Below are 57,671 nucleotides of genomic sequence, written 5' to 3'. Positions count from 1 at the left end.
GCTGACGGTGTTCGTGCTCGGGCCGCTTCTCACCATCATTGAAGGGATCGTCCGCGCGCTGATGCGGCTGCTTGGCATCAAGATCGGCGCGCACCAGGCCATCCTGTCGCCGACCGAACGCCTGCGCGGCGCGGTCGATCTGCTGCATCACGAAGGCAAGGTCGAGAAGCAGGACCGCGACATGCTCGGCGGGTTGCTCGACCTCAGCGAGCTGCAGGTCTCCGACGTCATGGTCCATCGCACCGAGATGACCATGGTCAATGCCGACCTGCCGCCCGAGGAGTTGGTGCGCGAGGTGCTGGCCAGCGAATACACCCGCATCCCGCTGTGGCGCGAGAAGCCGGAGAACATCGTCGGCGTGCTCCACGCCAAGGATCTGCTGCGGGCGATGCGCGCCAACGAGGGCGACATGTCCGCGATCGATGCCTCCGCGATCGCGTTGCCGCCCTGGTTCGTGCCGGAGATGCGCCCGGTCTCCGAACAGCTGAAGGCGTTCCGCCGCCGCAAGACCCACTTCGCCCTGGTGGTCGACGAGTATGGCGAGGTCGAAGGTATGGTGACGCTGGAGGACATCCTGGAGGAGATCGTCGGTGACATCTCCGACGAGCACGATGTCGTGGTCGCGGGCGTGCGCGCCCAGCCGGACGGCTCGGTCGTGGTCGACGGCTCGGTGCCGATCCGCGACCTCAACCGCGCGATGGACTGGCGCCTGCCGGACGAGGAGGCGACCACGGTCGCCGGCCTCGTGATCCATGAGGCGCGGTCGATTCCCGATCGCGGCCAGAGCTTCACCTTCCACGGCTTCCGCTTCCGCGTGCTCCGCCGCGAGCGCAACCGCATCACCGCGCTGCGCATCGTCGCCGTCCCGCGCGAGGCCGCCGAGCTCGACGAGAAGAAGCCGAAGCGGGCGGGAACGGCGTTCTAGTTCGCGTAGGCAGTCTGCATGCACCGTCACCCTGAGGAGCCGCGAAGCGGCGTCTCGAAGGGTCGACGGCCCGGCTGGTGGCCGTGCATCCTTCGAGACGCGCTACGCGCTCCTCAGAATGACGGGTCTGGCGATTATTCCGAATGCTACTCGATATCGATCGAGATGCCCGACAGCTTCCACGCGCCGTCGGAGGGGATGAAGCCGAGCTGATACTTCACCTGCTTGGGCGTGGTGTCGAAATGGCCCTTGAGCCGCAACACGCCCTTGTCGTCGATCTTGGCGTCCTCATCGAGGACGATCGGCTTGGCGACCACGGCGTCGAACACCGCATGCTTGTCGACCAGATCCTTGAAGATCGACTTCAGCTTGTCCGGCGAAAACTGGTCGCGGAACGGCTTTGATATCTTGGCGTGGAACACGGCGAAATTGTTGGCGGCCACCGCATCGTTGAGCGAGACTAGGATGCTCTTGATCAGCACCTCCTGAACGAACGGGCTCGGCATATCCAGCGCCGAGGCCGGGCGCATCGCGCAAATCAGGAGCAGGCCGGCGGCGGCGACAATCGACCGGAAACGTGGCCAGCAAGGGATCATCAATGGCCCCATATCAAGCGTGGCGATACGATCCATCATTTGCCTGCTCACATATGGCGCAGGTCCGCCGCCCGAGGTCCCATTCTCATAACGGAAAACCACTGCTTCGTCTTGAGCCAAGCGCGAGCTAGCGCGGCTTTTCCCCGGGGCCGTGGGCGTGGATCGCCAGCGCGTGCACCGAGCCGGCGAGTTCCTGCGCCAGCGTCGCATTTATCATGCGATGGCGTTCGATCCGGCTCTTCCCTTCGAAGGCCGGAGACACAATATATACCCTGAAATGCGTCTCGCCGCCTGGCCTGTGGCCGGCGTGGCCCTCATGCAGATGTGACTCATCGACCACGTCGAGGCTTTCGGGCAAGAAAGCTTCACGCAACTTGTTTATGATAGCGTCTTTGGTGCTCATGGCGGCGGAGTTAGGTCCGCGACGGCTTTTCGTCAATGGTGCAAGCGGGAAACGAGGTCTGCGCAATGTCAAGACTTGAAGATTTGTGCATTGCGTAGTCAAAGAGAACATGCCGATCGATTCATCAAAATTCTTCGACTCCATTCGCATCAAGCCGACCAAGGTGAGTGCGAAGCGCCAGGCGCAGGCCGGCGAGCAGGCCGTCGCCTGCGAGTGGGCGGGTTGCCAGAATAAGGGCGCGCACCGCGCCCCGAAGGGCCGCGAGAATTCGCGCGAGTATTGGCATTTCTGTCTCGATCACGTCCGCGAGTACAACCAGTCCTACAATTTCTTCCAGGGCATGAATCCTGACGACGTCGCGCGCTACCAGAAGGATGCGCTGACCGGCCACCGTCCGACCTGGAAGATGGGCGCCAACAACGGCAAGAAGGAGAGCGGGCTCGACGCCGCCTCCGATCCGTTCCACGTGTTCTCCGAGCTCAACGGCCGCGGCCGCTGGCGGCCCGGACCGGGTGGCGCGGAGCCCAAGCCCGAGACGCGCAAGGTCATGAACGCCGAGCGCAAGGCACTGCTGGTGATGGGGCTCGGCGCCGGGGCGACACTCGAAGACGTCAAGTCGAAGTACAAGGCGCTGGTGAAGCAGCACCATCCCGACGCCAACGGCGGCGATCGCTCCACCGAGGATCGCCTGATCGAGATCATCAAGGCATACAATTATCTGAAGACCGTGGTGCGCGAGGCGTAAGCTGTCGCCTCCGTCGCCCCTGCGAAAGCAGGGGCCCATAACCACCGGCGGCTATTGGTGCATTCAGATGTCGACCCCATCGTGCCATTGATGGGCCGCGGCGTATGGGTCCCTGCTTTCGCAGGGACGACGGCGGAGCTTTTGGCGTCGCCATCGTCCAACGGTGCGGCTTTGTAGCCCGGACGGAGCGCAGCGCAATCCGGGGCTCTTCCATCCGTGGTCACACCGCTCCCGGATTTCGCTGCGCTCCATCCGGGCTACGGTTAGCTCTCAGTCCTTCGGCACCGCACCGACATACGAAGAGCTCGGCCGGATCAACCGTCCGGTACGCCGCTGCTCCAAGGCGTGTGCGGTCCAGCCGGCGGCGCGGGCGGTGGCGAAGATCGGCGTGAACGCCTGCCGCGGGATTTCCAGCCCATCGAGCAGGATCGCGGTGAAGAACTCGACATTGGTCTCGAGCGGCCGCTCCGGGTTCTTCTTGCGCAGCGCTGCGCGGATATAGGCCTCGACCTCGCCGGCAAACGGCAGGTCGGCGCCGCTGGCCTCGAGGCGTTCGATGGCGATCTTCAGCACGTCGGCGCGCGGGTCGCGTACGCGATAGACCCGATGGCCAAAGCCCATCAGCCGTTCGCCATGCGCCAGCGCGCCGTCGACCCAGGGCTTGATGCGCTCACGGGTGCCGATTGCGTCCAGCATCTCCAGCACCGGCTCCGGCGCGCCGCCATGCAGCGGGCCGGTCAGCGCGCAATAGCCGCCGGTGATGGCCGCGAACAGATCGGCCTGGGTCGACGCGATCACCCGCGTCGTGAAGGTCGATGCGTTCATGCCGTGGTCGCAGACGGTGACGAAATAGGCGTCGAGCGCCGCAACCTCGCGCGGCTCGGCCTTGCGCCCCCGCAGCATCCGCAGCGTGTCGGCGGCGTGGCTGGCATTCGGGTCCGGCGCGATCGGGGCATGTCCCTTGGCGTGCTGCGCCAGGGCGCCCGCGATCACCGGGAAGGCGCCGACAATGGTCGCCTCGTGCTCCAGCCCGTTCTCGCCGCGCAGGCCGGCGATCGCGGCCCGGAAGCCGTCGACGATCGACACGCCGCGCGTCGCCGGCAGCAGGTCCGGCAGCCGGGCGAAGGCGCGTTCGCGGGCGGCGCCGAGGCTGGCGCGGACATTGGCTTCGCTCAGCGACTTGCCGGTGGCGCCGTTCCACAGCCGCGCCGTGACGCCCTCGAAGCTCGACTTGCCCGCGAGGCTGGCGACGTGCTCGCCGGCGATGATCAGTTCGCCGCGCTCGCCGTCGACATGGCTCAACACGGTCTCGGCGGCGGGAACGCCGTCCAGACCGATCTGGCTCTTGGTGAGAATCATGTTCATGGCCCGATCTCCTTGCTTCACCCCTTCAAGGTCGGGCCTCTCGACGGGTTGATCAATCTTGATTATATCAATCAATATGAAAAAATCCGCCGAGCTTTACCTCTCCGCCCGCGAGGCCGCAGCCGAGCTCGCGATCTCGCCGGCGACACTTTACGCCTATGTCAGCCGCGGCCTGATCCGCTCCGAGCCATCGCCGGATTCGCGCAGCCACCGCTACCGCGCCGAGGACATCAGGGGGTTGAAGGAGCGCCGCGTGCCGTCACCGGAGCCGCGCGGCTTTCGCAATTTCGACGCCGACCTGCCGGTGATGGATTCCGCAATCGCAACCATCACCGAGCAGGGCCCGATCTATCGCGGCGTGAACTGCGTCGATCTCGCCCAACGCGACACGCTGGAGCACACCGCGACGCTGCTGTGGGACGTCACCGGCGTCGATCCGTTCGCGTCGGACAATTGCCCGCATGTCTCCGATGAAATGCGTGCGATCGCCGAGGCCGCGCGGCGCGCCCAGCCGATCGACCGCACGGTCGCCGTGCTGGCGCTGGCGGCGAGTGCCGATCCCGGCGCCTTCACCCGCGCGCCGGATGGACGCGCGATGGTCGGCGGGCGCATCCTGCGGCTGCTGGTTGCGACCATGCTGAACGCTGTGCCATCGGCCGAGCCGCTGCATGAACAGGTGGCGCGGGTCTGGACGCCGGATAACAAGCACGCGCCCGACCTGATTCGCCGCGCGCTGGTGCTGCTCGCCGATCACGAACTGAATGCCTCCACCTTCACGGCGCGCTGCGCGGCATCGACCGGCCTCAATCTGTACGACTCTGTGATCGCAGGTCTCGTCGCGCTGAAGGGGCCGATGCATGGCGGCGCCGGCGTGCTCGCCTCGCGTCTGGTCAAGACCATGATTGACAACGACGTTGCGCCTGTGGTCCGCGAGCGGGTTGCGCTCGGCGAGCGTTTCGCCGGCTTCGGGCACGGCGTCTACAAGAAGGGCGATCCGCGCGCGATCTCGCTGCTCGAGGCCCTGACGCGGGCCGGCGCGCCGCGCAAATTCACCAGGGAAGTGCCTGATCGGATCGCGGAAGCAACCGGCGAGTTCGTCAACATCGACTACGCGCTGGCGGTGCTGGTCCATGCGCTGCGGATGCCCGCAGGCAGCGAGCTCGCGCTGTTTGCGATGGCCCGCAGCGTCGGCTGGATCGCGCATGCCAGCGAGCAGCTTCAGCTCGGCAAGCTGATCAGGCCCCGCGCGCGTTATGTCGGCCCGGCACCGGGGCGGGCCGGCACCACCAATAGCATCTAGCTATTTTGCCGGCTTGGCCGGTTCGATCAGTCCGCTGCCATGCCGGCGGCGGATGGTCCAGATCGCCAGCGACAGGATGACGGCAGCGCCGGCGACCGCGAACATCCAGAGATGCTTGCCGACATGTTGATGATGCGGCAGGCCGGCATAATCGTGCAGCGCGGTGACGGCGAGCACGCCGGGCAACACATGCGCCGGTGCCCAGAGCAGGATCGCGGGGATGTTGATTGCGTAGAAGCGCGCCGGCGGCATGTCGAGCGCGCCGGCGGTGATCGGCACAAAGGCGCGAATCGGCGGCACGAAGCGGGCGAAGAACACCGCGAGCACGCCCCAGCGGTTGAAGAAGGCCTCGCTCTGCGCGACCACCCGCGGATAATTGGAGAGCGGCCAGGCCGACAGGATCTCGCGCTGGCTGCGATGGCCGATCAGATAGGCCGTGCCGTCGCCCAGCATCGCGCCGGCGGCAGCGGCGGCGAGCACTGGCACGAGCTTCAATTCGCCGCCCGGGACCAGCGCGCTCAGCGCCAGGATAATGGTCGAGCCCGGCACTAGCGAGCCGACCACCGGGACTGCCTCCAGCAGGGCGGCCAGAAACAACGTCAGATAGGCGAGCCAGGCATGGGCCGAAACGAACGCGATCAAAGGGTCAAGGAATGAAGTCACAGAATTCCTGGGTGGCGATGAAACAGGTCCGAGAGCTAACAACTCCCCGCCGGGCTGAAAAGTGCCTGCGGACAAGCCGCCGTGGCGCTGCGGCGAAAGTACGGCGGGATTTGCAGAGCAGCCTTCCAAAAACCGAGTTTCGCGCCTATCTTTATGATACAACAACGGAACTTTGATTTGCCCGTGGGCTTCTGCCGGCCGATGCTCTCTGCTAGGCTTGTGCGTAGCACCCCATCCGCAGCCAAATGACCTAAATCTGGTTTCGGGAATGCCCGGGACCTCGGAGGATGAATGACGACGGCCGTCCAGACCAAAGCGCAAGAACCCGTCGGGTTGCCCGACATGAAGGTGTCGGTTCGGCAGGTCTTCGGGATCGATAGCGATCTGGAAGTTCCCGCCTATTCCGCGGTCGATCCGCATGTGCCGGAAGTCGACAGCGACTATCGCTTCGACCGCGCCACCACGCTCGCGATCCTCGCCGGCTTTGCCAGGAACCGCCGCGTGATGGTCACCGGCTATCACGGCACCGGCAAGTCGACTCACATCGAGCAGGTTGCGGCCCGCCTCAACTGGCCCTGCGTGCGCGTCAACCTCGACAGCCATATCAGCCGTATCGATCTCGTCGGCAAGGATGCCATCGTGGTCAAGGAGGGCAAGCAGGTCACGGAATTCCGCGACGGCATCCTGCCCTGGGCGCTGCAGCACAACATCGCGCTGGTGTTCGACGAATATGATGCCGGCCGCCCGGACGTGATGTTCGTGATTCAGCGCGTGCTGGAAGTCTCCGGCCGCCTGACGCTGCTCGACCAGAACAAGGTGATCAAGCCGCACCCGGCGTTCCGCCTGTTCTCGACCGCCAACACGGTCGGCCTCGGCGACACCTCGGGCCTCTATCACGGCACCCAGCAGATCAACCAGGGCCAGATGGACCGCTGGTCGATCGTCACCACGCTGAACTACCTCGCCCATGACGAGGAAGTTGAGATCGTGCTGGCGAAGGCGAAGCACTATCGCACCCAGGAGGGCCGCGACATCGTCAACAAGATGGTGCGGCTGGCGGATCTCACCCGCAACGCGTTCGCCAATGGCGACCTGTCGACGGTGATGAGCCCGCGCACGGTGATCACCTGGGCCGAGAACGCGGACATCTTCAACGACATCGGCTTCGCGTTCCGCGTCACCTTCCTCAACAAGTGTGACGAGCTGGAGCGGCCGCTGGTCGCCGAGTTCTACCAGCGCTGCTTCAACGTCGAGTTGCCGGAATCCTCGGTCAACGTGGCGCTCAGCTAGTCCATGCCGAAAATCTCCGTCGAGCGCACAGTCACACAGACGAAGAAAGCGGTGCTCGGCGGATTGCTCCGCTACAACAACGAGAAGATGGGGAAGCAGAAGTACAAGCGCTTCGCCATCTCGCTGCGGCAAGGCGACGAGATCGTCGGTGGCATCGTCGGCGAGGTCTGGACCGCGGTGTTGTTCATCCAGCTGTTCTGGATGGAGCAGAAGTTTCGCAACAAGGGTTTTGGCGCGAAGCTGATCAAGGCGATCGAAGACGAGGCGCGGCGCTTCGGAGCGACGCAATCCTATCTGGATACGATGAGCTTCCAGGCGCCGGGCTTCTACCGCGCCAATGGATATAAAGAGTTCGGTTCGATTGAGGGGTATCCCGGCGGCGTCACGCGCCACTGGTTTACGAAATCGCTATGACAACCTCCAATATCAAATTCCGTCCCGGATCGAAGGAAGCGCCTACCGAGCCGTTCAAGCGCTCGGTGTCGGCGTGCCTGAAGGCGATCGCCAAGAAGCCGGAGCTCGAGGTCACCTTTGCCGCCGAGCGGCCGGGGCTTGCGCCCGGCAAGGCGCGGCTGCCGGAGCCAGCGCGCAAGATGACCAAGCGCGATGCGGCGATCGTACGCGGCCACGCCGACTCGATCGCGCTCAAGATCGCCTGTCACGATCCCAAGGTGCATCGCAAGCTGATGCCGGGCAATCCGCAGGCGCGCGGCGTGTTCGAGGCGGTCGAGCAGGCGCGCGTCGAGGCGATCGGCTCGCGGCGGATGGCCGGCGTTGCGAAGAACCTCACCGCGATGCTGGACGATCATTTCCACCGCGGCAAGTATGACGAGATCACCGACCGCGCCGATGCGCCGCTGTCGGATGCGCTGGCGATGCTGGTGCGCGAACGCCTGACCGGCATGGCGCCGCCCGCGGCCGCCAAGAAGATGGTCGATCTCTGGCGTCCGACGCTGGAGGACAAGATCGGCTCGCGGCTCGACCAGCTCGGCCGTTTCACCGAGGACCAGGCGAGGTTCGGTGACATGGTCCACGATCTGCTGTCGGCGCTCGATCTCGGCGACGACCGCAACATGGATTCCGACGACGACGAGGATCAGGACGAGAACCAGGACGGCGAGAACGATCAGTCCGGTGCCGAGGGTTCGCCCGATTCCGACGCCGCGCAGGAGATGAGCGCCGACCAGGCCCAGACGAGCGCGGAAGAGATGAGCGAAAGCGCGATGGAGAGCGCGCAGGCCTCCACGTCAGACACGTTCGACGACGGCGAGCTCGGCGACGACGAGACGCCGGGCGAGGCGACACGGCCGAATTCGCGCGGCCAGAACGAGCCGCGTGGTCCGGAATATCATGCGTTTGCGCCGAAGTTCGACGAGGTGATCGCCGCGGAAGATCTCTGCGATCACGACGAGCTCGAGCGGCTGCGCTCCTATCTCGACAAGCAGCTCGCGCATCTGCAGGGCATCGTGGCGCGGCTCGCCAACCGCCTGCAGCGCCGCCTGATGGCGCAGCAGAACCGCGCCTGGGACTTCGACCTCGAGGAAGGCATCCTCGATCCGGCGCGGCTGTCGCGCGTCGTCACCGATCCCTATCATCCGCTGTCCTTCATGCATGAGAAGGAGGCGACCTTCCGCGACACCGTGGTGACGCTGCTGCTGGATAACTCCGGCTCGATGCGCGGTCGTCCGATCACGGTTGCCGCCACCTGCGCCGACATCCTGGCGCGCACGCTGGAGCGTTGCGGCGTCAAGGTCGAGATCCTGGGCTTCACCACCCGCGCCTGGAAGGGCGGGCAGTCGCGGGAGGCGTGGCTTGCGGCCGGCAAGCCGGCCAATCCCGGCCGCCTCAACGATCTGCGCCACATCATCTACAAGTCGGCGGATGCGCCGTGGCGTCGTGCGCGCAAGAATCTCGGTCTGATGATGCGCGAGGGCCTGCTCAAGGAGAACATCGACGGCGAGGCGCTCGACTGGGCGCACAAGCGCTTGCTCGCGCGTCCCGAGCAGCGCCGCATCCTGATGATGATCTCCGACGGTGCGCCGGTCGACGATTCCACGCTGTCGGTCAATCCCGGCAACTATCTCGAGCGGCACCTGCGCCACATCATCGAGGAGATCGAGACCCGCTCGCCGGTCGAGCTGATCGCGATCGGCATCGGTCATGACGTGACGCGTTATTATCGCCGCGCCGTCACCATCGTGGATGCAGAAGAGCTCGGCGGCGCCATCACCGAAAAGCTCGCCGAGCTGTTCAGCGAGACCCACGGCTCGGCGCCCGCACCGGGCACGCGGCGCCGCCTCCACTCGTGAGACATGCGCTCACCGCCTAGAGCGTTTTCGAGCGAAGTGGATACCGGTTCGCGTAAAGAAAACGCGTCAAAACTAGAATCTAGAGCCCCGTTCCGATTCAATCGGAACGGACAAGGCTCTAGCCGTCGCCTTTTCCTGAGAGGTGTGGCGGCGGGGCTGTCGGCCGCAGCATTGCCGCGTCTCGCAGAGGCGCAGGGCGCGAGCCAGCCGGCGCTGACACCGGGACCGCCCGGCAGGCCGGGCCGTCACCGCGTCGACGAACCCGCAGCTGTCGAGGTCAACGCACGGCCGCTGCCGTCGTTCGATATCCGCGATCGTGCCCGGGTGCGGTTCGGCGCGCTGGAATATCGCAGCGGCCTGATCCTGACCTCGTCGTTCACCGGCTTCGGCGGCCTGTCCGCGCTGCGGCTCGATGCCAAAGGCGAGCACTTCATCGCGGTCAGCGACCAGGGCACCTGGTTCACCGGCCGCATCGTCTATCGCGGCCGGGAGATGGCCGGGCTCGACGATGTCGAGGCGGCGCCACTGCTCGACGCCCACGGCAAGCCGATTACCGCGACCCGCGGTTGGTACGATTCGGAATCGCTCGCGCTGGACGGCTCCATTGCCTATGTCGGGCTCGAGCGGGTCAACCAGGTGCTGCGCTACGATTTCGCCAAGGGCTTCACCCGCGCGCGTGGCGAGGTGGTGCCGCTGCCCGCGGCGGCGCGCAAGCTGCCCATCAACAAGGGGCTCGAGGCGCTCGTCTTCGTGCCTAAGGGTCTGCCGCTCGCAGGAACGTTGATCGCGCTGTCGGAGCGTGGCCTCGATACCGGCGGCAACCTGATCGCCTTCCTGGTCGGCGGCAGGACGCCGGGCCAGTTCAGCGTCCGCCGCACTGAGAATTTCGACATCAGCGACGCGGTCCTGCTGCCGTCGGGCGATCTGTTGATTTTGGAGCGGAAATTCTCCTGGCTCGGCGGCGCCGGCATTCGCATCCGCCGCCTCGCTTTGTCTGATATCGCGCCCGGCGCCGTCGTCGATGGTCCGGCGATCTTCAATGCCGATCTCGGCAACGAGATCGACAACATGGAAGGCATCGACGCCCATGTCACTGATGAGGGCGAGACCGTGCTGACGATGGTTTCCGACGACAATTTCTCCCTGATCCAGCGCAATTTGCTGTTGCAGTTCACGCTGGTGGACTGAGGTGCCGGCCTGCGGGGCCCCGTTATCGCATTGCTGATCTGCCCCGGCCCGTTCGGCGACCGCGGCAGTTGGTGATCGCGGCGGCCGCCTCTATCTTATCCTGGCCGTTTCCCCGATCCCGGATATCCCTCGCATGAGCACCCTGTTTTCGCCGATCGAACTGCGCAGCCTCAAGCTCTCCAACCGGATCATGGTCTCGCCGATGTGCCAGTATTCGGCCGTCGACGGCTCCGCCAATGACTGGCACTTCACCCACATCAACATGCTGGCGCTGTCGGGCGCCGCGATGTTCTGCATCGAGGCCACCCATGTCGAGGATATCGGGCGGATCACGCCGGGCTGCCTCGGCCTCTACAGCGATGCCAATGAGGCTGCGCTGAAGCCGATCCTGGCCTCGGTGCGCAAGCATTCGAAGGCCGCGGTCGCGATGCAGCTCGCCCATGCCGGCCGCAAGGCTTCGAGCCAGCGTCCCTGGGAGGGCGGGCAGCTGATCCCGGTTGCCGAAGGCGGCTGGCAGACGGTTGGGCCATCTGATGTCCCGCACAAGGAAAGCGAGGCGCCGCCGCTGGCGCTCGACGACGCCGGCCTGAAGCGCATTCGCGAGGCCTTTGTCGCGTCAGCGAAGCGCGCAGACCGGCTCGGCATCGATGCGCTCGAGCTGCACGGCGCGCATGGTTATCTGCTGCACCAGTTCCTGTCGCCGATCGCCAACAAGCGGACCGACCGCTATGGCGGTTCGCTCGAAAACCGCATGCGCTTCCCGCTGGAAGTTTTCGACGCGGTGCGCGCGGTATTCCCGGATCACAAGCCGATCGGCATGCGGGTGTCGGCGACCGACTGGGTCGAGGGCGCTTGGGATCTCGCGCAGACCATCGAATTTGCCAAGGAGCTGAAGAAGCGTGGCGTCGACTGGATGGACGTCTCCTCCGGCGGTGTGTCGCCGCTGCAGAAGATTCCGCTCGGTCCGGGCTACCAGGTGCCGGCGGCGCAGGCGGTGAAGGAGGCGACCGGCGTCACCACGATGGCGGTCGGCCTGATCACCGAAGCGAAGCAGGCCGAGGAGATTGTCGCGTCAGGGAAGGCCGACATGATCGCGCTCGCCCGCGGCATGCTCTACGACCCGCGCTGGGGCTGGCACGCCGCCGCCGAGCTTGGCGGCGAGGTGAGCGCGCCGCCGCAATATTGGCGCTCGCAGCCCTCGACGCAGAAGGCGCTGTTCGGCAAGACCACGTTCGGGACGCGCTGACGCAGCGTCTCGCCGCGAGGTCACGGCATGGCGGGTCCGAACCAGCGCGTCAGCGCGGCGTCGAGGCCCGCCAAGTCCTCGCCGTCGGCCACCCAGGCGATGCAGGCATCGGGGCGGATCAGCAGCGATGGGCCGGCGCGCCTTGATACGCATCGGACGAACATGTCCCAGCGGGCTGCGATTGCTGACGCGGCCCCACCCGTTGCATCGATCAGCACCGCCCTGCCGTCCTCCATCTGATCGAACAGCGTTGTTTCCGCGCCGTCGTCGCCGAGCGCGAAATTGCCGGAGAGCCGGCCGACCGATGCATGATCGCTGCCGAGGTCGTAGCGGATCTTGATGCCGCTGATCATTTCGCCGAAGTAGCGGGTGCCCTCGTCGCCGCTCATCAGGTCGGCTACGATGTCGCGCAGGGCGTCCGTCATGACATCCGGCCGCATCAGCGCAACCTGGGCGCGGGTGTTGGCGAGCACCTTTGCCGCGATCGGATGGCGCTCTGCCGTGTAGCTGTCGAGCAGGCTTTCCGGCATGCGATCGCAGACGACCGCCGCGAGCTTCCAGCCGAGATTGGCCGCATCGAGCAGGCCGAGATTGAGGCCTTGTCCGCCGAACGGCGAGTGCACATGCGCGGCGTCGCCAGCCAGCAGCACACGACCCCTGCGATAGCTGTCGGCCTGTCGCGCATTGTCGGTGAAGCGGGTGGCGGTCTTGACGGCGGTGACACGGACGTCGGCGCCGCTGATCCGGCGCAGGGTGGTCTCGATCTCCTCGCGCGTCACCGGCGCGCTGCGATCCGCCGGCGGTCCGTCGAACTCGGCCAGGAACACCCGGCCGGGAATCGGTCCATAGGCCATCATGCCGACGGGCGTTCGCCGCCAGCCGACCGGGAGCAGACGATCCGGATGATCGAGGTCGACGATGGCCTGGTGTCCGGTGAGGCTCGGTTCGGTGCCCGGAAAATCAAAACCCGCGCGCTTGCGCACCGCGCTGCGTCCGCCGTCGCAGCCGACCAGATACGCGGCGTGCAGCTCGACATCGCCGGACGCGTCCCTTGCCCTCGTCAGCATACCGTCTCCGGTATCCTCGAAATCGGTCAGCTCGCAGCCACGCCTGATCGCGATGCCGAGTGTGCAGGCGCGCTCGCCGAGCATTTTCTCCAGCGCTTGCTGGTTCACGCCCCGCAACCGCCGGTCCGGCTCGCGCTGACGCGTCTGGTCGATCCCGAAGATACCGGAGAAGTGACCGCCGAATTTCTTGAACGGCAGCTCCGACTCGCCGTCGGCACTCTTCATGAGCCTTGACATGCTGTCCGCCATGCTGCGTTCGACCGCATTCATCGCCTCGGCAAGGCCACGGCGCTGCAGCGCTTCGCCGGCGAGGGCGCCGATCGCGCCGGCCTTGATGGTCTGGTCGGGCTCCGCCAGCCGCTCGATCACGATCACGTCGGCGCCGCCCAGGGTCAATTCGATCGCGAGCAGCAATCCGGTCGGCCCGGCGCCGACCACAACCACATCCGTCCGTTCACGCGTCAAGTCGTCACCATAAATTTATACTCAGTACAATATTTTGTATGGTACAAATTCCTGCATGTCAAATCGGGACGGATTGCGGGAGCGGAAGAAGGAGGCGACGCGCCAGGCGATCTCGGATGTCGCCACCGAGCTGTTCGTGGCGCGCGGCTTCGACAATGTCTCGGTGGCCGAGATTGCCGAGGCCGCCGAGGTCTCCCGGATGACGGTGTTCAATTACTTTCCGCGCAAGGAAGATCTGTTCTTCGACCGTGAGGAAGAAAGCCGCCAGATTCTGAAGGCCGCCTTTGCCGAGCGACCGCCCGGCGAAGCGCCGCTGATGACGCTGCGCAAGCTGGTGCAGGGCCTGGCGGACCGCGCGCATCCGTTCGCAAAGTTCACCGATGCAACGGCGAAATTCTGGCGCACCGTCGCCGAAAGCCCGGCGCTCTCGGCGCGGGCGCGCGAGATGCGTGACGAGTTGATCGATGATCTTGCGACCGTGCTGGCGGGCGCCATCAAGCGGCCGCTCGCCGATGCCGACGCCCGGCTCGCCGCATCGATGGTGGTCACGGCTGTGACCGTCGCCTATGCGGAAGGGCTTCGCGAGCACAAGGCGCGCCGATCGGCGGCCTCGACACGCGAGGCCTTCCTGCAGATCATGGAGCGCAGCTTTTCGGGTATCGCGGTCATGCTGAAGGGAACGCCCTACGCGTAATTCCCGGCCGGGCCGCATGCGACAAAGCCATTGTTCTGCCGTAGCCGGGGCAGGTACTCTCCGGAGCGCGTGCGGAAGACACGTATCGAACAAAGAGAGGAAACCCATGGAACTCGGATACTTCGCGATGCCGTCGCATCCGCCGGAGTGCGGATTGAAGGAGGGCCACGACTGGGATCTGCAGGTGCTGCGCTGGCTGGACGAGCTCGGCTATCAGGAAGCCTGGATCGGCGAGCACCACACCGCGCCCTGGGAGCCGCATCCGTCGCCCGATCTGTTGATCGCGCAGGCACTGCTGCAGACCAAGAACATCCGCATCGGCCCCGGCGGCTTCCTCCTGCCGTATCATCATCCGGCCGAACTCGCGAACCGCGTTGCGATGCTCGATCATCTCTCGAACGGACGGCTCAACTTCGGCGTGGCGGCCTCAGGCCTGCCGAGCGACTGGGCAATGTTCAATGTCGACGGCATGTCCGGCCAGAACCGCGACATGACCCGCGAGGCGCTCGAGATCATCCTGAAGATGTGGACCGAGCCGGCACCGTGGACCCACAAGGGCAAGTTCTGGACGGTGACCAAGCCGGACACGATGTTCGACTTCCTCAAACCGCACATCAAGCCACAGCAAGCGCCGCATCCGCCGATCGGCGTCGCGGGCCTGTCGAAGAACTCGGATACGCTGAAGCTCGCAGGCGAGCGTGGCTTCATCCCGATGAGCCTGAACCTCAATCCCGCCTATGTCGGCAGTCACTGGGACTCGGTGGAAGCCGGCGCCGCCAAGACCGGCCGCAAGCCGAGCCGCAAGGACTGGCGGATGGTGCGCGAGGTCTTCGTCGCGGACACCGACGCGGAGGCATGGAAGCTCTCGACCGGCGACATGATGGGCCGGATGATGGGCGAGTACTTCCTGCCGCTGCTCGGCCACTTTGGTTTCAAGGATTATTTGAAAGCGTCGCCCGACGTGCCCGATAGCGACGTCACGGTCGAATATTGCGCCCGCAACAACTGGATCGTCGGCTCGCCCGCGACCGTCACCGAGAAGATCGAGAAGATCTATCAGGAGGTCGGCGGCTTCGGCGTGCTGCTGGTGTTCGGTTTCGACTACAAGCACAAGCCCGAGGCCTGGCACAATTCGCTGCGGCTGCTGAAGCAGGAGGTCTTGCCGAAGCTGAAGCACCTCGACGCCTCGGTCGGCCGCGCGGCGTAGTTTGACGGTGAGGATCATGCGGGCAGCGGCAACGCTCCCCGCATGTCATGATGGATCGCCGGCCTCAGGCCGTTCCGAGCCAGAACCGGGTTTCGATTTGCGCCCAGCCCTTGCCGATGCGGTTGCTCAGCCACGTGTCGCTGCGCTTCAGACCCTTGTCCTTCTGGCCTTCCGGCGTGTTGCGCCAGGCCTGCCAGCGATACTGGCCGTAGATGCTGATGATGCGCGCGGCGTAGGTCAGCGCCAGCTGTGAATCGCCTCTGATGATGACGAGGTTGTCGTCGTTCTTGGTGCTGGCGCGGTCGGAGAAATTGTGCGAGCCGGTCATGACCACCGGGTTCTTGCCGGCCGGATCCAGCACGATCACCTTGCTGTGCACGGCGATCATGAATTTTCCGGTGTTCTTGATCTGGTGCTGCCACCAGTCGGCGGTCTTGTCGATGCCGGCGGGCCGGATCACGTCGGCAATCTGCTTGCCCTTGAAGACCTGCTGCTGGCCGCTGCCGGCCAGCAGTTGCAGCTGATCCTTCGGACTGTCCTTGCCCTGCGCCGGGAAATTGTTGAGCACCCCGCGTACATAGAGATTCCTGTCCTGCGCCTTCTCCAGGATCGGGCCGAGCAGGCCCTTGTTGCCGGGATTGAGCATCAGGCACACCGCGCCATGCTCGGCGTCCTCGATCATCTTGGTCGCTTCCTTGAGATCGCCGCTCTTCGTGGTCGGCGTGAACCAGACGCTGACGTTCGAGTTGCCGATCGTGAATGGCCATTCGTGATCGCCGGCGACAGCCAGCGCCTTCGGCGACTTGCTGCCGTCGGCGTAGATCGCCTTCCAATGCGCGTGATAGGCTGCCGCGATCTTGTCGTCGGTGATCTCGAGCCCATTGTTGTTCTGGGTGCACAATCCGGTCCGGGTCCAGTTGGTGCTGCCGGTCCAGACCACTTTCGGTGTCTCGGCGCCGTCGCAGAACACCGCGAACTTGTTGTGGGCGTAGCGGCTTGGTGCGATCTTGCGGCGGACGATGTCGACGCCCGCCTTCTTCAGCACGCCGGCGTTCTTCTCGGTCTCCTTTGCGGTGGCGTCGGACTTGCCGGTGCTGTTGCCGAGCACGACGTGGGCCTTGCCCTTCAGCGCAGTCAGCGCGGCGATCAATTCGGGATCGTTGAGCTCGTAAAGCGCGACATAGACGTCGACTTTATCCTTCTTGGCCCCGGCGAGCAGGATGAGGAGGCGCGCGCCCAGCTCGCCCTTGAGGAAGTCGCGGATCTTGTTGCCCTTGGTGGAGATCGCCTTCTCCAGGGTCTGGGAGGCTTTCGGCGTAGTACCGATCGCGCGCGACAGCCATTGTGCCGAGATCGTGCCGCGGTTGAACCATGGCTTGAGCGGGCCCGACGGCGTGGCCGAGACGTAGTCGGTCCATGTCGCCGGCGCACTGTAGGCGGGCTTCACCTTGGTGGCGCCGTCCTTGAGAACCGGAACGACGCCATAGCGGACCGGTGCATCGGCCGGGGCCAGGAAATCGGTCCAGTTCGTTTTCTGCACCGGCCATTCGGTGCTCGGACGATGATCTCCCGCCTTGTGGCCCTGCACCTGATCCTCGAACCCGACCCAGGTGTCGACGACGGTCGCGCTCTTGCCCTGCTGCTGACGATAGAGCGCAAAGCCGAGGCAATCCGGGATCATTGCCGCGACCTCCCAAACCACGAAGATGCCGTCGGTGGTTGGAAACGCCTGAATTGTGGAAATCATGGTGATGCCTCCAAATCACTGATGAGAAATATCCGCTCGACATGAACCTGGCGCGTCAACGCCGCCGGAGATCCGAGGTGTCGCGTCGGATCGTTCAGGGCGCCTGGCGGCCCGTCTAGCAGGAGGAGTATGGAACAAAACATGCAACCGAAACTATCGGCTGGATCACAGATGGATCACGCCCGCCGTGCGGACCGGTCCGGCGTGGTTGCAGCTTGCCTAAAGCAACTTCACCGTGACCTTCGCCGTGCCCTTGTGATCGCCGTAGAACCATTTGTAGACCCGGGGCAGGCCGATGACGGCCTGGTTGACGTAGAGGAAGATCTCGCCGCTGCGATCGGCGGTGAACCGCGCTTTGTAGACCTGCGGGTCGGTGTTCGGCGCCGGCAACGGGTCGAGGAAATACTCGTCGACGCCGGTCTCTCCGACCCGGGCGATCAGCCTGAACCATGGCCGGAACAGGATGCGCCGCAGGAAGATCGTGGCGTATCCGCGCCAGCGCTTTGCGCCCTCGATGGTCGAGGTCCGGTATCCGATCGGCGTGACCGCGCGTCCGGCGTCCTCCCATGGCTCCGACATCGTGATCGCGATCTCGTACTTGAATCCGGTGCGGACCTTGAGCCCGGTCGGCGCGCAGATCGCGTTGGTGTCGAAGTCGGCTGCATCCTGCGGGATGCCCTTGTCGACGGCGACGAGCTTGTCGGCGGCGCTCCCCTTGCAGAAGGCGCCCATCGAATCTGCGGCATTGAACAGCAAATGGCTGAGTAGCGTCGCGCCGAACCAGACCAGCAAGGCTGTCAGTGCAAACGGCACGACATGCCGCTTCCCGACATTGAGGATCCACTGATAGATCGTGCTGGTCCGGAAGCGATAGATCGCATTGTGCACGATCCCGGAGAGCGGCGTCGGGTTCGCGCGATCACGCCAGATGATCCGCATCCTGTCGCTGATCGTTGCGCTGAGCGAATTGCCCACAGCCATCAGCACGAAAACGGCGATGATGCCGCCGGCGAACCATTCCGGGTTGCCGGCATACCAATCGGTCCACCAATGAAACGAAGCGGGCAGGAATGACTCGATGAAGCGCACCAGCTCCGAGATCATCCTGACGTAGGAGCTGAATTCGTGCTCCTTGTGCTGGTTATGGAACAGCCAGAACGCCGCCAAATGCAGCGACGCCGCCAAGGTGGCGAAGTAGGCGATCCGCCGCATCCAGACGAAATTCCACAGCTTCTCCTGTGCGGCATGACGCGCCGGTGCGCCGGCGGGCGTTTCAAACGTGGTGGTGCCCAGCGGTGTCACCTGGCCGCTGCGGGAGACGACCACATAGCTCGGCGGAAGTCCGAGCGGGGCATAGGCGTTGGCGCCGCTGTCGATCCGTTCGAACACACTTTCGTGGACCTTCGGCATCGGCACGCTGACGCCGGCGTAGGGATCGTTGCAGAGGTCGGCGACCTTGCGAGGACCGTACCGATAATAGGCGCCGAGGCCGGCCCGCGAATCATAGAGGCGGCCATCCTTGTCCTCGGAGGACCTGATCGCCTTGATCGCATCGGGATCGGCAATCGGCGCGCTCTTGAACACGAGCCCGCGCTTGACGGCTTCGTCGACCAGCCAGGCCAGCGGTACGAATGCGACGGCGTCGTCCGGATAGCCGCCGCCGACATTGGCATGCATGCCGACGAACCACACCTGGACGAGACGCTCGTCATCGATCGTTGCCGGCACGGCCGGTGCGGGCTGTCCCGGCTCTTGCTCCGTCCAGAGCACCGGATGAAAGGTCGTGCGCTCGTCATCGAGCGCCAGCGCATGCCGTGCCCACTTGACCTTCGGGCTGAGAATCCGGTTCGGCAGCTCGAGCGGCCACACCCAGTTCGAGATGCCGCGTGTCATCTCGTCGATCGGCAGGCCATAGGCCGCGACGGTGTCCCAGATGCCGATGAATTCGATCGCTGGCACCGGCTTCCGTGCGATCTCCGCATAAGGCTTGTTACGCTGAAGGCGGTCCAGCATCGGCACAAGGATGTAGTCGCGCAGCGCGCGGAACAGCACCTCGATGCGCCAGATGGAGTGGTAGCCTGCGGCCCGGTACGCGCGATAGGCCTTCACCGCGCCGTCGTGCAGTTCGGCTTCGGTGCCGGCGACGATCAGGCCTTGATCGAGGATAAGTGCGGCGAGTGTGCGCACGGTGAAGGCACCACGGCTGAATCCGAACAGGTAGATCTGCGAATCGTTCTGGTGGTCGTAGTTGCGGCAGATGAATTTGTAGGCATCCAGGATATTGCGCTTAAGGCCGTAGCCGAAGGCGCCGCCGAGCAGCGCAAGCGGAACGAAGGACGACGTGCCGACGCCGTCATCATACTTGGCGGCCTGCGCGTTGCCCTGCAAATCCAGCGACTGGAATATCCGCCAGACATTGGTGCGCCAGACGCTGGAGGCGGCGTTGCCGGTGCCGTCGGACAGAATAATGATCTTGGGGCTCGGCATTGAAATGACGCTCGCTGAAATGAATGAAGCGGATGGCGCAGCGTAGTGGTAGCGGATTCGATTGCTACCTTGGATCGATATTTAGTCATTCTGTGCCACGATAGATGTGAACTGGCGTACAAAAGCGTCACGAGGTCGCGGCCATTTGAGGCGAGACGACTTTCGCGGCGTAACGAAAAGGTCTAGCCTGACCGGTGGCGCAATTCATTGATGAGGCACAGCAATGCGCAGCCGCGTCAGAAAATTTGCCCATATCCTGGAGCGCTTCGGCCTTGCCCTGGCGGGGGCTGCAAGCGGTCTGTTCGTCGCCATCCATGTCGGCTCCAGCGTGTCGGCGCTGACCTCGCAGGCGTTCCTGCTGATCATGATGCTGGGCGGTGCGATCGGATTCTATGTCGGCATCGACACGCCGCCAAAGCTGTTCCATCCGAAGGACGGGAGCTCGACGCGCAAGATCGACGCGGCAGAGCTACTGAGCGCGATCGGTACCTTCCTCGCGACCATGGTCGCGTTCTTCTCGGTCGGTGTCGTCGTGCTGCGCAGCGAGCCGGATATCGCCTGGACCGCGGCGATCATGGCGGGCTGGGTGCTCGGCGTCGCCATGCAGATCGTCGCCGGCACGATCGCCCGCACCCGGGTCTGACTACCCGCCGCGCGTGACGCCCAATCCCGCAAGGTGCGTGTCGACGAACTGCGCGAGGCGCTCGCGCAGCTGCTCCGGCGGCACCGCGACCATGCGCTCCTCGAGGCCGAGCGAAATGATGCCGTGGACCGCGGAGAACATCATCCGCGACAGCAGCGCGACGTCGTCTGGGTCGCGATCGGGCAACAGCCGCACCAGCGGCGCGTGCATCAGCGCGAAGGCATCCATCACCATCGCCAGGATATCTTCCGGAAACGGCCGGTCGTGTTCCATCCGGTGCTCGAACAGCGAGCGCAGCAGATTGGCGTGCTCGGTGGCGAAGCCGAGATAGGCCTCCGCAAGCCCGTGCAGCTGGCGCAGGGGATCGTCGGCCGGGACCGCCTTGAGCCGGGCCGTCAGGGCCTGAACGGTCTCCCGGTTCACAGTCAGGATCAGGCCGTCGAAGTCGCCGAACTCATTATAGACGCTGCCGATGGAGCAGCCGGCGGCCTCGGCGACATCGCGAACCTTCAATGATCTCAGGCCTTTAGTTGCAATATACCGGCGCGCGATCTCGATCAGCAGACCTCGCCGCTGAAGTTTTTTCCGGTCGCGTCGCGTTTCTTCTTGAACAATGTTCATTTTCGAGCTACTAATTTGAGCGTTGCTCAAGTTGGCATAGGAGGCCACTCACATGCAGACCCTAGCACTTCAATTGACCACCACCCTTGTCGATGAGGCGATCGAGCTCGTGGCGGGCTTTGGCCGCGCCATCTTCGCACTGGCGATGGCGCCGATCGAGCGGATCGCCCGCGCCTGCGACGTCGCAGGCGTGCTGGAGCAGCGGCGCGCCGATCGGCGCGCGCCGCGCCCGGCGGCCCAGCGGGGTAGCTGGCGCAAGTCACGCCGCTGCCGATGGTCACCGTTCGGCGGCTTGAGTGATCTGACCTGACGCGCCCACTCCGCAATTGTCGCCGAAACCTCAACGAAGCACTCACTATGTCCCTCGCGAGCCCGTTTCGATGTCGATCGACCACAACCCTGGATAAGGTCTCGTACATTTCTGCCGGGCATTGTCGCGGCGCCCGGCGCGGCCGATCCGCGCTGGTTCGAACCGATACGTTGCGGAAAAGACTAAAGGCTGCGGCATCTTCGTCATTTTCACCACGCCCACCCTTCTCTGCCACCCGAATTCGCAGACCTGCCAGCGCCGTGCGCGCTAACCCAAGGAACCGGTCATGATCAAGGAATTGATGACGTCCCGCCGCTTCGCGCCGCTGTTCTGGTCGCAGTTCTGCTCGGCGCTGAACGACAACGTGCTGAAGAACGCGCTGGTCATCATGCTGCTATATGGCATCGCCAACGAGCAGGGGCCGGCGCTGGTCCAGCTCGCGGGTGCGGTCTTCATCGCTCCGTTCTTCGTGCTGTCGGCGCTCGGCGGCGAGCTCGCCGACCGCTACATCAAGTCCGTCGTCGCGCGCCGGCTGAAGTTCTTCGAGATCTTCGCCGCGGCCTTTGCGGCGGCCGGCTTCTTCACCCATTCGATCCCGCTGTTGTTCATCGCGCTGGCGCTGTTCGGCATCGTCGCCGCGCTGTTCGGCCCGGTGAAATATGCCGTGCTGCCCGACCAGCTCTCGGTTTCCGAACTCGCGACCGGCAACGCGCTGGTCGAAGGCGCGACCTTCATGGCGATCCTGATCGGCACCATCGCGGGCGGCATGTTCGTCGCCGGCGCCAGCCATATGGGCTGGATCTGCGCCGCCGTCGTGGGTCTGTCGGTGCTGTCCTGGGGATTTGCGTCGCGCATTCCGGTGACGCAGCCCTCCGCGCCCGATCTGCCGATCACCAAGAATCCCTGGACCTCGACCGTGCGTCTGTTGAAGTCGCTCTATGCCGAACAACGGCTGTGGGACGGCATGGTGATCGTGTCCTGGTTCTGGATGGTCGGCGCGATCGTGCTGTCGCTGCTGCCCGCGCTGATCAAGGAGGGCGTCGGCGGCACTGAGGGCGTGGTCACGCTGTGCCTCGCCGTATTCGCGATCGGCATCGCCGCCGGCTCGCTGTTCGCCGCGCAATTGAGCCATGTTCGCCCGAATCTCGCGCTGGTGCCGATCGGCGCCATCGTGATGGGCGTGATCGGCCTCGACCTCGCCTGGGCTATCGCCACCACCTCGCTCGGCAGGGACGTCACCGCGGCCGCGTTCGCGTCCTCGTTCGGCGGCTTCCGCATGCTGGCCGACTTCTTCCTGTTCGCGTTCGGCGGCGGCCTGTTCGTGGTGCCGTCGTTTGCGGCCGTGCAGGCCTGGACCGCGCCGTCCGAGCGCGCCCGCATCATCGCTGCCGGCAATATCCTGCAGGCAGGCTTCATGGTTGCCGGCGCGGTGTCCGTCGGCGCGCTGCAAGCTGCCGGCCTGCCGATCGCCTGGATCTTCTTCGGCCTTGCGATCGCGAGCTTCGGCACCGTCTGGTTCGTGCTGAACAAGTGGGGCAAGGAAGGCGTGCGCGATTTCGGCGCGCTGCTGTTCCGTGCGCTGTTCCGGCTCGAGGTGCGCGGCATGGAGAATTTGCCTCCATCAGGCACGCGGATGCTGATCGCGCCCAACCATGTCAGCCTGGTCGACGGCCCGCTGCTGCACGCCATGCTGCCGATCGACGCGAGCTTCGCCGTCGACACCGGCATCGCCAAGGCGTGGTGGGCCAAGCCATTCCTGAAGATGATCAAGCACTACACGATGGACCCGTCCAAGCCGCTGGCCGCGCGCGACCTGATCAAGCTGGTGGCCGCCGGCGAGCCGGTCGTGATCTTCCCGGAAGGGCGCATCACGGTCTCCGGTTCGTTGATGAAGGTCTATGACGGCACCGCGATGATCGCCGACAAGGCCGATGCGGTCGTCGTTCCGGTCCGCATCGAGGGCGCCCAGCGTTCGCATCTCAGCTATCTCAAGAATGGCGAGATCAAGCGCTCCTGGTTCCCCAAGGTGACGATCTCGATCCTGCCGCCGGTGAAGCTGCCGATCGACCAGTCGCTGAAGGGCAAGGCGCGCCGCAATGCCGCCGGCGCCGCGCTGCAGGACGTCATGATCAACGCCATGGTCCAGAACGCGATGCTCGACCAGACGCTGTTCGAGGGCCTCGGCCATGCCTGTCGCGACCGCGATACCGGCAAGCCGATCATTGAGGACGCGCTCGGCACCAAGCTGACCTATCGCAAGCTGATCCTCGGCGCACAGGTCTTGAGCCGCAAGCTCGAGCAGGGCACTGCCGTCGGCGAGAATGTCGGCGTGCTGTTGCCGAATTCGGCCGGCGTCGCTGTGGTCTTCATGGCGCTGCAGACCATCGGCCGCGTGCCGGCGATGCTCAACTTCTCGGCCGGTCCGGTCAACGTGCTGGCCGCGATGAAGGCGGCGCAGGTGAAGACCGTGCTGACCTCGCAGGCTTTCATCGAGAAGGGCAAGCTCGACAAGCTGATCACGGCGATGGCGGGCCAGGCGCGCGTCGTCTATCTCGAGGACGTCAGGGCCGACGTCGGCCTCGCCGACAAGATCGCAGGCTTCCGCGCCGGCATCGCGCCGCGCGTCGCCCGCCAGGCCAACGATCCGGCGGTCATCCTGTTCACCTCGGGTTCGGAAGGCACGCCGAAGGGCGTCGTGCTGTCTCACCGCAACATCCTTGCCAACGCGGCGCAGGCGCTGGCGCGGGTCGATGCCAATGCCAACGACAAGGTGTTCAACGTCCTGCCGGTGTTCCATTCGTTCGGTTTGACCGGCGGCATGATGATGCCGCTGCTCGGCGGCATCCCGATCTTCATGTATCCGTCGCCGCTGCACTACCGGATCGTGCCCGAGCTGATCTACCAGACCGGCGCGACCATCCTGTTCGGCACCGACACCTTCCTCACCGGCTACGCCCGCTCCGCGCATGCCTATGATTTCCGCACGCTGCGGCTCGTCATTGCTGGCGCCGAAGCGGTGAAGGAGCGCACCAGACAGATCTACATGGAACGCTACGGCATCCGCCTCCTCGAGGGCTATGGCGTCACCGAGACCGCGCCGGTGCTCGCAATGAACACCCCGATGGCGAACCGCCAGGGCACCGTCGGCCGCATTTCGCCGCTGATGGAATACCGCCTCGATCCGGTCCCCGGCATCGAGGAAGGCGGCCGCCTGTCGGTGAAGGGCCCGAACGTGATGCTCGGCTACCTCCGCGCCGAAAATCCAGGCGTGCTCGAGCCGCTGCCCGAGGGCTGGCACGACACCGGCGACATCGTCACGGTCGACGCTCAGGGCTTCATCGCGATCAAGGGCCGCGCCAAGCGCTTTGCCAAGATCGCCGGCGAGATGGTCTCGCTCTCCGCGGTGGAGACGATGGCATCGGCGCTGTGGCCGCAGGCGATGTCGGTTGCGGTCTCGATCCCCGACGCGCGCAAGGGCGAACGCATCGTGCTGCTCACCACCGAGAGGAATGCCGATCGCGCCGCGATGCAGCGCCAGGCCAAGAGCGTCGGCGCCTCCGAGCTCGCGGTACCCGCCGACATCCGCGTGGTCGACAAGGTGCCGCTGCTCGGCACCGGCAAGACCGACTATGTCGGTGCTACTGCGCTTGCGAAGGAACTCGCCGCGGCGCCTGCGGTGCAGGCGGAGCCCGCCGCCGACGAGGCCGAGCCGGACTCGCTGCGGCAACACGTTGCATGAGTCTTGGCATGATGGTTGTGCTTTTCGGGAGCATGTTGTCAGATAGTCGGCAACTGCTCCTGAGAAAGCACGATCATGCTGGACAAACTGAACCCGGCTACAGAGGATGCGCCTGAACTGTTAGCCGAGCGATGGATCGGCGCGCTGGATGTGGCGCTCGCCAGCCGCTCCCTTGATGCTCTCTCCGCGCTGTTCGCGACCGACAGCCACTGGCGCAACATCTTCGGCATCTCCTGGCATTTTGCGACCTTCAGCGGGCAACAGCGCGTCGTTGCCGAGTTGCTCGCACGTGCTGCCGCCGTGAACGCGCGCGCATTTCGTCTCGACGACCGTGCCTTGATACCGCGGCGGGCCGTGGTGGCCGGATGCGAGGTGATCGAGGCGGTCTTCACCTTCGACACAGCGAATGGCCCTGGCACCGGCGCGGTCCGCTTGTTGCGCGGCGCGGACGGAAATTCCGCGGCGTGGACGTTCTCCACGATGCCTGACTTCGACCGCATCTGCGACGCGCGCGCTACGCACACCGCCGAACAATCCCACGCGCGCGATTTCGCCGCACCCGATTGGCTGGAGCAGCGGCAGGCCTCGCGCGCCTATGCCGACCGCGAGCCCGATGTGCTGATCGTCGGTGGCGGCCATGCCGGCATCGCGGCCGCCGTCGAGTGCAAGCGGATCGGGCTCGATACCCTGATCGTCGATCGCCAGCAGCGCATCGGCGACAATTGGCGGCTGCGCTATCGCGGCCTCAAGCTGCACAACAAGACGCCGGTCAATCTGTTTCGTTATCTGCCGTTCCCGCAGACCTTTCCGGACTACATCCCGAAGGACAAGATCGCGAACTGGCTGGAAAGCTATGTCGACATCATGGAGGTCGACTTCTGGACCGAGACCTCGTTCGAAGGCGCGCGCTACGATGAGATGACGCAGCGCTGGACGGTGATGCTGCAACGGACCGATGGCCCGCGCACGCTGCATCCGAAGCACGTCGTGCTCGCGACGAGCGTCAGCGGCACGCCGAATATCCCCACGATCCCGGGCATCGAGCGCTTCGGCGGCCGCGTGCTGCACTCCAGCGCATTCGTGGCAGGACGCGAATGGGCCGGGCGCTCGGTCGTCGTGTTCGGCACCGGCACCAGCGCGCATGACATCTGCCAGGAGCTGCATGCCGCCGGCGCCGACGTCACGATGATTCAGCGCAGTCCGACCATGGTGGTCAATGTCGAGCCGGCGCAGCTCTACGACAAGACCTATCTCGGCGACGGCCCGCCGATCGAGGTGCGCGACATCCTCAATTCCGGCGTGCCGCTGCCGGTCATGAAGATCGCGCACCGGATCATCACCGACGAGGTCAAGCGGCTCGATGCGCCGTTGCTGTCGCGGCTGGAGCGCGCCGGCTTCCGGCTCGAATTCGGCGAGGACGGCACCGGCTGGCCGCTGAAATTCCGCTCCCGCGGCGGCGGCTATTATTTCAATGTCGGCTGCTCCGAGCTGATCGCCGACGGCAAGGTCCGCCTGATCCAGGCCGCCGACATTGCTGATATCACCGCTGATGGCCTCGCGCTGAAGGACGGCACGTCGCTCGCCGCCGAGCTGTTCGTGCTCGCCACCGGCTACAAGGGCCCTGACCATCTGGCAGGCAGGCTGTTCGGCGAGGATGTCGCCCGGCGCGTCGGCCGTGTCTGGGGCTTCGACGAGGTGACGCAGGAGCTGCGCAACATGTGGAGGCGCACACCGCAGCCCGGCCTCTGGTTCACCGGCGGCGCGTTCTCGCAGGCCCGCATCTACAGCCGCTTCATCGCGCTGCAGATCGCCGCGATCGAGGCCGGCACGCTGGCGAAGCAGGTTGGTTGATCGTGGCGAGTTCATTCGGCCTTCCGCTCTATTCCCCCTCTCCCCGCGCTCGCGGGGAGAGGGTTGGGGTGAGGGGCTCTTTCCAGGCATCCGGCTCGCGGAGAGTCCCCCTCACCCGTCGCTGCGCGCCGGCCTCTCCCCGCAAGCGGGGCGAGGCAAGATTGCCGTCTGCTGCAATCCCTTTCATCTTGCACTGAAGGACTTCCATGCCGCTTCCGCTCGATCCCGTCATTGAGACGATCATTCCGCTGCTGCCGCTGCGCGAGCCCGCAACCATGACGCCGCAGAGCTGCCGCGATTCGCTGCGGGCGCTGGCCGAGGCGCGCAAGGAGGTGCCGCCGCCGCCGGTCGATGTGGCTGATGATATCGCGGTCGCCGGCGCTGCGGGCAAGCTCGCGGCGCGGCTCTACCGCAACGGCCGTGGCACGGCGCCGACCGTGATCTTCTTCCACGGCGGCGGCTGGGTCGCCGGCGATCTCGAGACCCACGACCGCCAGGCGCGCAACCTCGTGATCGAGACCGGCGCTGTCGTGATCTCGGTCGATTACCGCCGTCCGCCGGAGACGCGCTTTCCCGGCGCCTTCGAGGATGCGTTCGCTGCGATCCGCGACGTGATCGCGCGCCTCAGTGAATTCGGCGGCGATCTCGCCCGCGTCGGCGTCGCCGGCGATTCGGCGGGCGGCAATCTCGCCGCCACCACGGCGCTCGCCTGCCGCGATGCCGGTATCAGGCTCGCCGGGCAATTGCTGGTCTATCCCGTCACCGACGTGGCCGGCAATTTTGCCGATCCGGCCGAGAATGCGAAATTTCCGTCGCGCGCCGAGAATGCCGAGGGCTACTTCCTGACGCGCGCGACGATGCAATGGTTCGCGGGGCATTATCTCGCAGATCCCGCGCAGGGCGCCGACTGGCGCGTCTCGCCGTTGCGCGCGAAGTCTCTCGCCGGTGTCGCGCCGGCTGTGGTCACCACCGCCTGGTTCGACCCGCTGCGCGACGAGGGTCATGCCTATGCCAAGGCGTTGCAGGCGGCCGGTGTGCAGGTGACGTATCATACCGGCGAGGGCCTCATTCACGGCTACTTTGGTCTTGGCGATGCGTCGGAGGCGGCGCGCGCCGAGGCGCAGCGGGCGCGGGCGGATTTTCGGGTGTTGCTGGAGCGCGGAGTTTAGTCTCCCATCGTCCCGGTCGTTGTTGGCGAAGGGAGTCTAACCTCCGCGTCGTCCCGGCGAAGGCCGGGACCCATAACCACCGCAGCCTGTTGTTGCAGCGGGCTGCGGCCCCAGCGTCGCGCCACACATTCAGTCGGGGTAATGGGTCCCGGGCTTTCGCCGGGACGACGATGTGGATAGTTCAGCCTTCAATCACATGCCTCAATCATTCCCGATCGTGTCGCCGAACAGCTGCCAGGTCTCGCCGTTGAACTTCTGCAGCCGCATCGCCTCGACCGGGAAGTAGTCGGTCGGCGAGGTCTTCACCCTGATGCCGGGCAGGAACATCGGCAGCGCGATGTCGAGGTTGGCGGCCTGCTTCATGATGTTCTCGTGGGTGAGGTCGTCGCCGCATTGCTTCAGCACCTGCACCGTCGCCTCCGCCACCACGTAGCCGTAGACGATCAGCTGGTCCTGCAGATTGCCGTCCGGGAAGTACTTCTTCATGAAGTCCTGCCAGGCGATCACGTCCGGATCCGTCTTCCATTGCGGATCGTTCGGATCCTTCAGCGAGTAGGACGAGATGATGTCCTTCGAGTATTCGAAGCCGGCCGGCTTCAGCACCGAGGACACCGAGGTCGAGGTCGCCGCGAGGAAGAACATGTCGGGCTTCCAGCCGATCTCGCCGATCTTCTTGATCGCCTGCGCCGCCTGCTTGGGGATCGCGTGCATGAACAGCACGTTGGCGCCGGAGGCTTTCAGCTTCACGATCTGGCTGTCGACCGTCGGATCGGTCGATTCATAGGTGGTCTCCGCCACCACCATCTTGGCGGTGTTCTCTGCGCCCAAGCCCTTCTTGAAGCCGTTGCCGTAATCCTTGCCGGCGTCGTCGTTCTGGTAGAACAGCGCGATCTTGGCGTCCGGCTTGTTGGTCAGCACATATTTGGCGTAGACCGCGGTCTCGGCCTGGTACGACGGCTGGAAGCCGATCGACCATGGATAATGCTGATAGTCGCCCCACAGCGTGGCGCCGGCACCGACGAACAGCTGCGGCACTTTCTTGTCGTTGAGATATTTGCGCACCGCAAGGCCGGTCGGCGTGCCCAGCGGATTGAGGATCGCGGCGACCTCCTCCTGCTCGACCAGCTTGCGGGTCTGCTCCACCGTCTTCGGCGGCGAGTAGCCGTCGTCGAGCGTGATCAGATTGATCTTGCGCCCGTTCACGCCGCCCTGGTCGTTGATCATCTTGAAGTAGGCGGCCTGCACCTTCGCGATCACGCTGTAGGCCGACGCCGCGCCGGAGAATGGCGAGGTCTGTCCGAGCTTGATCTCGGTGTCGCTGGTACCAGCGCCGTACTTCTTGTCGGCCGCGTGTGCCTGTGTCGCGAGCGCTAGCGCGAGTGCTGCCGTGATGGCCTTCCAGATCATCGTGAGCCTCCCTGTGGCGTTCTTATTGTTCGCGAGGAGAGCTTACGCAGGTCGAGGGAGGCGGGCTTGCGACGAGACGCCGGGGCAGGGATGCGAAATTGCGGCGGGGTGTAATGCCGAGGTTGGCGAAATCAGCGAGTGTGCGGCGGCCTGCCGCGATGTGGAATGATTCTCAAAATCTCCCCGCGTGCGGGGCGTTTCTTAGCTCGCCCCGCTTGCGGGGAGATGTCGGATCGCATGGAGCGTGGCGCAATGCGATCCGGGTGAGGGGGTACAGGTCTATCAGCGACCTATCGTGTGGAGAGAGCCCCTCACCCCAACCCTCTAAGAGCGAGCTTCGCTCGTCTCGGCCCCGCAAGAGCGGGGCGAGGGAGAACTCCTGACCTCAGCGATATCGCACGCTGCCGGTGGTGACCGGATCGGTCGGCAGCACCGTGGCGCCGGCTCTACTGGCGGCGGCGGAGGTGATCATGCCGGGCTCGGCCGCGGCCTGCACATTGCGGGGCGGGTTGAATTCGAGGATGACGAGGACTGCCGTGGCCAGCACCGCCACGGCGGCGGTTGCGAGCGCAGGCACCAGTCTTCCGCGCGTATCGGCTGCGCGAACTTGCATTGACCAATTCCTTTATTGGGGTCGTTCTTTGGACGTGATGTAAGAACGGCCAGGCTTCTTCCCAAGAGTGCGGCGCACATGCCTCACAATCAGTTGTGCCGGCCGTGATGTCCCTCACGGTGTTCGAGCCGCGCGGCGGTCGCCGCGTCGAATCGCATTCGTGTCGGACGGCTTGTTTGCACACCATGAGTTGGAAGAGATCGTGGCGTTTTGCATGTGCCTCATGCGCTCGTGATTGATCGCGTGAGGTTGTGATTAACAGCGCTGCGACGAGCCGTTTTTACCGTGATTTAGAGGCATTCTGCGTTGTGCGAGGCGCGTGCGTTAAGGCTTTTTTCACGCGCTTTCGACGCATCACGCAGAGATTCGTGTGATGTGCGCGTGATGGAAGCGATGACACCGCTGTCATTGGCAGCAGCTGTCAGCGGACTTGCCATAAGCCTGGCGCCGATGTCATTGCGAGGCCTGTCGCGCCGTCCTGTCCGCCGAAGCCTTGGCGAAGGCGGAAGCTTTAGCGAAGGCGGAAGAAATCCATCTCTCCTCACGCGACGCGATGGATGATTTTACTTCGCACGTCATCGCGCAAAGAAGAATCCACCTCGCCAGCGCGCCGCGCCTGCACGCGCGTCGGTCGGATCGATTCACCTGTCAGACAGCGGGAGAGGGCGTGCGCGCGTCATCTCGCGGCGCGATCGGCCCGAGCTTTGCGGCAGCTTGACCCTCGCTGATGAAGCAGAGGGCGCAGGGAACGCCGGGTGCCAGCACGCACCCATGGGTCCCGAGCAACAAAAAGCTCGGGAGGTAGGACCACAGGTACGGCCGGGCGATCCCGGCGTTCCCCGCGCGGATGGGTTACGGCTTATACGTGCTCTCCCCGGCGAGACCGGGCTTGTTTGCCACCGCTTCCGCAAAAGCGCTTTCGCGCCTTGCGGGAGGACACCAGCCACTGGGGCGTCAGGACCACACGCTTTCACCGTCCGCGATGAAGTGCGCTCGTCTCGCGCGCCACTCGCGTCCACCGCATCCCGCACCCAACGTCCGTGACGATCGCGATACGCCCCTCTCAGAGGAGGCGGGACGCGCTGCTTGTAATGCTGAGTTGGGGTGCCAGGGAAGAGGAATATTTTCTTTACGAGGTCTGGACGGGGTGTGTCGCGTTGAATTTGCTGACGAAATTCGCCTTCCGGCGCACCGTTGTCGCAGCCGTGGAACAAGCGCTGCGGCATCGACTTGATGCAGCGGGCTGGATTACCGGCCTGCACGGCCCTGCAATTCCCCTGCCCCCAAAGCCAGGGCCGTGCACTTCCCCTGCGGTGCCAGCTCCCTTCAAGTGGTCGCGGTCGATTTCCTTCGCTGTGTTCACTAGTGCACCGTCCGGCCACGCCCCGCAGGCGTAGGCTCGGTCCATCACCGCGCGAATATCCGGCATGGCCGGTGACCGAGAACGCCAGTTGCGCTCCCGCCTTTGGATGGAATGGAGCAGCGTGATGCAGAACAGCCTTCCCAACCCGCGCAAGTCCCCGGAGCAACGCCTTGCGGATGAATCGATCCGCCTCCGCGGCGAAGCCCGCGTCATGCCTCCCGGCGTCGCACGCGACCGCCTGATCCGCATGGCCCGTCAGGCCGAGACCGCCTCGCACATCAACGCGTGGGTGATGTCGCCGGGGCTACGATCGCCGAAGTGAGACGGCGCTGTACGCACAACGCGCCACGATTTGCGGCGCGTGATCCGGCTACGGCCTCGGCATCAGTGAACTCGGCGGTGTTCCGATTCCATCGGCTTGCGCGGCGCGATTGGGACGCTGAGGTTGTACTGGTTGTAGCTAGAAGAATATTTTCTTCGGAGGGCTAGACGGGGTGTGTCGCGCTGAAAACGCTCAGCAGCAGTCTAGACGACATCAGACCCGGACGGCTTAGCTTGAACTGGTCCTCCCAATTCGCCGACCAACAACTCAATCCATTTGTCGTTGTAAGTGTAGTCGTTGTGAGCGGTATGATAGATGCAGAAGTCTCTATTGGTCTTGTCTGGTGTCTTCGAGCCCGAGGGCGGTCTGACCTTATGAGATTGCCACGCTGATGTGTGATCGCTCATGTTGAATGGTCTTCCGGTCGCCTTCCTCACGATCTTCACGACGTCGCCAGGTTTGTATCGGTACAAATCGTCGGCGATCTTAAACTTCTGTAGGACATTCTGTATGGTTTTGCCTTCGGCGGAATCGGGGCTCACGAATTGAATGTGAGCTTTGCCTTTAGACGCACTGTCGAAAGTGTACACGACCCTGAATTGGTATTCCAAATCATCAAGATCCTCCGTGCTCGCATTCTTCTTAAGTAAAGCATCGAGAGCTGTAATGTTGGGCGGAAGATCATAGGCGGAGATTTGCGCCATCTGTTCAAGCTCAAGCTTGCCAAACTGCAACGCAACGGACAATTCGTGTTGTAAGCTTAGGCGTGAGCCAAACCAATCGACGAGTATTTTATCGAAATTCAAACAGCACGCTTGAAACAGAGGCAGCCATTTGATGTCGCTGCGTCCCAACATCTTGTGTTCTACGTCGTCACGAATCGTCTTTAGAGCCAAGAGATTTCTCTTGATGCCCTTAGACAAGGGGCTATCGGGTCGTGACAACATATGGCTCAGAGCAAAAGTCGTTCCGTCCGCATTTACTGGTGGAATGCCCGAGCGTTCGTAGCGTTCGTGTAGCAAGTACGTCCACGCGATGTTAGCGAGGACCGCGAAGACCTCCGTCTTGAAGCGGTACAGTCCACTGTTGAAAATCGTTACTGCAAGCGCCATGGCCTCTCGGGCACGAATGAGGCGTTCATCACCGTAGAGGTTGAGCCCAGTGATGGGGTCGAAGCTTCGTTTCTTCCTACGAAAGAAAGCGACCTCTTCAGCCGAAGCGGGAGTGATGTCCGCGTTCCCTTTCACCCCGGCAATGCGCCCAAAGTTTATGGACGCGGTACGCTCGTAGTTGATTAGTGTAAGAATGTCTTGGTTGCGCATCCCTTCGGCCAAGAGAGCCTTGATTACTCTCTTTTCTTCGTCGGTAAGAGCAGTCGGGGTCTTCTTAGGGATTTTTGCCAAATGCATTCCCCGCACAGGACAACATCAACTCTGCCAGTCGAGACCAGTCGTTCATGGCTCGGCTCGCCGCCTACTACTCGTTGGGGAGCCGAGGGTTGGTTCGCCAAGTGCGCCTATCAATGACGCTCCGAAGGTCTATCTTCTGCCCCTCTTCGCGCGGAAAGCGCGTGTTGATAAGTGATACGGGAGCCTGAGATACGCGCTCCAGTTCTTCGATGAATTTGATTGTGTCGATATGCAGCTGTTCAAAACGGCGGGCGTCCTTGTTGACCACATTTAGGTAGTCAGCAAATGTGAGGACGATGTCGGTAGGAGCATTTAAGACGCATGCGTTGCGGAATTGATCCCACTCGAACCAACCCACGCGACGTGGTCGTTTGGTAGTTGAGGTAATCTCCAGCTTCGTAATCTCATCGGGGTCTAGCCCTGCGTGCGTTGCTACTTCGGCGAATGTGACTTCGTGCTTGAGTGGACCCGACGTCTCCTTGCCGCCATCGGGATTCCCAACTCGGATTGGAGTCGGGCGTACCACCATCAGTATGCGGCGAACACGAGAAGGCGAGATTCCGGCTTCGGCCAAGCAGCCCGCTACATTTGTATCTCGGGAGGTTACATAAGGATAAGGGCCGTGAAAGATACTCAATCCGCTGCCCTGAGTGCCTTCCAATAAGATCGATTGTCCTTCTCTATAGGCTGTTTCGAGATGTGTAACGATCGCGCCCCGGTATGGAGGCTTGTCGCCAACGAACGGTTCGAGTTCTGGGACATCGCGGGCCAATCGAACGGCATCTCGCTTTCCTCTAAGCAGAATTCTTCGAGCTGCGGCGGCGCCACTGCCTCTTCCCGTTGATGCGATGCTCTTCTTGAGTTCCTCTTCGCTCGAGAAATCACTTTCCTCAATGATCATCGCTTGCGGGTCGATAAAGAGCCGATCAGGCGTCACCTTGCATTCCGCAATCTCCTTCAGGAGAGCCGCGGCGTAGATGGTCATTCCTGGGCCCAGTAAGAGCTTAGCGTTTGTGTCGCGGGCCCCCGAAGGTAATTGGTGGTATGTGTAGACCCCAGACGAGCTCGATACCGTGTGACCCGCGTTCGGCCCTCCGACACGCACGAGAATGTCGTAGTCGTTAGCTAGATATGCGGCGATATGTCCTTTGCCTTCGCTGCCGTACATTCCACCAACAACGACGTCTACGCATCGTATGTCTGGGCCGCTGTAAAGGCCAAGCCTTGCCGCCACCCGGACTAATGTGTCGGCGCTATCTGTGCGTGCTGTGTTGATGCGGACATCTGCGTCGTTCTTGAACTCCTCGATATCCTTCTCATTCTTAATAAGGTCGGCATTGGTGTACGAGTGATTTGTCTCCCCCGGTCGTTCAGCGTTCTTCTTCTTGTAGCGTTGCTCTAGGATTCTTTTCGGGGCCCACAAGTGTGCATGAATGACGCTAAATCTATGGTCCGTCCGAAAATGCTGAAGTTGATCGCATGTTCGTACGTTGTCGACGACGATGGGATGGTCGCTCGTTAGATGTTCTGCTTCTTTAGCGACTTCATTGAGAAGCCAAGAATGATCAGTTTTCTTGTCGAGTTCATCGCCGAGCAATTGGAGAGATAAACGATCGGTAGGGCTGCTATCGGCCGTCGCCTTTGACTTTAGAATGCCGCTAGTGCTGACCGAGTGATATCCAAATTCTACTCTTAGCCGCTGGGCAAGTTCTGATTTTCCGGTGCAAATATGACCGCTAATTAATACAACTTGGCGCATCCTCGCTTCATCCCATTGTTCAAGAAATCGTCGCTCCGATCCGTATTGACTCCTAATGCAACCTATCGAACTCAAGTCCGTTGCCGCGCCAATCTGGATCGGCAATCGCTTTTGCAATGAAATCGTCGACTGATTTTCCGTGTATCTTGCTGCGCGGATAATCGCCGGGCGGTTCGGATAACTCTGCGTGCCAAGGTCGCTCGATCTGCGAAAGAACAGTGCGTGCGATTTTTAGATCCTCTTCAGAATAACAAAGCACGGTGATGTCGTCCGGAAGGACGAGGTCACCGTGGATAAGAACCTCGATCATCGTGCCGAGAGGCAGATGCTTTTTCAGCATTGCCATTTTATCGTCAGTGGTTCTTGCGATTGGTATTTGGTGGCCCGGGTAGTAGCGCCCATTGGTGTCCGATTCGGGCACCCCACATTTCTCTCCACGTCTTAGGTAGCGGGTCATAGCGACGTTGAACCGACAAAGGCTATAAGCAAGAGCTTCGATCGAGGCGGACGGCACGCTCAAGGCCAAATGAGGAAAGCCTGCTCCGAGCTTCGCCTTTAGTATTCGTGGTTGATGATCGAGAGTGAGATGGGCATATTCGCCGAACCCTCTCGCGACGTCCTGGCCGTGCGACATTGAACGCAGATGCGTTGACTTGAAGCCTGTCGCATAGAGGGAAGGCTTGCTCAGGATCGCACAGGAGCGCCCAATGAAGGGCAGGTAGTGTAGCGGTGTATAGTGCTGAACGGATTGAATTCCGTTAGCTAGCAAAACGCCCATGGTAGTTTTGAAATCCACTCGACAATTTAAAGTAGCATGCAAGCACGATCCGGAAATTGCGTCAAACGAGCGTTAGTCGCATAAAACAAAAACGGCCGGGTCATCGACCCGGCCGTTCAAAACTCTCTCCGCGTATTCCGCGTTCGTTTGAGCTCAGCTCGCCTTCTTCACGAACACCGGCTTGCCGACCTTCTTCTCGATCGCGCGCTTGAGATCGAGTGCGCGGGGCGACAGCACCTCGGCCTTGGCCTTGAGCAGGTAGGCGTCGAGGCCGCCATTGTGGTCGACGCTCTTCAGCGCATTGGTCGAGACGCGCAGGCGCACGTTGCGGCCGAGCGCATCCGAGATGAAGGTCACGTTGGCCAGGTTCGGCAGGAAGCGCCGCTTGGTCTTGATGTTGGAGTGGCTCACCTTGTGGCCCGTCTGGGGGCCCTTGGCCGTCAGTTCGCAGCGCCGGGACATTACCAAAATCCTTATTGCATCCCCGCTTCCGGCGGCACGTGCGATCACGCGGCCCGCGCGGGGGTTTTGAATTCGCGTCCATTTTCCAGGAACCGCGGGTGTATAGGGGGAGAATACCCAAGCGTCAAGATTATATCGCCGCATGGACGTCACAGGAAATGGCGGTTCATAAGCGCTACCAGCCACTTAACGGCGGATATGGCAACCATATAAAGGGCGTATTCGGCTGCAAGTCTTGGTTCCATAACAGACGCGCACGTTGTCCGGCCGAATTGAAGGACCAAATGGGCAACGAACAGAGCGCCGATAGCAGGACCGTCAGGTAGGTTAAGTGACCACCGCCATTGCCTTTTTGCCCCCGCTCGGCCGGCTCATCGGCCTGTGCGCCGGTGCCCTCTTGCTGTTTTGCGCCGAGCGCGCGAGCGCGCAAGGGCGGCTCGACGCCCAGTATGAGGCGACGCTTGCCGGTATCCCGGTCGGCAAGGGCACCTGGACCATCGAAATCGGCGACGACACCTTCTCGGCCTCGGCCCAGGGCGGCACCGCGGGCCTCCTGAAGGCGTTCTCCGGCGGCAGCGGCGGGGGCGCCTCGCAGGGCCGCGTCGTCAACGGCGCGCTGGTCGCCTCCTCCTACACCGCGACCACCACCACCTCGAAGAAGTCGGAGACGATCCGGATGGTGCTGGCGGGTGGCGGCATCAAGGAATCCACGATCGAGCCGGAGCCGCCGGTCGACGCCGACCGCCTGCCGGTCTCCGAGGCGCAGAAGAAGAACGTGTTCGACCCGATGACCGGCTCGTTCCTGCGCGCGCCCGGCAATGCCGAATTGATGAGCCCGGATGTCTGCCGCACCGGCGCCGGCGTGTTCGACGGCCGCATGCGCTACGACCTCAAGCTCGATTTCAAGCGCGTCGAGATCGTCAAAGCCGAGCGCGGCTATCACGGCCCGGCGCTGGTCTGCGCGCTCTATTTCGTGCCTGTTTCGGGCTACATCCCGGATCGCCCGGTCATCAAATATCTCGCCGCCCAGCGCAACATCGAGATCGCCTTCGTGCCGATCGCGGGCACCCGCCTGCTGGTCCCATTCCGCATGACGATCCCGACCCCGCTCGGCCAGGCCATGCTGGAAGCCACCTCGTTCGTCACCACAGCCGCGCCGCCGCGCGTGGCGAAGACGCAGTAGGGGCCGGGGGCTACGCTGCTCGACCGTCACCCTGAGGTGCGAGCGGAGCGAGCCTCGAAGGGCGACGCCACTAGCCGGGCCGCGCATCCTTCGAGGCTCGCTGCGCTCGCACCTCAGGATGACGGGTCTGAAAGGGATGGCGGCCCTGCGGAATGCAACAAACGTCACCGGAATCCAGTTGACTCTTGCCCGCTTCTGATTCGACTCGGTCGCCCCTGGAATTTAAGGAATTCAGTCCGCATATCCCATGCTTGTGGAGCCCTCTCAAACTTGATCTAGTGCCGCCGCCGTCAGCCTGCCCGAGATGTTGCGGTGAACGTTTCAGGTCTGGAATGGAGTCACCGATTCGGGCGCGATTCGTTCCGGAGTCGTTCCGAAGCTTAAGGGCGGCGCAGAAAGCGTCGCATTGTGAGACAGATTTTGCGAAACACGCTGCCAATGCGAAACATGCAGCCAGACCGTCACCCTGAGGAGGCCGCGGAGCGGCCGTCTCGAAGGGCGACAGCCCCGCTCCGTCCGCGAGAGGAACGTCCGATCAAAGCGCGCGGATAGATCTCGGCCGTGCATCCTTCGAGGCTCGCTACGCTCGCACCTCCAGCGACAAAGGCGAAGCCTTTGCGCGGGGATGACGGGACAGGCAGCGCCCCAACAATTCAAGAAACACCTGCAAAATATGGCTTTCTCAACTTCGTTCGGAAATGACCGCGTGCCCGGCGCAGGCGTCACTGCGGTGCTGGGGCCGACCAACACCGGCAAGACGCATCTCGCGATCGAGCGCATGCTGGCGCATTCGTCCGGCTTGATCGGGCTGCCGCTGCGGCTGCTCGCGCGCGAGGTCTACAACAAGATCGCGGCTCGCGCCGGCGTCGACAATGTCGCGCTGATCACCGGCGAGGAGAAGATCAAGCCGAAGGCGCCGCGCTTCTGGGTCTCGACCGTGGAAGCGATGCCGCGCGATCTCGATGTCTCGTTCCTCGCGGTCGACGAGATCCAGATCGCCGCCGATCTCGAGCGCGGGCACGTGTTCACCGATCGCATGCTCAACCGCCGCGGCCGCGACGAGACGCTGCTGCTTGGCGCCGCCACGATGCGGCCGATCATCGAGCGGCTGTTGCCGGGCGCCTCGATCGTCACGCGGCCGAGGCTCTCGCAGCTCGAGTTTGCCGGCGACCGCAAGATCACGCGGCAGCCGCGACGCACCGCGATCGTCGCGTTCTCCGCCGACGAGGTCTATGCGATCGCCGAGTTGATCCGCCGCCAGCACGGCGGCGCGGCCGTGGTGCTGGGCTCGCTGTCGCCGCGCACACGCAATGCGCAGGTCGAGATGTTCCAGAACGGCGACGTCGATTATCTCGTCGCCACCGACGCGGTCGGCATGGGGCTCAATCTCGACGTCGATCACGTCGCCTTCGCCTCCGACCGCAAATATGACGGCTATCAGTTCCGCCGGCTGACGCCGGCCGAATTCGCGCAGATCGCGGGCCGCGCCGGGCGCGCCACGCGCAACGGCACCTTCGGCACGACGGGCCGCTGCGCGCCGTTCGAGCCGGAGCTCGTCAACGCGCTGCAGAACCACACCTTCGACAGCGTCAAGATGCTGCAATGGCGCAACGCCAGGCTCGATTTCGCCTCGCTCGGCGCGCTGCAGGTGTCGCTGGCGCTGACGCCCAATCATGAGGCACTGACGCGGGCCCCGGTGGCCGAGGACCTGCGGGTGCTCGAACACGTCGCACGCGACGCCGAGGTGCGCGAATTCGCGCATGGGCCGGCCGCGGTGGAGCGGCTGTGGGAGGCCTGCCAGGTTCCGGACTACCGAAAGCTGGCGCCGGCCGCCCATGCCGAACTCGTGACCACGCTGTATGGCTTCCTGATGCAAAAGGGGCGTATCCCTGATGCATGGTTTGCCGCCCAGGTCGACCAGGCCAACCGGACCGACGGCGATATCGACACGCTATCGGGCCGGATCGCGCAGATCCGGACCTGGACCTTCGTTGCCAACCGGCCCGACTGGCTCTACGACCCGGACCACTGGCAGGGGATCACGCGCGAGCTCGAAAATAAATTGTCCGATGCGCTGCATGAACGGCTCACGGAGCGTTTCGTTGACAGGCGGACCAGTGTATTGATGCGCCGCCTGCGGGAGAACTCAGTTTTGAATACGGAAATTGGCAAGACCGGTGAAGTGATCGTGGAAGGCCACGCGATTGGCCGGCTCGATGGTTTCACCTTCGCACCTGATGCGGCCGAGGCCGGCAGCGACGCCAAGGCGCTGCAAGCCGCCGCCCAGCAGGTGCTGGCGCGCGAGATCGATACGCGTGCCGAGAAACTGGGCGCCGCCCCCGACGAGCAGTTCGTGCTGACCTCCGACGGCACCATCCGCTGGACCGGCGATGCGGTGGCCAAGCTGGTGGCCGCCGACGACGCGCTGCATCCGCGGCTGCGCATCATTTCCGACGAGCGGCTGACCGGCGCCTCGCGCGAGGCCGTGCAGACCCGGCTCGATCTCTGGCTCAAGACGCATATCGAAAAGCTGCTCGGGCCGCTGTTCGAACTGTCCAAGGCCGAGGATATCCAGGGCATCGCCCGCGGCATCGCCTTCCAGCTCGTCGAGGCGCTCGGCGTGCTCGAGCGCAGCAAGATTGCCGCCGAGATGAAGGATCTCGACCAGCCCTCGCGCGCCGCGCTGCGCAAATACGGCGTGCGCTTCGGCGCCTATCACATCTATTTCCCGCAGCTGCTCAAGCCCGCGGCGCGCTCGCTGGCCTCGCTGCTGTGGGCCGAGAAGCAGAGCAATGTCGACATGGGCGCGCTGTCGAATGTGCAGCATCTCGCCTCCAGCGGCCGCACCTCGTTCCCGGTCGACAAGGCCCTGCCGCGCGACGGCTATCGCGTGCTCGGCTATCGCCAGTGCGGCGAGCGCGCGGTGCGCGTCGACATCCTGGAGCGGCTCGCCGATCTGATCCGCCCGGCGCTGGCCTGGCGCGAGACCTCGCCGGGCGAGAAGCCCGCCGGTGCGTTCGACGGCCGCGGCTTTGTCGTCACCCAGGCGATGACTTCGCTGACCGGCTCCGCCGGTGAGGACTTTGCCTCGATCCTGCGCGCGCTCGGCTACCGCATGGACCGCCGTCCGCCGCTGCCGCCGAAGGCTGTCGAGATTGCGCCGGCTGAGGCCACCGAGACCGTCGCCGCGGAGGCGCCGCCGGCGGAGGCGACATCTGATGCCGCCGCTGAGGTGGTGGCCGATGCGCCGGAGGCTGCCGCTGCGCCCGAGGCCGAAGCTGCCGTCGACCAGCCGGTATCCGGCGATCCCGCGCCGTCGGCCGCACTGCTGCCCGATGTCGGCTTTGCCGAGGTGGTCGCCAGCGAAGCGACGCCCGTCGTTATCGAGACCCAGCAGGATGCGGTGGCCGAGCGCGCCGCGCCGGTCGATGAACCCGCTGCCGCCGAAGCGCCCGCTGCTGAAGTCCCCGCTGCTGAAGTGCTGGCCGAGCCCGCGCCTGCCGTGGAAGCCGCTGCAGAGACGCCGCCTGAAGCGGTTGCCGCAGAGACACCGTCAGAGCCCACCGCCGAAGCGCCCGCGGAGACCGCGAGCGCTGACGCAGCAACCGCCGAGGCCGCTCCCGCGGCCGCGGAGACGCCGGCCGAGCCGCAAATGGTCGAAGTCTGGCGTCCCGGCGGCCGCTCCGACGAGCGCCGTCCGCATCATCGCGGCCACGATCGCAATCGCGGCCGTCATCAGAACAAGCCCGCCGAGGGCGCGCAGGCCGCGGAAGGCGGCGGCGAGGGCGAGAAGCGCGAGCATCATCGCCGGCCGCGTCGTCACCAGGATTTCCGCGTTCCGCGCCCAGCCGCGCCCGCTGACGGCGCTGCGCCGGTCGCTGCCGCGCCTGCCGATGGCGCGCCGCGCGAGGACAAGGGCCAGCGCCGCGAGCGCTTCGAGGGCAAGGGTCGCGATGAGCGTCGCCGCGACAACAAGTTCGGCGGCGGAGATCGCAAGGGCGGCGATCGTGACCGCGGCGGCCGCGATTTCGGCAAGGGCGGCCGCGACAAGCGCGAGGGCGGCCCGTCGCATCGGCCCTACGCGTCGAGCGCGCCGCGCGAGCGCGACCGTCCGATCGATCCGAACTCGCCGTTCGCCAAGCTCGCTGCCCTGAAGGAGCAGCTCGCCGGCCGGAAGGAATAATCCAACCCTTGGTGCTAGTTCTTGGTCTAGTTCTTGGTCTGACGCTTGGACAGACAGCGGCTCGACAAATGGCTGTGGCACGCGCGCCTGGTGAAGGCCCGCACCAGCGCGGCTGAACTCGTCGCATCAGGTCATGTTCGTATCAACGGCACGCGCGAGAAATCGCCGGGCCATGCCGTGAAGGCGGGCGACGTCATCACCGTCGCGCTCGACAACAGCGTCCGCGTGCTGAAGGTCACGGGCTTCGCCGAGCGGCGCGGCGATGCGAGTTCGGCGCGTGTGCTGTACCAGGATTTGCAGGCCGGCAATTTGCAAGCCGGTAAGGAGTAGTTATCTAGCGCTTGCTATCTCAATTGAGCATGATCCGGAAAAGTGGGGTCCGGTTTTCCGATCAGGATCATGCTCCAAATAAAATCGGTGGCAGGGGCGTGAGAATACTGGCGTTTTTCGGGTGCGGCTTCCCTTGCGGCCCCGGTATTCCTGCGCTACGCAACCCCAGAAAAGTCGATCGTTCCGGAGTTTTGGATGACCTACGTCGTCACTGAAGCCTGCATCAAGTGCAAATATACCGACTGCGTCGAGGTCTGCCCCGTCGATTGCTTCTACGAGGGCGAGAACATGCTGGTCATCCATCCTGACGAATGCATCGATTGCGGCGTGTGCGAGCCGGAATGCCCGGCCGACGCCATCAAGCCGGACACCGAGCCGGGGCTGGAGAAGTGGCTCGAGGTCAACACCGAATATGCCAAGAGCTGGCCGAACATCACCCAGAAGAAGGACTCGCCCGAGGACGCCAAGGAGTGGGAAGGCAAGGAAGGCAAGTTCGAGAAATATTTTTCTCCGAATCCGGGCAGCGGCGACTGATTCGCTAACGTTCGCAAGCAGCCGTCGAGACTACCCCGATAAGGGCGGGCTTGGGCCCGCCGCGGCCCTCCGTTCGGCCGCCGATTTAACCCTAATGACGGACATATGACCTGAGGATGCCCTGTTATGCCCGGAATCGGGCGTAAACCATTGATTTTTGCGGAAAATGTGCTATATCTGCGCCATTACAGGCCAAGAACCCCCTGCCATGCGTACCTTGTGGCTTCGAGGTTCCCGCAAACATCGAACAGGGGCGTGGCAGTTTCCGCGCGCAGGCTGTGTCACAGAAAACGCGTAAAAAGAGTGCTTCAAAGACGACAAAGAAAGCCGCTGTCGTTGCTCGCAGCGCAACCAAGGGCCGTGCCAAGGCGCCCGTGAAGGGGGCCAAGAAGGCGGCGGCTGCAAAGTCCTCAAAGAACAAAAGAAGCGTGATGCCAGAAAAGACTGCCAAGACTGCCGCGAAAGCGGCAGCTGCGAAGCCCGCTGCTGCGAAGGTCGCCCCCAAGACTGCTGCTGTTGCGCCGAAGCCGGCCGCCCCGAAGGCTGCCGTCCCCGCCGCTGCTCCCAAGGTTGCCGCCAAGCCGGCCGCTCCGTCCCGCCCGGAAGAGAAGAAGGTCGTGACCCAGCGCCAGGGCTTCAAGGCCAATGAATTCGTCGTCTATCCCGCTCACGGTGTCGGCCAGATCCTGGCGATCGAGGAGCAGGAGATCGCGGGCGCCAAGCTCGAGCTGTTCGTGATCAATTTCATGAAGGACAAGATGACGCTGCGGGTGCCGACGGCGAAGGTCGCCAATGTCGGCATGCGCAAGCTGTCGGAGCCGGCGCTGGTCAAGAAGGCGCTGGAGACGCTGAAGGGCCGCGCCCGCGTCAAGCGCACCATGTGGTCGCGCCGCGCCCAGGAATACGAAGCGAAGATCAATTCGGGCGACATCGTCGCGATCGCCGAGGTGGTCCGCGACCTCTATCGTTCGGAATCGCAGCCCGAGCAGTCCTATAGCGAACGCCAGCTCTATGAAGCAGCGCTCGACCGTCTGTCGCGCGAAATCGCTGTCGTGCAGCACTCGACCGAGACCGAGGCGATCAAGGAGATCGAAGGCCAGCTCGCCAAGAGCCCGCGCCGCGGCGCCAAGGCCGAGTCCGCTGAAGGCGAGGCCGAGGGCGATGCCGACGGTGAGGATCTCGACTCTGATGGCGACGATACCGCCGTCGAAGACGAAGCCGCCTAAGCAGCGCTGCAACATTACAGACGGAAAGCCCGGTCACAACGACCGGGCTTTTTGTTTTGGTGCACGATCTCGCTGGGCACGGAAGCGGCGTTGTGCGTACGGCCTTGCATATCGCCTTGCCGCAATCGCCCCTTGGCTGATCGCCGCGACTCATGACCTGCTGCGCCACGCTGGCGGCGATGTCGCGGAGCCGGCGAGGGCGCGGCATGCTTGCACGACGGTCGCTGGGGTGCGGTTACGACTGGCTGTGGACCGCGTTTGCGGTCTCGACCTTCGGCGCCTGGATCGCCTTCGACGCGTTCCCGCTGCTCGCGATCCTCGTGCTGCATGCAAGGCCGGAGGCGGTCTCGGCGCTCGCAGCGGTCGGCCTGCTGGCCGGGGCCGCGGTCGCGGTGCCGCTCGGGCCCTGGATCGAATTCCGCCGCAAGCGGCCGGTGATGATCGCGATGGATCTGATCCGCTTTGCCGCGACGATCAGTGTTCCCATCGCGTTCGTGCTGGGACGGTTGACCTTCACTCAGCTCGTCTTCGTCGCCGTCATCATGGCGGCGGCAGACATTGCATTCCGTGCGGCGAGCGGCGCCTGCCTGAAGGCACTCGTAAAACCGGACGATCTGGTGATCGCGAACGGGCGGCTCGAAGCCACGACCTGGACCGCGACCGCGATCGGCCCGCCGCTCGGCGGCGCGGCGATCGGCGTGCTCGGCCCTGTTGTCACCGTGATCGCCAATGCGGTCAGCTTCCTGCTCTCGGCGCTGGCCATCCGGCGGATCGGCGGGAGCGAGCCTGCGCCCGCCCAGCGCCAGGCCCGGGGATTTCGCTCGGCCGAATTGATCGAGGGATGGCGCAGCATCCTCGCGCATCCGGTGCTCCGCCTGCTGTTCTTCAACACCGTGCTGGTCAATGGCCTGATCATGGCGATGGCGCCGCTGCTCGCGGTGCTGATGCTCCGCGATCTCGGCTTTGCGCCGTGGCAGTACGGGCTCGCATTCGGGGCGCCCTGTATCGGCGGCCTGATCGGCGCACGGCTCGCGCCTGCGCTCGCCGCGCGCTTCGGGCAGCACAATGTGTTGCTCGCGGCCGGTACGCTGCGTGCGTGCTGGTCGCTCGGCCTCGCTTTCATGCCGAACGGTGCGGCGGGCATCGCCGTCGTCTTTGCGCTTCAGTTCGGTCTCGTCACCTGCGCCGGCATCTTCAATCCGGTGTTTGCGGCCTATCGTCTGGCCCAGATCGAGATGGAGCGGACCGCGCGGGTGCTCTCGGCCTGGACCATCACCAGCAGCGCAACCATCGCGGTGCTGACCGCGCTCTGGGGCGTGCTGGCGGGCTTTGCCGGTGTCCGGACGGCGATCGCGCTGAGCGGGCTGCTCTTGCTGGCGACGCCGCTGCTGCTGCCGCGCCGTGTGCTCAATATGAGCGCTGCTTGATGCCCCAGCGGCCATCCTCCGACGTCACGATCCACGGATTACGGTGACGGCTGGCAATCGATCCGTCGGCGCGGTCGCGGCTGTATTCGACCACGAGATGCACCTTGCGCGGACCGACCAGCACGGGCTCCCTGCGCTGATAGGTGCTCTTCGCCCACCCCGTGGTGCGCGCCAGATCGTCGAAGAACGACGCCGGCAACTGGCCCGGCCGTTCCCAGATCACGAGCTGCTCGCCGGACAGGATGACGTGCGGGAAGTGCAGCAGCGCGTCCATGCCGGCGAGATCGCAGGCGTTGAAGCGGTCGGTGAAATCGTCGATGCAGCGGATCGCCGCCGCGATCATGGTGGCGTCGTCGGCATCATCGGTGCCGGGTCGGAACAGGTCGTCGGCGTAACTCATGCTGTCGCTATACACCGGCACCGGAGTGAGCGGCAACGGCGTGTGCACGCGGCTCTCCAATCGTAGCCCGCATGAAGTGAAACCTCTTGATCGCGGTGAGGCGCGGACCTCCGGGCACCGAACGGCTGAAAGCCACGTAAGCAATCCTGACCAGAATCGTGCTGTGTTGTTTCACGGATGACGACGGTGATCGGAGCGCGGCGTGCTACGCTGGCTGCCCGGCCGCCATTTGATCGACATTGAAGTGACCCATCAATTTGCAGCGAGGAGAAATCCGATGACATCCAATGTTGAGGCAACCAGGAAGGGTTATGAGGCCTTTCAACGTGGTGACATTCCGGCGCTCATGAGAGACCTGATCGATGACGACTGCACGTGGATAACGCCAGGTCCCCAGGATAAATTGCCTTGGGCCGGGACCTTTAGAGGAAAGCAGCAGATTGCAAACTTCTTCGTCCAGGTCGGCGAGAATCTGGAATTCAGCGAGTTTGCACCGCGTGAGATGATTGAGCAGGGCGACACTGTCGTGGTCTTGGGTACGCTCACGGCGCGGGCAAAGAGAACAGGCAAGACCGTCAAGAACGAATGGGCCCATGTTTTCAAGTACCGCGGAGGAAAGGCGGTCTATTTTCAGGAGTACATTGACACTGCGGCGGATGTCGCCGCGATGACGTGACGGAGCGGGAGGCGGCCGGCTGAAGCAGGCGCGGATTCGCGTGCCTCATTGGCATCATCCGCCTCTATCATCTACTTCACCCGCTGCTTCTCGAGCTTGCGCGCCAGCGTCCGGCGATGCATGCCGAGCCTCCGCGCGGCTTCGGAGATGTTGAAATCGGTCTCCATCAGGGTCTGGTGGATGCGCTCCCATTCCAGCGTCTTGATCGAGGTCGGCCGCGCGCCGACCTCGATGGCAGCGTTGCCGGCGGCCTTTTGGAACGCGGCCTCGATGTCGTCGGTGTTCGACGGCTTGGCCAGATAATGGCAGGCGCCGAGTTTGATCGCTTCCACCGCGGTCGCGATGCTGGCGAATCCCGTCAGCACCACGATCAGCATGTCAGGGTCATGCGCGTGCAGCGCCTCGACGCAGGCAAGGCCCGACGCGCCGCCGGCGAGCTTCAGGTCGACGACGGCATAGCCGGGCGATTGCTGCTCGAGCAGCTCGCGGACCTCGTCGAGCGAAGCCGACACCGCGACGCCGTAGCCGCGGCGCTCGAACGAGCGTTTCAGTGTGCGGGCAAAGCCTGCATCGTCCTCGACGATCAGGAGCTGGCGTTCATCCGTCAAGATGGTCTCCGATCGCGAGCGTCGAGAGCGGCAGCTCGAGCCTGACCGCGGCGCCGATGTCCGGCCGGTTGCGCGCCGTCACCACGCCGCCCAGCTTGCGCACGACATTGACGACCAGGAACAGGCCGAGGCCGCTGCCGGAGCTGCCCTTGGTGGACTGATACGGCTTGCCGACATGCGCCAGCATCTCGCGCGAGAAGCCCGGACCGCGGTCGGTCACCGACAGCACAAGCTTGTCGGCATTGCGTTCGGCCATCAGCTCGATCCAGTCACGCGAGACCTCGGCGGCATTGTCGAGCACGTTGAAGATCGCCTGCTTGAGCGCGATGTCGGAGACGATCGCCAGATCGGCGCCGAAGGCGTTGCGGAAATACAGCGTCGCCGACGGCCGCGTCGTCCGCCATTCCTCCACCAGCGCCGTCAGGAACGCCGCGACCGTGGTCGGCGAGGAGCCTTCGCCGCGGGCTTCGCCAGCCGACAGCAGGATGCCGGTCACGATCGACTTGCAGCGCTGCACCGAGATCTCCATCTCGCCGAGGTCCTGCGAGAGCTCGGGATCGGAGGCGAGCGCCGGCATCCGGCGCCAGTCGCCCAGGATGACCGAGAGCGAGGCGAGCGGCGTGCCGAGTTCATGCGCGGCGCCTGAGGCCAGAAGGCCCATCTGCACGATGTGGTCCTGCTCGGCCGCGTGCTGGCGCAGCGCCGCGAGGCGGAAGTCGCGGTCGCGCAGGTTGCGGTTGATCCGGGTCATGAACACCACGAGCAGCACGGCGTCGAGCACGAGCCCAATGAACGTGCCGGCGATGTAGAGATTGAAGGCCTCGGCAAAGCCCTGCGGCAGCTCCAGTGGCCGGTAGTAGCTGGTCAGCCAGGCGAAGTTCATGCAGACCAGCGCCACCAGCGACCAGGTCGAGGGCGCATCGAGCAGCACCGCGCCGAGCGTCACCTGCAGCAGATAGAGCGACGTGAAGGGATTGGTGGCGCCGCCGCTGAGATAGAGCAGGGCGGTCAGCGCCGCAACGTCGAGCGCCAGCGCGACCAGCAGCTCGCGGTTGTTGATGTCGGCGCGGTAGCGCAGCCACAGCAGGCTGACGAGATTGAGCGCGACGAGCCCGAAGATCACGGCGGCCATCGGCAGCAGCGGCAGCGCGACGCCCATCCAGAACTGCACGAAGCCGATGGTGGCGATCTGCCCGATCACGGCGATCCAGCGCAGCTGGACCAGCAGGGCCATGTTCTTGCGATTGGTCGCGAGGTCGGCGGGCGCTGCGAGATCGAGCGGCATGCCGGCTGCCGCGCGCATGGCGGACGGCATCACGGTCGCGGCGTTTTCGTCATGCAGATCCGATGTGCGCTCGAGCATCTGGGCCTGTGTCGCGAGACAGATTGCGGGCTGCGCCGATCAGGCGGCGCACGGCGGCGCGCCTTGAGCCCCACCTTGGATCGGGGGCGCCGGCGCGGCCCCTGCCGCTGATGACGCGCAGGAGCGCGCCGGCCAGCATAAAGGCCAGCGCGAACCATGTCAGCGCGTAAATCAGGTGGTTGTTCGGAAACCGCACGATCGTGAGCCCGCCGATGGGGGTGCCGCCCGGATTTGGCGTCGCATCGGCGTCGATGAAGAAGGGGGCTACCTGCGACAACCTGTGCAAGGCGGCGATCGCGGCGACGTCGCGCGAATACCAGCGGCCCGCCGCGGGGTCATTGTTGCGCAGGAAACCGCCCTTGGGCTCCGACATCCGCAGCAGCCCGGTCACGCTGACCACGCCCCGCAGGACGCCGTCGCGCCGGCTCGCGGGATCGCGCCTGTCCGGCGGAACGAAGCCGCGATTGACCAGCACCGTGGTTCCGTCAGCCATTTGCAGCGGGGTCAGCACCCAGAAGCCAGGGCCGTCAGTGGTGACGGCCTGCACCAGCGTCTCGTCGGCGTTGAGGAAGGTGCCGCGCAAGGTGACGCGGCGATATTCGTCGCTCGCGGCCGTAACCGCCGGCCATGACGAGGGGGGCGGCGGCGCTGTCGGCGCCGCATGCATGCGCTGTTCGACCCGTTCGATCAGCGCCAGCTTCCAGGTCCTGCGTTCGATCTGCCAGATACCGAGCGCGCTGAGCAGCACCACGCCCAGCATGCCGAGCGTAAGCAGCACAAGCGATGGTCTGGCAGAGCGCATCGTCACGGCATCTGGCTCATGTCGTGGATCGGCATCATGTTGACGTTGAGATGATGCATGACCCACAGCGAGCCGGTCAGCGCGATCACCACCATGATCACGGTGAAGATCATCGCCATCATGCTCCAGCCGTTCTCGGACCGCGTGTTCATGTGCAGGAAGTACACCATGTGCACGACGATCTGCACCGCGGCGAGCACCAGCACGATCAGTGCGGTGACCTGCTTGTCGGCGATGGCGCCGCTCATCACCAGCCAGAACGGCACCGCGGTGAGGACGACCGAGAGGCCGAAGCCGATCAGATAGCTCTTCAGCGAGCCGTGGGCGGCGCCGCCATGGTCATCATGGCCGTGACCGCCGGCATTGGCTTCGAGAGTGCGGGCTTCTGTTGTCATCGCAGCATTCCCAGGAGGTAGACGAAGGTGAAGACGCCGATCCAGACCACGTCGAGGAAGTGCCAGAACATCGAAAGGCACATCAGCCGGCGGCGGTTGGCTTCGGTGAGGCCGAAGCGCGCGGTCTGCACCATCAGCGTCACCAGCCAGACCAGGCCGAAGGTGACGTGCAGACCGTGGGTGCCGACCAGCGTGAAGAACGACGACAGGAAGGCGCTGCGCTGCGGCGTCGCGCCTTCATGGATCATGTGGGCGAACTCGGTGAGCTCGATGCCGAGGAAGGCGAGGCCGAACAGCCCGGTGATGGCGAGCCAGGCCTGCGTTGCGCCGATCCTCGATTTCTCCATCGTCAGCATGGCAAAGCCATACGTGATCGAGGAGAGCAGCAGCATCGTGGTGTTGAGCGCGACCAGCTTGAGGTCGAACAGGTCCTTCGGCGCCGGGCCGGCGGCATAGTTGCCGCCGAGCACGCCGTAGGTCGCAAACAGCATCGCGAAGATGAGGCAGTCGCTCATCAGGTAGATCCAGAAGCCCAGCATGGTGCTGGCGCCTTCCGGATGCGCGTGCTCGTCGATGACGTGGAAGATCGGTTCGGAGCTTTGTGTGGAGACGGTAGCAACGGTCATGTCTGGGCTCCTGCGGCGAGAACGCGCGTCCGCGCGTCTTCGGTCCGCACCACCTCATCCGCCGGGATGTGGAAGTCGCGGTGATAGTTGAAGGTGTGGCCGATCGCGACCGCGAGCAGCGCAACGAAGCTGACGGCGGCGAGCCACCAGATGTACCAGATCAGGCCGAATCCCATCACCGTCGCGAGGCCAGCGAGGATGACGCCGGTGCCGGTGTTGGAGGGCATGTGGATCGGCTTGAAGCCGGTCAGCGGCCGCCTGTAGCCGCGGCGCTTCATGTCCCACCAGGCGTCGTTGTCGTAAACCACCGGCGTAAAGGCGAAGTTGTAATCCGGCGGCGGCGACGAGGTCGCCCATTCCAGCGTGCGCGCGTCCCAGGGATCGCCGGTGGTGTCCTTCAGCTCTTCGCGGCGCAGGATGCTGACTGCGAACTGCACCAGCATCGCGCCGATGCCGAGCAGGATCAGGAAGGCGCCGAAGGCCGCGATGACGAACCAGATCTGCAAGCTAGGATCGTCGAACACGCGGAGCCGGCGGGTCACGCCCATCAGGCCGAGCACATAGAGCGGCATGAAGGCGAAGTAGAAACCCGAGACCCAGAACCAGAACGACAGCTTGCCCCAGAACGGATCGAGCCTGAAGCCGAACGCCTTCGGGAACCAGTAGTTGATGCCGGCGAACAGGCCGAACAGCACGCCGCCGATGATCACGTTGTGGAAATGCGCGATCAGGAACAGGCTGTTATGCAGCACGAAATCGGCCGGCGGCACCGCGAGCAGCACGCCGGTCATGCCGCCGATCACGAAGGTCAGCATGAACGCCACCGTCCACATCATCGGCAGCTCGAAGCGGATGCGGCCGCGATACATCGTGAACAGCCAGTTGAACATCTTCGCGCCCGTCGGGATCGAGATGATCATGGTGGTGATGCCGAAGAACGAGTTGACGCTGGCGCCGGAGCCCATCGTGAAGAAGTGATGCAGCCAGACCAGATAGGACAGGATGGTGATGACGACCGTGGCGTAGACCATCGAGGTGTAGCCGAACAGCCGCTTGCCGGAGAACGTCGCGGTCACCTCCGAGAAGATGCCGAACGCCGGCAGCACCAGGATGTAGACCTCGGGATGGCCCCAGATCCAGATCAGGTTCACGTACATCATCGGGTTGCCGCCGAAGTCGTTCGTGAAGAAGTTGGTGCCGACGTAGCGGTCGAGCGACAGCAGCGCCAGCACCGCTGTCAGCACCGGGAAGGAGGCGACGATCAGGACGTTGGTGCAGAGCGAGGTCCAGGTGAACACCGGCATCTTCATCATCGTCATGCCCGGCGCGCGCAGCTTGACGATGGTGCAGACCAGGTTGATGCCCGATAGCGTCGTGCCGACGCCGGCGACCTGTAGTCCCCATATGTAATAGTCGACGCCGACGTCGGGACTGTAGCCGATGTTGGACAGCGGCGGGTAGGCGAGCCAGCCGGTGCGGGCGAATTCGCCGACGAACAGCGACATCATCACCAGCACGGCGCCGCCGACCGTCATCCAGAAGCTGAAATTGTTGAGGAAGGGGAAGGAGACGTCGCGGGCGCCGATCTGCAGCGGCACCACGTAGTTCATCAGGCCGGTGACCAGCGGCATCGCCACGAAGAAGATCATAATCACGCCGTGGGCGGTGAAGACCTGGTCGTAGTGATGGGCCGGGAGGTAGCCGTCGGAGCCGTTGAAGGCGATCGCTTGCTGCAGGCGCATCATCAGCGCGTCCGCGAAGCCGCGCAGCAGCATCACGATGCCGAGGATCATGTACATGATGCCGATGCGCTTGTGGTCCACTGTGGTGAACCATTCGCGCCACAGATAGGTCCAGAGCCGGAAGTAGGTGACGATGGCGAACAGCGCGAGGCCGCCGGTCGCGACCACCGCGAAGGTGCCGACCAGGATCGGCTCGTGCAGCGGCAGCGCGTCCAGATTGAGGCGGCCGAAGATCATCTTGATGAGATCGGGATTCATGCGGCGCTCCTCAGGAGTCTGATTTCGGGCGCTGGCCGAGCAGCAAGGATGTCGATGACGGATGGGCGGGAGAGAACGGCGGGCGCTTCAGCCCGACCCCACGCAGCGGCGTCAAGTCGAGCGGCGCGAGAACGTCGCGCGACGGCGCGTCCTTGATCTCGTCCATCGCGCAGATGCCGGCGACGAAGGTCGGTGAGGCGCCGAGCGGCGCGCCGCGGCGGGCGTATTTGTCGTAAGTCAGCGGCAGCGTGTTGTTGAGGCCTTCGCGGCCGAGGCCGCCCTTGGCGTCAATCGCCATCATCTCGCTCATGCACATCTTGCCGGGCTCGACGCACATGTTGAGGATCGCCTTGTAGAGATCGCGATCGACCGAGCGGTAGAGACGGACCGGATCGTTCTGGCTCGGACGCTCGAGCTGCAGATAGTCGGTGCGGCCGAGCATGCTGCCGCTGGCCCTGGCGGTGCCGATCCACTTGTCGAAATCGGCGGTCGACAGGCTCTTGAACTCGAAGTGCATGCCGGAGAAGCCGGCGCCGCTGTAATTGGCGGAGAAGCCGCGATAGGTGCCCGCCTTGTTGGCGACCGCGTGCAGCTTGGTCTCCATGCCGGGCATGGCGTAGATCTGGCCGGCAAGGGCGGGGATGTAGAACGAGTTCATCACGGAAGACGCCGTGATGCGGAAGCGGATCGGGCGATCGACGGGCGCTGCGAACTCGTTGATGGCGGCGACGCCGTAGTCCGGGTAGATGAACAGCCACTTCCAGTCGAGCGCGACCACCTCGACATTGAGCGGGGCGTCCTTGCTCTCGATCGGCTTGTCGGCGGCGATGCGGCCGAGCGAGCGGTAGGGATCGAGCAGATGCGTGCCCATCCAGGTCAGCGCACCCAGGCAGATGATGATCAGAAGCGGCGCCGACCAGATCACGAGCTCGAGCTGGGTCGAGTGATCCCACTCGGGCTCGTAGGGGGCCGCGGTATTGGACTGGCGGTAGCGCCAGGCGAAGAAGATGGTCAGCGCCATCACCGGAAGCACGATGATGAGCATCAGGACGGTGGAGATCACGACAAGGTCGCGCTGCTGGATGGCGACGTCCCCGGCGGGGGCAAGGACGACGAAATCGCACCCGCCAAGGAGCGCCGCGAACGGCAATAAGGCCAATAATTTCAAGGCGCGCACGGCTCACCCCACTTGAATTTTATGAGTTCCGCCAAGGGGTAGCTGCGATGCAGCAAAGTTGACATTGGACAATTTGTCCAATGTTGCACTGCGGGATAGGCCGTCAGAAGGTGAGGTGGACCGCGTGGCATAGGCTGCCCGTGGCCTCATCTCTAGTCTGAGCATGATCTGTTCGGAAAACCGGTTTCCACTTTTCCGGATCAGGCTCCAAAGGACGGTTCTCCGGCGATGGCACAGGCCCCAGCAATGGCTCACGGCACCCCGACGGCATCAGGTCACGGGCAGGCGAAACCTGGCGAAATCGCCATCGGCGTCATCATCGGGCGCACGTCGGAATTCTTCGACTTCTTCGTCTACGCGATCGCCTCGGTGATCGTGTTTCCGAAGCTGGTGTTCCCGTTCGTCAATGAACTGACCGGCACGCTCTATTCATTCGGGATCTTCGCGCTGGCCTTTGCCGCGCGGCCGCTCGGCACCGTCATCTTCATGGCGGTCGACCGCCGCCACGGCAAGGGCGCCAAGCTCGTCATCGCGCTGTTCCTGCTCGGCACCGCCACGGTCGCGCTCGCGTTCCTGCCCGGCTACGACACGATCGGCGTCGCGGCGATCTGGCTGCTGGCCGCCGCGCGCGTCCTGCAGGGCATCGCCTGGGGCGGCGCGTGGGACGGCCTCGCCTCGCTGCTCGCGATGAACTCGCCGGCGAATCGCCGCGGCTGGTACGCGATGGTGCCGCAGCTCGGCGCGCCGCTCGGGCTGATCGTGGCGAGCGCGCTGTTCGCGTTCTTCGCCGGCAACCTCTCGGCGGACGATTTCTTCGATTGGGGCTGGCGCTATCCGTTCTTCGTCGCCTTCGCCATCAACGTGGTGGCGCTGTTCGCGCGGCTGCGCATGGTGGCGACCGATGAATATTCCGAGCTGTTCGAAAGCCGCGACCTCGAGCCGGCGCGCGTCGGCGAGACGGTGGCGCAGGAGGGCCGCAATATCCTGCTCGGCGCCTTTGCGCCGCTGGCGAGCTTTGCGCTGTTCCACATGGTCACGGTGTTCCCGCTGTCCTGGGTGTTCCTGTTCACCCGGGAAAGCCCGGTGCGTTTCCTGATCATCGAGATGATCGGCGCCATGGTCGGCGTCGTCGCGATCATCGCCTCCGGCATGATCGCCGACCGCGTCGGCCGCAAGCCGCTGCTGCTGGGCTCTGCGGTCGCGATCGCGGTCTATAGCGGCTTTGCCCCGCAGCTGCTCGACGCCGGTGCGTTCGGCGAGACGATCTACATGGTGCTCGGCTTCGTGCTGCTCGGGCTGTCGTTCGGCCAGTCGTCCGGCGCGATCGCCTCGAACTTCGCGCGGACCTATCGCTACACCGCCTCGGCGCTGACCTCGGATTTCGCCTGGCTGTTCGGCGCCGGCTTTGCGCCGCTCGCCGCGCTGCTGCTGGCGACGCATTTCGGCCTGATCTCGGCCGGCGCGTATCTGTTGTCGGGGGCGGTGTGGACGCTGCTCGCGCTGTGGCTGAGCGGCCTGCGCGAAGCCGAAGTCAATTAGTCCCGTAGCCTTTCTCCTTCCTCTTGTAGCCCGGATGCAGCGCAGCGAAATCCGGGACCGCTCTCACCGCGAATGGTTCTGCCCCGGATTGCGCTGCGCTGCATCCGGGCTACAGAGGTTCGCTTAGCGAAACAGCCCGTCGACGCGGAACGAATAGCCGAGACCTACGATGTAGTTCGGCGAATTGCGGTGGAGCCCGAACGCGACGTGGAGATCGAGCTGCTGGGTCGGTGTAAGCCGGTACATGCCGCCGGAATTGATCAACTGGGTCGGCCGCGCGCCGTCGGGATAGTCGCCGACATATTCGGTGAACACGCTGATCCGCTCGGTCAATTTCTTCTCGATCACGAAGGTCGTTTCCGACATGTGCTGGCCGGTCAGCTCGGCGGGGCGGAAGAATTCCGTGAACATGCCGCTGACGCCCCAGCCGTCATGCAACTCCCATGACCATGGCAGCTGGATGTAGGGCTGCGCGCCGCGCCCGGCGATGGCGGCTGCGCCGGTCGGCAGCGCGACGCCGGCGGTGATCGACAGGTCGACCTTTCCCGGCACCGGGCTGATCTGCCATTTCAGTCCGGGAGCGACGTCGGAGAAGCCCGCGGCGCCCGGCGATCTCATAGTTCCGGTATAGCTCGGCAGGTCGATCAGGACCTCGAGGCAGGGCGCGATGCCGAGCCGCCAGCGGCTGTTGCTGCCGTCGATGCTGCGGCCACCGTTGCGGCCGGTGAGGTTGATGCCGTTTTCGCTCTGCAGGCTCCCGACCGGCACGACGATACTCGAATTGGTGACGTCGGGCCGGTCGGTCGCAATTTCGTCGCTCGGCTTGGGACAACCGTCCGCGCGCGCGGCGGTGGCTGCTGCGAGGGTGATCGCAGCAAGCACGCACCCGAGTTCGGCAAGTCGAGCGACGGCGCCGAACCGATTGTGAAACACTGGGGATGCTCCAAAAACCCGGCGCCGCTGCGGAGGTGGCAGCTTGAATAGAGATCGGCCGATGACGCGGATATTCCTCGCGGGCGGAAAAAACTTCAACAAGAAGTGCGATTGTCGGCGATCGATGCGGCCGGCGTCCAGCGCAATTATGGGCGGGGGAATTTCGGGGAATAGAATGGCGGCCTGGCGGCTCCTGTTGTGGTGGCAAACAGGAGACCCCCGGAATGACCATTCGTTCGATCGCAGGCGTGCTAGCGCCGCGGCAGGCCAAAATCGCCGCGATGGCGGCCATCGCGATCTTGCTCGCGCTGAACAGCGCCCGCGCGGCGGGCGATCCGGCGCGCGGTGCCACGCTGTACCAGGGCTGCGGCGATTGCCATTCGATCGAGAAGAACGACGTCGGTCCGATGCACAAGGGGGTGGTGGGCCGCCTTGCCGGCTCGGTCGCGGGCTACAATTACTCGCCGGCGTTGAAGGACTCGAAGATCGTGTGGACCGAGGCGAATCTCGACAAATGGCTGACCGGTCCGGACGCGATGGTTCCGGGCACCAAGATGTTCTACGAGGTTCAGGATCCGAAGGATCGTGCCGACATCATCGCCTTCCTCAAGGAGAAGGCGAAGTAGAGCGTTCTCTCTCAGCGTCATCCCTGCGGAAGCAGGGATCCATAAGCACAGGAATATGTTGTTGGGGCGCGCTGCGGCCCCAGCTTTTTCCATCAATCGATAACGGTGGTTGGGGGTCCCGGCGTTCGCCGGGACGACGGTGGTGAGGGTGCGTGCAGCCTCAATCCACCACGATCTTGACGCGGTCGCGCGGCTTCACCTGGGCGTGGGCGTCGAGGCCGTTGAGCACGCGGAAGCGCTCGGCCGGATGATCGACACCGGCCATGCGATGCGACAGCGATTCCACGGTGTCGCCGGGCTGCACGTTGATGACCTTGATGCGCAGCGGGCGCGCGGCCTGGATCTCGTCGAGCGTCAGGCGGCGGAACGAATTGACGGTCTCGCGCGCGTTGCGCTCGCTCTCGGTGGATTTCTGCTTGGCGGCGAAGATGAAACGGTAGACGTCGCTGCCGAAGCGCAGCGCGTAGACCTTGAACTGCCACTGGTCGCCATGCGCGGTGGCCGATGCCGCCGGAAAGCCGTTGATGTTGAGGTCCTCGGTCGAGGACTTCTCGACGCCTTCCATCCACCCGGAATTCAGGTAGTCGCCGAGCGACTGCTCAGCCGGCACCCGCACCACGTCGAAGCGCATCGCCTGGCTGCCGCCCTCGCGCACGCCGATCACCGCCTGCGCGGTGTTGTCGAGCGTGAAATTGTCGGGCGCGGTGAAGGTGAAGCCGAGCTTGGGATGGAGGAAGCGGCGGCCGCGCACGAAGCCTTCGCTAGGATCCTCGCCATAGACGATGTTGTCGATCGCGGCGAGATAGGTCTCGCGGTCACGCTCGTTGCTCTCGGGCGACGAGTATTGCCGCGCGGTGGTCTGCGCATTGGAGATGCGCTCCGGCGTTGCCGGATGCGACGAGGTGAAATCCTGCGCGCGCGGATCGAGCGCGGTCTTGCCGATCTTGAGCGCGGCATTGCGCTCCATCGCGGTCAGGAAGCGCGCCGCGCCGTAGGGATCGAAATGCGCGCGGGCGGCGATCCCGACGCCGATGCCGTCGGCCTCGAACTCCTGCTGCCGCGAGAAGCTCGCCATCGTCAGCTTGGTCTTGGCGAGCGCCAGCGCGGTGAGATCGGGATCGGTGCTCATGTCGGTGACGACGCGCGTCACCACCGCCGCCTGGCGCGCCTGGTCCTCGCGCATCGCGGCGTGCTTGGCCAGCACATGCGCCATCTCGTGGCTCAGCACCGAGGAGAGCTCGGAAGTGTCGCTGGCGAGCGCGATCAGGCCGCGCGTGACGTAGAGCTGGCCGGTCGGCAACGCGAAGGCATTCACCGCGCCGGAATTGAGGATCGTGACCTTGTAGGCCTGGTCGGGCCGTTCGGACGCGGCGACCAGCCGGTCGACGGTCTTGCCGATCAGCGCCTCGAGCTTCGGGTCGTCATAGGCGCCGCCATAGGACGACAGGATGCGCTCATGCTCGCGCTCGCTGTTGGGCGTCTGCTGCACCACCCGGTTCG

At 64.4% G+C, this 57,671-nt stretch carries 49 protein-coding genes (2 of these 49 cut by a window edge); 25 read left to right on the top strand and 24 right to left on the bottom strand.

All coding sequences use genetic code 11. The features are described 5' to 3' along the window. Positions 1–925, top strand: the 3' portion of a protein-coding gene (locus JQ573_RS30280; protein ID WP_092120105.1) for an HlyC/CorC family transporter. Its footprint begins 386 nt before the window's first position; the window shows 925 of its 1,311 coding nt (coding positions 387–1,311); the start codon falls outside the window, past its left edge; it ends in the stop codon at positions 923–925. Between the two features lie 146 nt (positions 926–1,071). Here the strand turns inward: JQ573_RS30280 and JQ573_RS30275 are convergent, their stop codons facing one another. Both JQ573_RS30275 and JQ573_RS30270 read right to left on the bottom strand, forming a co-directional pair. Next, on the bottom strand, positions 1,072–1,560 hold the full coding sequence (locus JQ573_RS30275; protein ID WP_249132526.1) for a hypothetical protein: 489 nt from the start codon (positions 1,558–1,560) through the stop codon (positions 1,072–1,074). 88 nt (positions 1,561–1,648) lie between these two features. Further along, positions 1,649–1,924: a BolA family transcriptional regulator gene (locus JQ573_RS30270; RefSeq protein WP_028338206.1), complete on the bottom strand. Its 276-nt coding sequence runs from the start codon at positions 1,922–1,924 to the stop codon at positions 1,649–1,651. Between the two features lie 109 nt (positions 1,925–2,033). On the opposite strand from JQ573_RS30270, the gene JQ573_RS30265 reads away from it, so the two are divergent. After that, a complete protein-coding gene (locus JQ573_RS30265) occupies positions 2,034–2,669 on the top strand; it encodes a J domain-containing protein (protein WP_092120102.1) in 636 nt (211 codons plus the stop codon). A gap of 270 nt (positions 2,670–2,939) precedes the next feature. Here JQ573_RS30265 and JQ573_RS30260 read toward each other — a convergent pair whose 3' ends face one another. Beyond that, on the bottom strand, positions 2,940–4,034 hold the full coding sequence (locus JQ573_RS30260; protein ID WP_212311928.1) for a citrate synthase/methylcitrate synthase: 1,095 nt from the start codon (positions 4,032–4,034) through the stop codon (positions 2,940–2,942). A 76-nt stretch (positions 4,035–4,110) separates the two neighbouring features. Here JQ573_RS30260 and JQ573_RS30255 point away from each other — a divergent pair, with 76 nt between their 5' ends. Further along, positions 4,111–5,334, top strand: coding sequence for a citrate synthase family protein (locus tag JQ573_RS30255; protein ID WP_212311927.1), 1,224 nt, complete (start codon positions 4,111–4,113; stop codon positions 5,332–5,334). Here JQ573_RS30255 and JQ573_RS30250 read toward each other — a convergent pair whose 3' ends face one another. After that, the gene (locus tag JQ573_RS30250; protein WP_212311926.1) at positions 5,335–5,997 is read right to left on the bottom strand and encodes a DedA family protein; all 663 of its coding nucleotides are present in this window, start codon (positions 5,995–5,997) and stop codon (positions 5,335–5,337) included. Positions 5,998–6,288: 291 nt separating this feature from the next. On the opposite strand from JQ573_RS30250, the gene cobS reads away from it, so the two are divergent. From cobS to JQ573_RS30225, 5 genes are all read left to right on the top strand, one after another. Further along, positions 6,289–7,287, top strand: coding sequence for a cobaltochelatase subunit CobS (gene cobS, locus JQ573_RS30245; RefSeq protein ID WP_092120091.1), 999 nt, complete (start codon positions 6,289–6,291; stop codon positions 7,285–7,287). 3 nt (positions 7,288–7,290) lie between these two features. Then, on the top strand, positions 7,291–7,701 hold the full coding sequence (locus tag JQ573_RS30240; protein ID WP_095731654.1) for a GNAT family N-acetyltransferase: 411 nt from the start codon (positions 7,291–7,293) through the stop codon (positions 7,699–7,701). Beyond that, positions 7,698–9,596, top strand: coding sequence for a cobaltochelatase subunit CobT (cobT, locus tag JQ573_RS30235; protein WP_212311925.1), 1,899 nt, complete (start codon positions 7,698–7,700; stop codon positions 9,594–9,596). The genes JQ573_RS30240 and cobT overlap by 4 nt, the downstream gene beginning before the upstream one ends. Positions 9,597–9,740: 144 nt before the next feature. Then, on the top strand, positions 9,741–10,784 hold the full coding sequence (locus JQ573_RS30230; RefSeq protein ID WP_312011675.1) for an esterase-like activity of phytase family protein: 1,044 nt from the start codon (positions 9,741–9,743) through the stop codon (positions 10,782–10,784). Positions 10,785–10,917: 133 nt separating this feature from the next. Further along, the gene (locus JQ573_RS30225) at positions 10,918–12,030 is read left to right on the top strand and encodes an NADH:flavin oxidoreductase/NADH oxidase (protein ID WP_212311923.1); all 1,113 of its coding nucleotides are present in this window, start codon (positions 10,918–10,920) and stop codon (positions 12,028–12,030) included. A gap of 20 nt (positions 12,031–12,050) precedes the next feature. Here the strand turns inward: JQ573_RS30225 and JQ573_RS30220 are convergent, their stop codons facing one another. Next, positions 12,051–13,562 carry an FAD-dependent monooxygenase gene (locus tag JQ573_RS30220; RefSeq protein ID WP_212311922.1) on the bottom strand — a complete coding sequence of 504 codons (1,512 nt, stop codon included), beginning with the start codon at positions 13,560–13,562 and terminating at the stop codon, positions 12,051–12,053. Between the two features lie 55 nt (positions 13,563–13,617). Here JQ573_RS30220 and JQ573_RS30215 point away from each other — a divergent pair, with 55 nt between their 5' ends. Continuing rightward, entirely contained in the window at positions 13,618–14,256 is a 639-nt protein-coding gene (locus JQ573_RS30215) for a TetR/AcrR family transcriptional regulator (RefSeq protein WP_212311921.1), read from the top strand. 106 nt (positions 14,257–14,362) lie between these two features. Then, positions 14,363–15,463: an LLM class flavin-dependent oxidoreductase gene (locus tag JQ573_RS30210; RefSeq protein WP_097671068.1), complete on the top strand. Its 1,101-nt coding sequence runs from the start codon at positions 14,363–14,365 to the stop codon at positions 15,461–15,463. Positions 15,464–15,527: 64 nt separating this feature from the next. Here the strand turns inward: JQ573_RS30210 and JQ573_RS30205 are convergent, their stop codons facing one another. After that, positions 15,528–17,210 carry a phospholipase D-like domain-containing protein gene (locus JQ573_RS30205; protein ID WP_212311920.1) on the bottom strand — a complete coding sequence of 561 codons (1,683 nt, stop codon included), beginning with the start codon at positions 17,208–17,210 and terminating at the stop codon, positions 15,528–15,530. Positions 17,211–17,429: 219 nt separating this feature from the next. After that, positions 17,430–19,697: a DUF2235 domain-containing protein gene (locus JQ573_RS30200; RefSeq protein ID WP_212311919.1), complete on the bottom strand. Its 2,268-nt coding sequence runs from the start codon at positions 19,695–19,697 to the stop codon at positions 17,430–17,432. Between the two features lie 223 nt (positions 19,698–19,920). On the opposite strand from JQ573_RS30200, the gene JQ573_RS30195 reads away from it, so the two are divergent. Then, positions 19,921–20,340, top strand: coding sequence for a hypothetical protein (locus tag JQ573_RS30195; RefSeq protein ID WP_212311918.1), 420 nt, complete (start codon positions 19,921–19,923; stop codon positions 20,338–20,340). Here JQ573_RS30195 and JQ573_RS30190 read toward each other — a convergent pair whose 3' ends face one another. Further along, positions 20,341–20,961, bottom strand: coding sequence for a TetR/AcrR family transcriptional regulator (locus tag JQ573_RS30190; protein WP_212311917.1), 621 nt, complete (start codon positions 20,959–20,961; stop codon positions 20,341–20,343). A gap of 52 nt (positions 20,962–21,013) precedes the next feature. On the opposite strand from JQ573_RS30190, the gene JQ573_RS30185 reads away from it, so the two are divergent. From JQ573_RS30185 to JQ573_RS30170, 4 genes are all read left to right on the top strand, one after another. Further along, entirely contained in the window at positions 21,014–21,271 is a 258-nt protein-coding gene (locus tag JQ573_RS30185) for a hypothetical protein (protein ID WP_212311916.1), read from the top strand. A gap of 286 nt (positions 21,272–21,557) precedes the next feature. Beyond that, complete coding sequence (locus tag JQ573_RS30180; protein WP_212311915.1) at positions 21,558–25,010, top strand: acyl-[ACP]--phospholipid O-acyltransferase; 3,453 nt, start codon at positions 21,558–21,560, stop codon at positions 25,008–25,010. Positions 25,011–25,085: 75 nt separating this feature from the next. After that, positions 25,086–26,861, top strand: coding sequence for an NAD(P)-binding domain-containing protein (locus JQ573_RS30175; RefSeq protein WP_212311914.1), 1,776 nt, complete (start codon positions 25,086–25,088; stop codon positions 26,859–26,861). A 206-nt stretch (positions 26,862–27,067) separates the two neighbouring features. Further along, positions 27,068–28,030: an alpha/beta hydrolase gene (locus JQ573_RS30170; RefSeq protein ID WP_212311913.1), complete on the top strand. Its 963-nt coding sequence runs from the start codon at positions 27,068–27,070 to the stop codon at positions 28,028–28,030. A 201-nt stretch (positions 28,031–28,231) separates the two neighbouring features. Here JQ573_RS30170 and JQ573_RS30165 read toward each other — a convergent pair whose 3' ends face one another. Together JQ573_RS30165 and JQ573_RS30160 are read right to left on the bottom strand one after the other, a co-directional pair. After that, positions 28,232–29,437, bottom strand: a complete 1,206-nt coding sequence (locus JQ573_RS30165) for an ABC transporter substrate-binding protein (RefSeq protein WP_212311912.1) — start codon at positions 29,435–29,437, stop codon at positions 28,232–28,234. 385 nt (positions 29,438–29,822) lie between these two features. Beyond that, the gene (locus JQ573_RS30160; RefSeq protein WP_212311911.1) at positions 29,823–30,050 is read right to left on the bottom strand and encodes a hypothetical protein; all 228 of its coding nucleotides are present in this window, start codon (positions 30,048–30,050) and stop codon (positions 29,823–29,825) included. 1,487 nt (positions 30,051–31,537) lie between these two features. Between JQ573_RS30160 and JQ573_RS30155 the strand changes: the two genes are divergently transcribed. Beyond that, positions 31,538–31,735: a hypothetical protein gene (locus JQ573_RS30155; RefSeq protein ID WP_212311910.1), complete on the top strand. Its 198-nt coding sequence runs from the start codon at positions 31,538–31,540 to the stop codon at positions 31,733–31,735. A gap of 203 nt (positions 31,736–31,938) precedes the next feature. Here the strand turns inward: JQ573_RS30155 and JQ573_RS30150 are convergent, their stop codons facing one another. The 4 genes from JQ573_RS30150 to rpmB form a co-directional block, all read right to left on the bottom strand. After that, a complete protein-coding gene (locus tag JQ573_RS30150; protein ID WP_249132521.1) occupies positions 31,939–33,144 on the bottom strand; it encodes a DUF3644 domain-containing protein in 1,206 nt (401 codons plus the stop codon). A 67-nt stretch (positions 33,145–33,211) separates the two neighbouring features. Next, positions 33,212–34,903, bottom strand: a complete 1,692-nt coding sequence (locus tag JQ573_RS30145; protein ID WP_212311908.1) for an adenylosuccinate synthetase — start codon at positions 34,901–34,903, stop codon at positions 33,212–33,214. A gap of 52 nt (positions 34,904–34,955) precedes the next feature. Continuing rightward, on the bottom strand, positions 34,956–35,699 hold the full coding sequence (locus JQ573_RS30140) for a hypothetical protein (RefSeq protein WP_212311907.1): 744 nt from the start codon (positions 35,697–35,699) through the stop codon (positions 34,956–34,958). Between the two features lie 135 nt (positions 35,700–35,834). Then, positions 35,835–36,143: a 50S ribosomal protein L28 gene (gene rpmB / locus JQ573_RS30135; RefSeq protein WP_212311906.1), complete on the bottom strand. Its 309-nt coding sequence runs from the start codon at positions 36,141–36,143 to the stop codon at positions 35,835–35,837. Between the two features lie 352 nt (positions 36,144–36,495). Here rpmB and JQ573_RS30130 point away from each other — a divergent pair, with 352 nt between their 5' ends. The 6 genes from JQ573_RS30130 to JQ573_RS30105 all read left to right on the top strand — a co-directional run bounded on the left by JQ573_RS30130 (position 36,496) and on the right by JQ573_RS30105 (position 45,026). Next, a complete protein-coding gene (locus JQ573_RS30130; RefSeq protein WP_212312923.1) occupies positions 36,496–37,326 on the top strand; it encodes a DUF3108 domain-containing protein in 831 nt (276 codons plus the stop codon). Between the two features lie 673 nt (positions 37,327–37,999). Then, positions 38,000–41,509, top strand: coding sequence for a helicase-related protein (locus JQ573_RS30125; RefSeq protein ID WP_212311905.1), 3,510 nt, complete (start codon positions 38,000–38,002; stop codon positions 41,507–41,509). Between the two features lie 45 nt (positions 41,510–41,554). Next, the gene (locus tag JQ573_RS30120; protein WP_212311904.1) at positions 41,555–41,839 is read left to right on the top strand and encodes an RNA-binding S4 domain-containing protein; all 285 of its coding nucleotides are present in this window, start codon (positions 41,555–41,557) and stop codon (positions 41,837–41,839) included. Between the two features lie 195 nt (positions 41,840–42,034). After that, positions 42,035–42,373: a ferredoxin FdxA gene (fdxA, locus tag JQ573_RS30115; protein ID WP_092120017.1), complete on the top strand. Its 339-nt coding sequence runs from the start codon at positions 42,035–42,037 to the stop codon at positions 42,371–42,373. A 431-nt stretch (positions 42,374–42,804) separates the two neighbouring features. After that, positions 42,805–43,599, top strand: coding sequence for a CarD family transcriptional regulator (locus tag JQ573_RS30110; RefSeq protein WP_212311903.1), 795 nt, complete (start codon positions 42,805–42,807; stop codon positions 43,597–43,599). Positions 43,600–43,805: 206 nt separating this feature from the next. Next, on the top strand, positions 43,806–45,026 hold the full coding sequence (locus JQ573_RS30105) for an MFS transporter (RefSeq protein WP_212311902.1): 1,221 nt from the start codon (positions 43,806–43,808) through the stop codon (positions 45,024–45,026). Here the strand turns inward: JQ573_RS30105 and JQ573_RS30100 are convergent. Then, on the bottom strand, positions 45,007–45,474 hold the full coding sequence (locus tag JQ573_RS30100) for a hypothetical protein (protein ID WP_212311901.1): 468 nt from the start codon (positions 45,472–45,474) through the stop codon (positions 45,007–45,009). The genes JQ573_RS30105 and JQ573_RS30100 overlap by 20 nt on opposite strands. Before the next feature lie 154 nt (positions 45,475–45,628). On the opposite strand from JQ573_RS30100, the gene JQ573_RS30095 reads away from it, so the two are divergent. Beyond that, positions 45,629–46,102 carry a nuclear transport factor 2 family protein gene (locus JQ573_RS30095; RefSeq protein WP_212311900.1) on the top strand — a complete coding sequence of 158 codons (474 nt, stop codon included), beginning with the start codon at positions 45,629–45,631 and terminating at the stop codon, positions 46,100–46,102. Positions 46,103–46,173: 71 nt separating this feature from the next. Here JQ573_RS30095 and JQ573_RS30090 read toward each other — a convergent pair whose 3' ends face one another. The 7 genes from JQ573_RS30090 to cyoA are packed head-to-tail and all read right to left on the bottom strand — an operon-like array spanning position 46,174 to position 53,073. Further along, positions 46,174–46,710: a response regulator transcription factor gene (locus JQ573_RS30090; RefSeq protein ID WP_212311899.1), complete on the bottom strand. Its 537-nt coding sequence runs from the start codon at positions 46,708–46,710 to the stop codon at positions 46,174–46,176. Beyond that, a complete protein-coding gene (locus JQ573_RS30085; RefSeq protein WP_409334681.1) occupies positions 46,700–48,025 on the bottom strand; it encodes an ATP-binding protein in 1,326 nt (441 codons plus the stop codon). Before JQ573_RS30085 ends, JQ573_RS30090 begins: the two co-directional genes overlap by 11 nt. A gap of 19 nt (positions 48,026–48,044) precedes the next feature. Beyond that, positions 48,045–48,833, bottom strand: coding sequence for an SURF1 family protein (locus tag JQ573_RS30080; protein WP_249132519.1), 789 nt, complete (start codon positions 48,831–48,833; stop codon positions 48,045–48,047). Positions 48,834–48,877: 44 nt separating this feature from the next. After that, positions 48,878–49,270, bottom strand: a complete 393-nt coding sequence (cyoD, locus tag JQ573_RS30075; protein ID WP_212311897.1) for a cytochrome o ubiquinol oxidase subunit IV — start codon at positions 49,268–49,270, stop codon at positions 48,878–48,880. Next, positions 49,267–49,896 carry a cytochrome o ubiquinol oxidase subunit III gene (gene cyoC, locus JQ573_RS30070; protein ID WP_212311896.1) on the bottom strand — a complete coding sequence of 210 codons (630 nt, stop codon included), beginning with the start codon at positions 49,894–49,896 and terminating at the stop codon, positions 49,267–49,269. The genes cyoD and cyoC overlap by 4 nt, the downstream gene beginning before the upstream one ends. Then, entirely contained in the window at positions 49,893–51,896 is a 2,004-nt protein-coding gene (gene cyoB / locus JQ573_RS30065; protein ID WP_212311895.1) for a cytochrome o ubiquinol oxidase subunit I, read from the bottom strand. The genes cyoC and cyoB overlap by 4 nt, the downstream gene beginning before the upstream one ends. A gap of 10 nt (positions 51,897–51,906) precedes the next feature. Then, complete coding sequence (gene cyoA / locus JQ573_RS30060; RefSeq protein WP_212311894.1) at positions 51,907–53,073, bottom strand: ubiquinol oxidase subunit II; 1,167 nt, start codon at positions 53,071–53,073, stop codon at positions 51,907–51,909. A gap of 246 nt (positions 53,074–53,319) precedes the next feature. On the opposite strand from cyoA, the gene JQ573_RS30055 reads away from it, so the two are divergent. Beyond that, positions 53,320–54,612, top strand: coding sequence for an MFS transporter (locus JQ573_RS30055; RefSeq protein ID WP_092119979.1), 1,293 nt, complete (start codon positions 53,320–53,322; stop codon positions 54,610–54,612). Positions 54,613–54,735: 123 nt separating this feature from the next. Here the strand turns inward: JQ573_RS30055 and JQ573_RS30050 are convergent, their stop codons facing one another. Continuing rightward, positions 54,736–55,545 carry a transporter gene (locus JQ573_RS30050; RefSeq protein WP_212311893.1) on the bottom strand — a complete coding sequence of 270 codons (810 nt, stop codon included), beginning with the start codon at positions 55,543–55,545 and terminating at the stop codon, positions 54,736–54,738. A gap of 224 nt (positions 55,546–55,769) precedes the next feature. On the opposite strand from JQ573_RS30050, the gene JQ573_RS30045 reads away from it, so the two are divergent. Further along, the gene (locus tag JQ573_RS30045; protein ID WP_212311892.1) at positions 55,770–56,171 is read left to right on the top strand and encodes a cytochrome c family protein; all 402 of its coding nucleotides are present in this window, start codon (positions 55,770–55,772) and stop codon (positions 56,169–56,171) included. A gap of 160 nt (positions 56,172–56,331) precedes the next feature. On the opposite strand, the gene JQ573_RS30040 is transcribed toward JQ573_RS30045, so the two are convergent. Further along, on the bottom strand, positions 56,332–57,671 hold the 3' portion of the coding sequence (locus JQ573_RS30040; protein WP_212311891.1) for a M48 family metalloprotease. The gene runs 154 nt beyond the window's last position; only the last 1,340 of its 1,494 coding nucleotides appear in the window; the start codon falls outside the window, past its right edge — the gene reads right to left on this strand; the stop codon is at positions 56,332–56,334.

The organism is Bradyrhizobium sp. AUGA SZCCT0105, assembly GCF_018129565.1.
Lineage (GTDB): Bacteria > Pseudomonadota > Alphaproteobacteria > Rhizobiales > Xanthobacteraceae > Bradyrhizobium.
The sequence above is the reverse complement of the archived record's forward strand: the minus strand, read 5'-3'. Positions and strand labels throughout refer to the sequence as shown.

What these genes read in the sequence shown, in the direction of transcription:
- JQ573_RS30275 (WP_249132526.1), bottom strand. Translation starts at nt 1,560, where the DNA reads ATGATGGATCGTATCGCCACGCTTGATATGGGGCCATTGATGATCCCT.
- JQ573_RS30270 (WP_028338206.1), bottom strand. Translation starts at nt 1,924, where the DNA reads ATGAGCACCAAAGACGCTATCATAAACAAGTTGCGTGAAGCTTTCTTG.
- JQ573_RS30265 (WP_092120102.1), top strand. Translation starts at nt 2,034, where the DNA reads ATGCCGATCGATTCATCAAAATTCTTCGACTCCATTCGCATCAAGCCG.
- JQ573_RS30260 (WP_212311928.1), bottom strand. Translation starts at nt 4,034, where the DNA reads ATGAACATGATTCTCACCAAGAGCCAGATCGGTCTGGACGGCGTTCCC.
- JQ573_RS30255 (WP_212311927.1), top strand. Translation starts at nt 4,111, where the DNA reads ATGAAAAAATCCGCCGAGCTTTACCTCTCCGCCCGCGAGGCCGCAGCC.
- cobS (WP_092120091.1), top strand. Translation starts at nt 6,289, where the DNA reads ATGACGACGGCCGTCCAGACCAAAGCGCAAGAACCCGTCGGGTTGCCC.
- JQ573_RS30240 (WP_095731654.1), top strand. Translation starts at nt 7,291, where the DNA reads ATGCCGAAAATCTCCGTCGAGCGCACAGTCACACAGACGAAGAAAGCG.
- cobT (WP_212311925.1), top strand. Translation starts at nt 7,698, where the DNA reads ATGACAACCTCCAATATCAAATTCCGTCCCGGATCGAAGGAAGCGCCT.
- JQ573_RS30225 (WP_212311923.1), top strand. Translation starts at nt 10,918, where the DNA reads ATGAGCACCCTGTTTTCGCCGATCGAACTGCGCAGCCTCAAGCTCTCC.
- JQ573_RS30215 (WP_212311921.1), top strand. Translation starts at nt 13,618, where the DNA reads ATGTCAAATCGGGACGGATTGCGGGAGCGGAAGAAGGAGGCGACGCGC.
- JQ573_RS30210 (WP_097671068.1), top strand. Translation starts at nt 14,363, where the DNA reads ATGGAACTCGGATACTTCGCGATGCCGTCGCATCCGCCGGAGTGCGGA.
- JQ573_RS30205 (WP_212311920.1), bottom strand. Translation starts at nt 17,210, where the DNA reads ATGATTTCCACAATTCAGGCGTTTCCAACCACCGACGGCATCTTCGTG.
- JQ573_RS30200 (WP_212311919.1), bottom strand. Translation starts at nt 19,697, where the DNA reads ATGCCGAGCCCCAAGATCATTATTCTGTCCGACGGCACCGGCAACGCC.
- JQ573_RS30195 (WP_212311918.1), top strand. Translation starts at nt 19,921, where the DNA reads ATGCGCAGCCGCGTCAGAAAATTTGCCCATATCCTGGAGCGCTTCGGC.
- JQ573_RS30190 (WP_212311917.1), bottom strand. Translation starts at nt 20,961, where the DNA reads ATGAACATTGTTCAAGAAGAAACGCGACGCGACCGGAAAAAACTTCAG.
- JQ573_RS30185 (WP_212311916.1), top strand. Translation starts at nt 21,014, where the DNA reads ATGCAGACCCTAGCACTTCAATTGACCACCACCCTTGTCGATGAGGCG.
- JQ573_RS30180 (WP_212311915.1), top strand. Translation starts at nt 21,558, where the DNA reads ATGATCAAGGAATTGATGACGTCCCGCCGCTTCGCGCCGCTGTTCTGG.
- JQ573_RS30175 (WP_212311914.1), top strand. Translation starts at nt 25,086, where the DNA reads ATGCTGGACAAACTGAACCCGGCTACAGAGGATGCGCCTGAACTGTTA.
- JQ573_RS30170 (WP_212311913.1), top strand. Translation starts at nt 27,068, where the DNA reads ATGCCGCTTCCGCTCGATCCCGTCATTGAGACGATCATTCCGCTGCTG.
- JQ573_RS30165 (WP_212311912.1), bottom strand. Translation starts at nt 29,437, where the DNA reads ATGATCTGGAAGGCCATCACGGCAGCACTCGCGCTAGCGCTCGCGACA.
- JQ573_RS30160 (WP_212311911.1), bottom strand. Translation starts at nt 30,050, where the DNA reads ATGCAAGTTCGCGCAGCCGATACGCGCGGAAGACTGGTGCCTGCGCTC.
- JQ573_RS30155 (WP_212311910.1), top strand. Translation starts at nt 31,538, where the DNA reads ATGCAGAACAGCCTTCCCAACCCGCGCAAGTCCCCGGAGCAACGCCTT.
- JQ573_RS30150 (WP_249132521.1), bottom strand. Translation starts at nt 33,144, where the DNA reads ATGCATTTGGCAAAAATCCCTAAGAAGACCCCGACTGCTCTTACCGAC.
- JQ573_RS30145 (WP_212311908.1), bottom strand. Translation starts at nt 34,903, where the DNA reads ATGCGCCAAGTTGTATTAATTAGCGGTCATATTTGCACCGGAAAATCA.
- rpmB (WP_212311906.1), bottom strand. Translation starts at nt 36,143, where the DNA reads ATGTCCCGGCGCTGCGAACTGACGGCCAAGGGCCCCCAGACGGGCCAC.
- JQ573_RS30125 (WP_212311905.1), top strand. Translation starts at nt 38,000, where the DNA reads ATGGCTTTCTCAACTTCGTTCGGAAATGACCGCGTGCCCGGCGCAGGC.
- fdxA (WP_092120017.1), top strand. Translation starts at nt 42,035, where the DNA reads ATGACCTACGTCGTCACTGAAGCCTGCATCAAGTGCAAATATACCGAC.
- JQ573_RS30110 (WP_212311903.1), top strand. Translation starts at nt 42,805, where the DNA reads ATGCCAGAAAAGACTGCCAAGACTGCCGCGAAAGCGGCAGCTGCGAAG.
- JQ573_RS30105 (WP_212311902.1), top strand. Translation starts at nt 43,806, where the DNA reads ATGCTTGCACGACGGTCGCTGGGGTGCGGTTACGACTGGCTGTGGACC.
- JQ573_RS30085 (WP_409334681.1), bottom strand. Translation starts at nt 48,025, where the DNA reads ATGCCGTCCGCCATGCGCGCGGCAGCCGGCATGCCGCTCGATCTCGCA.
- JQ573_RS30080 (WP_249132519.1), bottom strand. Translation starts at nt 48,833, where the DNA reads ATGCTGGGCGTGGTGCTGCTCAGCGCGCTCGGTATCTGGCAGATCGAA.
- cyoD (WP_212311897.1), bottom strand. Translation starts at nt 49,270, where the DNA reads ATGACAACAGAAGCCCGCACTCTCGAAGCCAATGCCGGCGGTCACGGC.
- cyoC (WP_212311896.1), bottom strand. Translation starts at nt 49,896, where the DNA reads ATGACCGTTGCTACCGTCTCCACACAAAGCTCCGAACCGATCTTCCAC.
- cyoB (WP_212311895.1), bottom strand. Translation starts at nt 51,896, where the DNA reads ATGAATCCCGATCTCATCAAGATGATCTTCGGCCGCCTCAATCTGGAC.
- JQ573_RS30055 (WP_092119979.1), top strand. Translation starts at nt 53,320, where the DNA reads ATGGCTCACGGCACCCCGACGGCATCAGGTCACGGGCAGGCGAAACCT.
- JQ573_RS30045 (WP_212311892.1), top strand. Translation starts at nt 55,770, where the DNA reads ATGACCATTCGTTCGATCGCAGGCGTGCTAGCGCCGCGGCAGGCCAAA.